This window comes from Xanthobacter sediminis (genome assembly GCF_043195015.1).
Classification (GTDB): Bacteria; Pseudomonadota; Alphaproteobacteria; order Rhizobiales; family Xanthobacteraceae; genus Xanthobacter.
This window is the reverse complement of the sequence record NZ_JBAFWH010000011.1, coordinates 56,223-113,893: the sequence shown is the minus strand read 5'-3', so window position 1 is coordinate 113,893 and position 57,671 is coordinate 56,223. Positions and strand designations below refer to the sequence as shown.

At 70.2% G+C, this 57,671-nt stretch carries 43 protein-coding genes and 1 riboswitch (1 of these 44 only partly in view); of the genes, 26 read left to right on the top strand and 17 right to left on the bottom strand.

Annotation, left to right across the window (positions count from 1 at the left end):
* From V5F61_RS15420 to arsH, 11 genes are all read left to right on the top strand, one after another.
* Positions 1 to 568: the 3' portion of an ABC transporter ATP-binding protein gene (locus tag V5F61_RS15420; RefSeq protein ID WP_393989654.1), read on the top strand. It extends 260 nt beyond the left edge of the window; 568 of the gene's 828 nt are visible here — the last part of the coding sequence; the start codon falls outside the window, past its left edge; it ends in the stop codon at positions 566 to 568.
* Positions 569 to 735: 167 nt separating this feature from the next.
* Positions 736 to 1,539, top strand: coding sequence for an ABC transporter permease (locus V5F61_RS15415; RefSeq protein WP_393989691.1), 804 nt, complete (start codon positions 736 to 738; stop codon positions 1,537 to 1,539).
* 34 nt (positions 1,540 to 1,573) lie between these two features.
* Positions 1,574 to 2,701: an ABC transporter substrate-binding protein gene (locus tag V5F61_RS15410; RefSeq protein ID WP_394104052.1), complete on the top strand. Its 1,128-nt coding sequence runs from the start codon at positions 1,574 to 1,576 to the stop codon at positions 2,699 to 2,701.
* Positions 2,702 to 2,903: 202 nt separating this feature from the next.
* A complete protein-coding gene (locus V5F61_RS15405; protein WP_393989656.1) occupies positions 2,904 to 3,959 on the top strand; it encodes an NAD(P)-dependent oxidoreductase in 1,056 nt (351 codons plus the stop codon).
* Between the two features lie 54 nt (positions 3,960 to 4,013).
* Positions 4,014 to 5,228, top strand: a complete 1,215-nt coding sequence (locus tag V5F61_RS15400; RefSeq protein WP_393989657.1) for an alpha-hydroxy acid oxidase — start codon at positions 4,014 to 4,016, stop codon at positions 5,226 to 5,228.
* A gap of 308 nt (positions 5,229 to 5,536) precedes the next feature.
* Complete coding sequence (locus V5F61_RS15395) at positions 5,537 to 8,464, top strand: autotransporter family protein (protein WP_393989658.1); 2,928 nt, start codon at positions 5,537 to 5,539, stop codon at positions 8,462 to 8,464.
* Positions 8,465 to 9,366: 902 nt separating this feature from the next.
* On the top strand, positions 9,367 to 9,729 hold the full coding sequence (locus V5F61_RS15390; protein WP_393989659.1) for an ArsR/SmtB family transcription factor: 363 nt from the start codon (positions 9,367 to 9,369) through the stop codon (positions 9,727 to 9,729).
* Entirely contained in the window at positions 9,722 to 10,261 is a 540-nt protein-coding gene (locus V5F61_RS15385; RefSeq protein ID WP_393989660.1) for an arsenate reductase ArsC, read from the top strand. Before V5F61_RS15390 ends, V5F61_RS15385 begins: the two co-directional genes overlap by 8 nt.
* A gap of 9 nt (positions 10,262 to 10,270) precedes the next feature.
* Positions 10,271 to 10,693 (top strand): arsenate reductase (glutaredoxin), encoded by a 423-nt coding sequence (gene arsC, locus V5F61_RS15380; RefSeq protein WP_393989661.1) that lies wholly within the window; start codon positions 10,271 to 10,273, stop codon positions 10,691 to 10,693.
* A 17-nt stretch (positions 10,694 to 10,710) separates the two neighbouring features.
* On the top strand, positions 10,711 to 11,766 hold the full coding sequence (gene arsB, locus V5F61_RS15375; RefSeq protein ID WP_393989662.1) for an ACR3 family arsenite efflux transporter: 1,056 nt from the start codon (positions 10,711 to 10,713) through the stop codon (positions 11,764 to 11,766).
* A complete protein-coding gene (gene arsH, locus V5F61_RS15370; RefSeq protein ID WP_393989663.1) occupies positions 11,763 to 12,485 on the top strand; it encodes an arsenical resistance protein ArsH in 723 nt (240 codons plus the stop codon). Before arsB ends, arsH begins: the two co-directional genes overlap by 4 nt.
* A gap of 339 nt (positions 12,486 to 12,824) precedes the next feature.
* Here arsH and V5F61_RS15365 read toward each other — a convergent pair whose 3' ends face one another.
* The 5 genes from V5F61_RS15365 to V5F61_RS15345 all read right to left on the bottom strand — a co-directional run bounded on the left by V5F61_RS15365 (position 12,825) and on the right by V5F61_RS15345 (position 20,871).
* A complete protein-coding gene (locus V5F61_RS15365) occupies positions 12,825 to 16,559 on the bottom strand; it encodes a vitamin B12-dependent ribonucleotide reductase (protein ID WP_393989664.1) in 3,735 nt (1,244 codons plus the stop codon).
* 571 nt (positions 16,560 to 17,130) lie between these two features.
* Positions 17,131 to 17,934, bottom strand: a complete 804-nt coding sequence (locus V5F61_RS15360) for a GntR family transcriptional regulator (protein ID WP_393989665.1) — start codon at positions 17,932 to 17,934, stop codon at positions 17,131 to 17,133.
* Between the two features lie 79 nt (positions 17,935 to 18,013).
* Positions 18,014 to 18,868, bottom strand: coding sequence for a CDP-diacylglycerol--serine O-phosphatidyltransferase (gene pssA / locus V5F61_RS15355; RefSeq protein WP_393989666.1), 855 nt, complete (start codon positions 18,866 to 18,868; stop codon positions 18,014 to 18,016).
* On the bottom strand, positions 18,868 to 19,584 hold the full coding sequence (locus V5F61_RS15350) for a phosphatidylserine decarboxylase (RefSeq protein WP_393989667.1): 717 nt from the start codon (positions 19,582 to 19,584) through the stop codon (positions 18,868 to 18,870). Before V5F61_RS15350 ends, pssA begins: the two co-directional genes overlap by 1 nt.
* Before the next feature lie 177 nt (positions 19,585 to 19,761).
* Complete coding sequence (locus V5F61_RS15345) at positions 19,762 to 20,871, bottom strand: anhydro-N-acetylmuramic acid kinase (protein ID WP_393989668.1); 1,110 nt, start codon at positions 20,869 to 20,871, stop codon at positions 19,762 to 19,764.
* A gap of 132 nt (positions 20,872 to 21,003) precedes the next feature.
* Between V5F61_RS15345 and tyrS the strand changes: the two genes are divergently transcribed.
* The 5 genes from tyrS (at position 21,004) to V5F61_RS15320 (ending at position 27,503) form a co-directional block, all read left to right on the top strand.
* A complete protein-coding gene (gene tyrS / locus V5F61_RS15340; protein ID WP_393989669.1) occupies positions 21,004 to 22,248 on the top strand; it encodes a tyrosine--tRNA ligase in 1,245 nt (414 codons plus the stop codon).
* A gap of 123 nt (positions 22,249 to 22,371) precedes the next feature.
* A riboswitch (cobalamin riboswitch) is annotated at positions 22,372 to 22,575 on the top strand.
* A 124-nt stretch (positions 22,576 to 22,699) separates the two neighbouring features.
* Positions 22,700 to 24,721 carry a TonB-dependent receptor plug domain-containing protein gene (locus V5F61_RS15335; RefSeq protein WP_393989670.1) on the top strand — a complete coding sequence of 674 codons (2,022 nt, stop codon included), beginning with the start codon at positions 22,700 to 22,702 and terminating at the stop codon, positions 24,719 to 24,721.
* 13 nt (positions 24,722 to 24,734) lie between these two features.
* Positions 24,735 to 25,691 (top strand): ABC transporter substrate-binding protein, encoded by a 957-nt coding sequence (locus V5F61_RS15330; RefSeq protein WP_393989671.1) that lies wholly within the window; start codon positions 24,735 to 24,737, stop codon positions 25,689 to 25,691.
* On the top strand, positions 25,691 to 26,710 hold the full coding sequence (locus V5F61_RS15325; RefSeq protein ID WP_393989672.1) for a FecCD family ABC transporter permease: 1,020 nt from the start codon (positions 25,691 to 25,693) through the stop codon (positions 26,708 to 26,710). Before V5F61_RS15330 ends, V5F61_RS15325 begins: the two co-directional genes overlap by 1 nt.
* A gap of 7 nt (positions 26,711 to 26,717) precedes the next feature.
* A complete protein-coding gene (locus V5F61_RS15320) occupies positions 26,718 to 27,503 on the top strand; it encodes an ABC transporter ATP-binding protein (RefSeq protein ID WP_393989673.1) in 786 nt (261 codons plus the stop codon).
* Between the two features lie 16 nt (positions 27,504 to 27,519).
* On the opposite strand, the gene V5F61_RS15315 is transcribed toward V5F61_RS15320, so the two are convergent.
* Positions 27,520 to 28,353 carry a universal stress protein gene (locus tag V5F61_RS15315; RefSeq protein WP_393989674.1) on the bottom strand — a complete coding sequence of 278 codons (834 nt, stop codon included), beginning with the start codon at positions 28,351 to 28,353 and terminating at the stop codon, positions 27,520 to 27,522.
* A 390-nt stretch (positions 28,354 to 28,743) separates the two neighbouring features.
* Between V5F61_RS15315 and V5F61_RS15310 the strand changes: the two genes are divergently transcribed.
* Complete coding sequence (locus tag V5F61_RS15310; protein ID WP_393989675.1) at positions 28,744 to 29,748, top strand: glycosyltransferase family 2 protein; 1,005 nt, start codon at positions 28,744 to 28,746, stop codon at positions 29,746 to 29,748.
* Positions 29,745 to 30,554 carry a ChbG/HpnK family deacetylase gene (locus tag V5F61_RS15305; protein ID WP_393989676.1) on the top strand — a complete coding sequence of 270 codons (810 nt, stop codon included), beginning with the start codon at positions 29,745 to 29,747 and terminating at the stop codon, positions 30,552 to 30,554. Before V5F61_RS15310 ends, V5F61_RS15305 begins: the two co-directional genes overlap by 4 nt.
* A gap of 223 nt (positions 30,555 to 30,777) precedes the next feature.
* Here the strand turns inward: V5F61_RS15305 and clcA are convergent, their stop codons facing one another.
* Entirely contained in the window at positions 30,778 to 32,154 is a 1,377-nt protein-coding gene (clcA, locus tag V5F61_RS15300; protein WP_393989677.1) for a H(+)/Cl(-) exchange transporter ClcA, read from the bottom strand.
* A 160-nt stretch (positions 32,155 to 32,314) separates the two neighbouring features.
* On the opposite strand from clcA, the gene V5F61_RS15295 reads away from it, so the two are divergent.
* Positions 32,315 to 33,571 (top strand): glycerate kinase type-2 family protein, encoded by a 1,257-nt coding sequence (locus V5F61_RS15295; RefSeq protein WP_393989678.1) that lies wholly within the window; start codon positions 32,315 to 32,317, stop codon positions 33,569 to 33,571.
* A 250-nt stretch (positions 33,572 to 33,821) separates the two neighbouring features.
* Positions 33,822 to 34,448, top strand: coding sequence for a GNAT family N-acetyltransferase (locus V5F61_RS15290; protein WP_393989679.1), 627 nt, complete (start codon positions 33,822 to 33,824; stop codon positions 34,446 to 34,448).
* A gap of 88 nt (positions 34,449 to 34,536) precedes the next feature.
* On the opposite strand, the gene V5F61_RS15285 is transcribed toward V5F61_RS15290, so the two are convergent.
* The 5 genes from V5F61_RS15285 to V5F61_RS15265 all read right to left on the bottom strand — a co-directional run bounded on the left by V5F61_RS15285 (position 34,537) and on the right by V5F61_RS15265 (position 44,109).
* Positions 34,537 to 34,866 carry an SMR family transporter gene (locus V5F61_RS15285; protein WP_393989680.1) on the bottom strand — a complete coding sequence of 110 codons (330 nt, stop codon included), beginning with the start codon at positions 34,864 to 34,866 and terminating at the stop codon, positions 34,537 to 34,539.
* Positions 34,867 to 35,425: 559 nt separating this feature from the next.
* Positions 35,426 to 38,740, bottom strand: a complete 3,315-nt coding sequence (locus V5F61_RS15280; protein WP_393989681.1) for an error-prone DNA polymerase — start codon at positions 38,738 to 38,740, stop codon at positions 35,426 to 35,428.
* 5 nt (positions 38,741 to 38,745) lie between these two features.
* Positions 38,746 to 41,241, bottom strand: a complete 2,496-nt coding sequence (locus V5F61_RS15275) for a Y-family DNA polymerase (protein WP_393989682.1) — start codon at positions 41,239 to 41,241, stop codon at positions 38,746 to 38,748.
* Positions 41,150 to 41,866 (bottom strand): ImuA family protein, encoded by a 717-nt coding sequence (locus tag V5F61_RS15270; RefSeq protein ID WP_393989683.1) that lies wholly within the window; start codon positions 41,864 to 41,866, stop codon positions 41,150 to 41,152. Before V5F61_RS15270 ends, V5F61_RS15275 begins: the two co-directional genes overlap by 92 nt.
* 392 nt (positions 41,867 to 42,258) lie before the next feature.
* Positions 42,259 to 44,109, bottom strand: coding sequence for a mechanosensitive ion channel family protein (locus V5F61_RS15265; protein ID WP_393989684.1), 1,851 nt, complete (start codon positions 44,107 to 44,109; stop codon positions 42,259 to 42,261).
* 269 nt (positions 44,110 to 44,378) lie between these two features.
* Between V5F61_RS15265 and V5F61_RS15260 the strand changes: the two genes are divergently transcribed.
* Entirely contained in the window at positions 44,379 to 45,365 is a 987-nt protein-coding gene (locus V5F61_RS15260) for an NAD(P)H-dependent flavin oxidoreductase (protein ID WP_393989685.1), read from the top strand.
* Between the two features lie 439 nt (positions 45,366 to 45,804).
* On the opposite strand, the gene V5F61_RS15255 is transcribed toward V5F61_RS15260, so the two are convergent.
* A complete protein-coding gene (locus V5F61_RS15255) occupies positions 45,805 to 46,248 on the bottom strand; it encodes a nucleoside deaminase (RefSeq protein ID WP_393989686.1) in 444 nt (147 codons plus the stop codon).
* A 301-nt stretch (positions 46,249 to 46,549) separates the two neighbouring features.
* On the opposite strand from V5F61_RS15255, the gene V5F61_RS15250 reads away from it, so the two are divergent.
* Both V5F61_RS15250 and rsmD read left to right on the top strand, forming a co-directional pair.
* Positions 46,550 to 48,601, top strand: coding sequence for a pseudouridine synthase (locus V5F61_RS15250; protein ID WP_394104051.1), 2,052 nt, complete (start codon positions 46,550 to 46,552; stop codon positions 48,599 to 48,601).
* A 15-nt stretch (positions 48,602 to 48,616) separates the two neighbouring features.
* The gene (gene rsmD, locus V5F61_RS15245; protein ID WP_393990046.1) at positions 48,617 to 49,168 is read left to right on the top strand and encodes a 16S rRNA (guanine(966)-N(2))-methyltransferase RsmD; all 552 of its coding nucleotides are present in this window, start codon (positions 48,617 to 48,619) and stop codon (positions 49,166 to 49,168) included.
* 205 nt (positions 49,169 to 49,373) lie between these two features.
* On the opposite strand, the gene V5F61_RS15240 is transcribed toward rsmD, so the two are convergent.
* Entirely contained in the window at positions 49,374 to 49,649 is a 276-nt protein-coding gene (locus V5F61_RS15240) for a metal-sensitive transcriptional regulator (protein ID WP_393990045.1), read from the bottom strand.
* A gap of 160 nt (positions 49,650 to 49,809) precedes the next feature.
* On the opposite strand from V5F61_RS15240, the gene V5F61_RS15235 reads away from it, so the two are divergent.
* Positions 49,810 to 52,608 (top strand): heavy metal translocating P-type ATPase, encoded by a 2,799-nt coding sequence (locus tag V5F61_RS15235; RefSeq protein ID WP_393990044.1) that lies wholly within the window; start codon positions 49,810 to 49,812, stop codon positions 52,606 to 52,608.
* Positions 52,609 to 52,725: 117 nt separating this feature from the next.
* Here the strand turns inward: V5F61_RS15235 and hemW are convergent, their stop codons facing one another.
* The 3 genes from hemW to rph are packed head-to-tail and all read right to left on the bottom strand — an operon-like array spanning position 52,726 to position 55,306.
* Positions 52,726 to 53,898, bottom strand: a complete 1,173-nt coding sequence (gene hemW / locus V5F61_RS15230; protein ID WP_393990047.1) for a radical SAM family heme chaperone HemW — start codon at positions 53,896 to 53,898, stop codon at positions 52,726 to 52,728.
* A gap of 59 nt (positions 53,899 to 53,957) precedes the next feature.
* Positions 53,958 to 54,593, bottom strand: coding sequence for an RdgB/HAM1 family non-canonical purine NTP pyrophosphatase (gene rdgB, locus V5F61_RS15225; protein ID WP_393990043.1), 636 nt, complete (start codon positions 54,591 to 54,593; stop codon positions 53,958 to 53,960).
* Positions 54,593 to 55,306 (bottom strand): ribonuclease PH, encoded by a 714-nt coding sequence (gene rph, locus V5F61_RS15220; RefSeq protein ID WP_393990042.1) that lies wholly within the window; start codon positions 55,304 to 55,306, stop codon positions 54,593 to 54,595. The genes rdgB and rph overlap by 1 nt, the downstream gene beginning before the upstream one ends.
* Before the next feature lie 149 nt (positions 55,307 to 55,455).
* On the opposite strand from rph, the gene hrcA reads away from it, so the two are divergent.
* Together hrcA and grpE are read left to right on the top strand one after the other, a co-directional pair.
* Positions 55,456 to 56,586, top strand: a complete 1,131-nt coding sequence (gene hrcA / locus V5F61_RS15215; RefSeq protein WP_393990041.1) for a heat-inducible transcriptional repressor HrcA — start codon at positions 55,456 to 55,458, stop codon at positions 56,584 to 56,586.
* Positions 56,587 to 56,700: 114 nt separating this feature from the next.
* A complete protein-coding gene (grpE, locus tag V5F61_RS15210) occupies positions 56,701 to 57,327 on the top strand; it encodes a nucleotide exchange factor GrpE (protein WP_393990040.1) in 627 nt (208 codons plus the stop codon).
* The last annotated feature ends 344 nt before the right edge of the window (positions 57,328 to 57,671 follow it).

The following is a 57,671-nucleotide window of genomic DNA, read 5'->3' as shown; positions in this document are numbered from 1 at the left end:
CCCGGCTGACGGCCTCGGCGTGGTGTTCCAGGATGCGACCCTGCTACCCTGGCTGTCGGCCCTCGACAACATCCTTTATCCCGCGCGCATCCGGAAGCTGCCGCTCGACGCGGTCCGCCCGAAGGCCGAGCGGATGCTGGCGCGGGTGGGGCTGGAGCAGTTCGCCGGCCACAAGCCCGGCGCCCTTTCCGGCGGCATGCGCCAACGGGTGGCGCTCGCCCGCGCCCTCGTCTACGAGCCGCTGCTGCTGCTGCTCGACGAGCCGTTCTCGGCGCTCGACGCCTTGACGCGCGACGAGATGAACCTGCTGCTGCTGCAATTGTGGGAGCAAGCACAGACGACGACGATCCTCGTCACCCATTCTATTACCGAGGCGATCCTGTTGTCCGACAGGATCCTGGTGATGAGCGCGCGCCCCTCCAGCATCATCGCCGACATCGCGGTGCCGTTCGCCCGTCCGCGTCCGGAGGAGGTGTTGGACCATCCGGACTTCATCGCCCTCACCGCCCGGCTGCGTGCGCTCATCGGCCATGCCCGCGCCGCCATGCGCCCTGCCGCAGGTCCGTGAGCGCGCATTGCGCAGACATGTCAAAGTCGACACAGCCCATATGGTCACTATTATATATATAATATATTGATTTAGTTATTTATCGAAAATACCGTATCCGAGTTGCCGATGCGCCCGGCCCGGCTCTTAGCCGTTCCTCGTCCGCCCTGGAGCTCGCGTTGACCTTCGTGACCACCCCCATCGTCGTCGCCCCCCGTGCGCCGGCCTTCGCGCGCCGCGCGGCGCGGGCGGCCGGCGGCCCGCTCGCCGCGATGGCGACGGGCGTCGCGCTGCTCATCGGCTGGGAGCTGGCCTGCGATCTGTTCGCGGTTCCGCAGGTGGTTCTGCCGTCGCCCTCGGTCATCGCGACGACGCTGCGCAACGGCTTCCCGCTGATCCTCCAGCACACCTGGCCCACCGCTTCCGAGGCGTTTGCCGCCTTTCTCATTTCCACCGTGGTGGGGGTGGCGCTGGCAACCGCCATTTCCTTTTCGGGCCTGGTTTACGCGGCCTTCTTCCCGAACCTGCTGCTGCTCCAGTTCGTTCCCAAGATCGCGCTGGCGCCGCTGTTCGTGGTCTGGTTCGGCATCGGCACGGAATCCCGGCTGGTGTTCACGTCTTTCGTGACGGTATTCCCGATCCTCATCGCCACCATCGCCGGCCTGAGGGTGACACCGCCGGAGCTGGTCCGCCTCGCCCGCGTGCTGCGTGCCTCGCGCTGGCAGATCTTCACCACCATCCAGTTTCCCACCGCCGTGCCGCACATCATCAGCGGCATGAAGATCGGCGTGACCATGACCATCATCGGCATCGTGGTGGCCGAGTTCATCGCCGCCCAGCAGGGGCTTGGCTATTTGATCCTGTTCGCGGGGTCGAAGTCGGAGACGCCGCTAATCATGGCCTCCATCGTCATGCTGTGCGCGGTCGGCGCCGCGATCTTCCTGTTCGTCGTGAGCGTGGAGAGCCTGCTTCGCCGCCGCTACGGCCCCTGACGCCGCGGTGGCATGCCCCCAAAGGAGTTCTTTCATGTCGAAGTTGACCTCGGCTCCCGCCGCGGGAGGGTCAAACCTGAGCCGCCGGACCCTGCTCGGCGTGGGAACGGCGGCTCTTGCCGGCGTCGCCATGCCGGGGGTGCTGCGCGCCCAGGGCCTGCGCAAGGTGACGTTCACGCTGGCCTTCATTCCCCAGGGCAGCAGCCTCTATACCAATGTGGCGCAGGCCAAGGGCTTCTGGCGTAAGCGCGGGCTTGATGTGGAGATCGCCTCCAACCAGGGCTCCCTCGCATCCGCCCAGGCGGTGGGCACCGGGCGCTTCCAGTTCGGCCTGGTGCAGATCCCCACCGTGATCCTCAACGTCGCCAAGGGCCTGCCCATCGTCGCCGTGGGCCTGCCGAGCTATCGCGTCGGCACCGGCCTGCTGGTGCTGCGGTCCTCTGACATCAGGAAGCCCAGCCAGCTGGAGGGCCGCAAGCTCGGCTTCGCCGGCGGCCATGGCGCTACCATCCTCTTTCCGCTCTACTGCAAGCGCATGGGGATTGATGAGAAATCGATCCAGGGCACGCAGATCGACCAGAAGGTGCTGGATGCCGCGCTCGAGCAGCAGCGGGTCGACGCCATCACCATCGTCGCCACCTCCAACATGCCGGTGTTCCTCTCCAAGAACGTTCCGGTGCGCTATTTCGGCTTCGACGAGGTCGGCCTCGATCTCTACGGCCTCTCCCTGGTGACGCAGAAGGAGATCGCGGAGAAGGATCCCGAGCTGGTGCAGGCGTTCGTCGACGGCCTGTTCGAAGGCGTGGCCTACAGCCTCACCAACCCGGACGAGGCGCTCGATATCTTCATCAAGGCGGTGCCGGAGCTGGCGCTGACCGCCAACGGCAAGGACTATTCCCGCTACGGCTTCGGCATGTACGCGGTGACCGCCCTCGCCGAGGAGGCGCGCCAGCTCGGCCTCGGCGCCATAGACGCCAAGAAGCTCGACGGGCAGATCGACCTCGTCACCGAATACATGGCCCCTGCCGGCACCCGCCGTCCTGAGGCGTCGGCCGTGTTCAATCCCGCGTTCGCCGGCCGGATCAAGCTCTCGGATGCGCAATGGACGGCCGCCAATGCCTTCGCCTCGCCCTTCGCGCGCTTCCTCACCAATGAGGGGTGACGGACCTTGGCCTACGGGCTAGGCGCCCCCTTCGTCCCCCGCCTCACGGCCGGTGTTCTAGAGTACTGATTTAACGCGCTTTTCGCGCGAACCACCAGCACCTCCCCCGAAGCACGCGAGCCCGCCAGTGCCCATCGTCGGGCGTCCGGAAACGCACGGTTTCCGCGGTGCCGATGGCTCGCCTTCCAGAACTGGAACTCCCATGAGCAAACCCAAGATTCTCGTATTCTCGCCCTGCGATGAGCCGCAGGAGATCATCAGCGGCATCGAGAAGGCCGGCTACGCGGTGACCTTCGGCGCGCCGGAGTGGATCCGTCCCGGCGGCGACCACGCCGAGGCGTTTCGCGCCGCCGCAGCCGATGCCGTGGCGCTGATGGGCACCTCGATCCGCAACACGCCGATCAGCCGCCGCATCCTGGAGAGCGCGCCGAACCTCAAGATCGTCGCCAAGTACACGGTGGGCGTGGACGACATCGACGTGGAGGCGGCCAGCGCGCTCGGCATCCTGGTCACCCATGCGCCCACGGAGGCCAATTGCTTCGCCGTGGCGGAGACCACCTTGGGTCTCATCCTCACCATCGTGAAGAAGATCCGCGAGCGCGATGCGGGCGTGAAGGCCGGCGAGTGGCGCGAGCAGAAGTTTGCCGGCCGCTTCGTGGGCCGCCGTCTCTCCGACGGTTATCCGGGCCTCACCATCGGCCTGGTGGGCCTCGGCCGCATCGGGCGCCGGGTGGCGGACCTGTTCGCGCCGTGGCGGGTGCGCATCCTCGCCTGCGACCCTTATGTCGAGCCGGGCGTCTTCCTGCTGCACGGGGTGGAGCGGGTGGACTACGAGACGCTGCTCGCCCAGTCCGACGTGGTCTCCTTCCACTGCAACCTCACGCCCGAGACGCGCCATATCCTCTCGGACAACGCGCTTTCGATCATCAAGGACGGCGCCGTGGTGGTGAACACCGCGCGCGGCAAGATCATCGACGAACCGGCCCTGGCACGTGCCATCGCCGCCGGTCGCGTGCGTGCCGCCGCCATCGATGCGTTCGAGGTGGAGCCGCTGCCGGCGGATTCGCCGCTGCGGCCACTCGGCGACAAGGTGCTGTTCGCCCCCCACGCCGCCTCCTTCAGCGAGGGCGGGGAGCTCGGGCCGGGCATCGAATGGGCCGCGCGCTCGGTGCTTCTCGCCCTCAAGGGCGGGGTGCCGGACAATGTCTTCAACCGCGATGTGCTGCCGCGCTGGTCGCAGCGTTTCGCCGCGGCTTGAGCCCACGCGGCCGGCGCGTTCACGGCACGCGCCGCCATTCCGGAGCGGCCCGCCATGAATGATTACGCATTGTCATCCGGCGCGGTCGCGGCCAGCACCCCCGACCGCGCCGCGCGCCGGCGGCACCGGGCTTACCCGACCCTGCCGGACCTTCGCGCGGGCGCCCGGCGGCGCCTGCCGTTCTTCGCCTTTGCGTATGCGGATGGCGGCGCCGGCGGCGATGCCGGCATCCGGCGCAATTGGGCCGCTTTCGATGCGGTCACGCTTACGCCGCAATGCGGAACCGGGCTCGGTCTGCCCTCCCTCGACACCACGCTGTTCGGCACCCGCTACGCGGCGCCGTTCGGCATCGCGCCCATTGGCGGCGCCTCCCTGGCGTGGCCGGGGGCGGAAATCCATTTCGCGCAGGCCGCTCAGGCCGCGCGCATTCCCTATGTGCTGGGTGTCGCCGGGAGTCTTTCCATCGAGGCGGCCGCCCGGATTGCGCCGGATGTCCTGTGGTTTCAGCTCTACCGCTTCGCCCGGGACGACCACCGGGTTGGCCTCGACCTGTTGCATCGGGCTGCCGCCGCCGGAGCGAAGGCGTTGGTCCTTACCCTCGATGTTCCCGTCCGCACGGTCCGCCCGCGCGAGGCGAAGGCCGGCATCGATGCCCCATTTCGGCTCGATGCCCGTAAGCTCGGCGCCATGCTGGCATCGCCCGGCTGGCTTGCAGCCTTGGCGCGGAACGGCATCCCACGGTTCGGCGCTCTGGTGCCCTATGCGGGGGCCGGCCGCCATGCCTCGACGCTGTTCGCCAAGCGGGAGATGGGCGGCAGCTTCACCTGGGATGAGGTCGCGCGTTACCGCGACCAGTGGCGCGGTCCCCTGGTGGTGAAGGGGGTGCTCGCCGCCGAGGATGCGCGCAGGGCCGTCGCGATCGGCGTGGACGGCATCGTGGTCTCCAACCATGGCGGCCGGCAGAGCGAAATCCTGCCAACCAGCATCGAGGCATTGCCCGACATCGCAGCGGCGGTGGGCGGACGCGCGACGCTGCTCATCGACAGCGGCCTGCGCAGCGGCACCGATGTGGTCCGCGCCACCAGCGCCGGCGCGGACGGCTGCCTTCTGGGCAAGACCTTCCTGTGGAGCCTTGGCGCTCTCGGTGCGGCGGGCCCCGCCCATGCGATCGAGATCCTGCGTGACGAGGCGCGCGCCACCCTCGCCCAGCTCGGCGTCGAAGAGCCAGCCTCATTGCGCGTTCGCAGCAGAGCGGTGAGATCGAGCTGAAGGCCCAGCCGTCGCGATGGCCGCAGGTCACCTCGTTCGCGACGGGGCGGGCGGCGAGGCTCAAGGCAAAAGCAGGCATCAGCCGAACAGCCCCCCCCCCGGCGCATTCGCGGGAGCTGCAGGGAAACCGGACTCTGCCCCCTGCGCGCGCCATGGGGCGGCGGTCTCTGGCCCGCAAGACGAGCGGGATTTCAAGAACTGCACCCGTGGCCGTCACCTTTGGAAATACGACCAAAAAGCGCCATCTCGGTTTCCCGTCGGCAAAGACGATTTTAATCTCGCTCCGACTCGGGGCTGCGGGGAATGGCATGAAAATCCGGCCGGTATTTCTTGGTGTATCGCGGACGCGCAAGCTTCTTGCGGTCGGTCTCGGTGTCGGCGGCTTTGCCCAGGGCGCCCAGGCGGAACCTCCGGCGCCCGTGGTGCCCACCATCTACCAGACCCTGGACTTTGGAACGAACAACACGTTCCTCACCGGCATTCGCGGCGACAATATCGTCGGCAATTATACCATTCCCGGCACGGGCGAGACCGGCGGCCTCTATTACAACATGACGACGCGCACGTGGTCGCCGATGCCGGTGGCCACCGCGAATGGCGCGAACTTCCCCGGCGCCATCGGCTCCTCCCCCTACGGGCCGAGCTTCGGCAATCCCGGCGGCGTGCTTCGCGTGGTCGGCAGCTACCAGACCGCGGCCTCGGCACCGTACGACCGCAGCTATCTCTATGATGGCGCGCAGGCGCCGGGACAGCAGATCACGCCCCTCGCCTATCCGGGCTCAGGAACGCTCTACACCATCGCGCACAGCACGTTCGGCGATCAGGTCGTCGGCAATTACGACACCCGGCTCGCGACCGGCAACGCCTTCATCTACAACATCAGCAGCGGCACCTACACCACCAACAACATCCCCGGCGCAATCAGCACCACGGCCTATGGCATCTATGGCGACAAGATCGCGGGCGGCTATGGCGAGGTGATGGTGGGTGGCGGGCTCCACGCGGAGCACGGCTACATCTACGACCAGACCACCGGTACCTATGCCACCTATGACCACCCCGGGGCGGTCGCCACGCATTTCGAAGGCATCACCAGCGCCGGCCGGAGCGGAGAATACAATCTCGTCGCCAATTGGGTGACCGCAGACGGCGTCGTGCACCCTGCCGTGATGCATGTCGATGCCGATGGCCGGGTGACCTGGTACGACATCAACATCCCCGGCGCGGTCGTGTCGTCCAATTCCGCCTATGGCGACCATGTCGTCGGCATCTATGTCGACGACAGCGGCATCCACGGCTATCTCGCCACCATTCCGGGCATGTACAACCCCATCCGCAACGTCGGCACCCTGACATCCGGCGCCGACAATGCCGCGGTCCTCTCCGGCCGGAAGGGCGACGACGTCGTCAACAGCGGCACCATCCAGGTGAGCGGCAGGGGCGGTATCGGCATCCGCGGCGAGACCTATGGCGTCCTGACCAATTCCGGCACCATCGTCGCGACCGGCGTCCTCGGCGCGGCGGTGGAGATGCACGGCCTCTACGGCACCCTGCTGAACTCCGGAACCCTGCAGGCCACCGTGGTCGCCGATGCCCTGCGCACCGGTCCCGATACCTTCGGCACCGTGATCGTCAACACCGGCATCATCGACGGCCGGATCGCCGCGACCAACGGGCCGCAGAAGCGTTTCGAGAACAGCGGGTGGATCGGCATCACCGGCACCTCCATCCCGGTCGTCCATCATATCACCGGCACCTTCGTGCAGACCCAGGCCGGCACCCTCGCCCTGCGGATGAACGACGACGGCAACGACGGGCTCGGCGTGACGGGCACCGCGCGGCTCGCCGGCACGCTGGCGACCTCGTTCCAGACCTTGAACCTCGCGCAGACCTATACGCTCATCGGCGCCACGCAGGGGATCGGCGGGACGTTCGACACCTTCATCACCGCCGGCCTGCCGGCGCTGTTCGATGCCACCCTCGACTATGCCCCGACCAGGGTGACGATGCGCCTCGCCGCCGATCTCGCCGGCCTGCCGAGCATCACGCAGAACCAGCGCTCGGTCGGCGCCGCCCTCGACCGCGTCATCAATACGACGACGAACGGCATGCTGACGCGCCTCCCCGACGCCCTGGATCCGCTCTACAGCCTGACATCCGACCAGTTGCCCGGCGCGCTCAATGCCCTGTCCGGCGAGGCCTACGCCAGCGAGCGGTCCGTTCTGGTGGGCGACAGCCTCTACAGCCGGCAGGCCCTGCTGGCGCGCCTGCGCCAAAGCTCCTATGCGGGCGAGGCCGGCGCGACGGCTGCGCTGGGCTATGGCGGGCCGGCTCTTGCCTATGTGGCACCGGCCACGCCCGCCGCGCCGTTCCCGACCACGGCGCCGGCCGGCCCTGAGCCGGCCTTCAATGGCACCATCTGGGCCCAGGGGTTCGGCGGCTGGAGCAATTACGACGGCGGCACCGGCATCGCGAGCGTCGATGCGTCCATCGGCGGCATCATCGCCGGCGCAGACGTGAAGGTGAGCAACTGGCTGGTCGGCGCGGCCCTGGGCTATTCGCACTCCAGCGCCACCGTCGATACGCTGTCGAGCGCGTCCGATGTGGATAGCCTGATCCTGGCGCTCTATGCCGGCACCAGCTCCGGCCCATGGAGCCTGCGGCTCGGGGCCACCTACGCCTTCAACCAGATCGATGCCGAGCGCACCATCGCATCCACAGGCTTTTTCCAGCAGGCGAATGCTGATTATGCCGGCGGCACCGGGCAGATATTTGCGGAGGTCGGCTATGGCTTCGCCCTGCAGAAGCTGGCGATCGAGCCCTTCGCCGGCCTGGCCTATGTCCAGGCCCGCACCGACGGCTTCACCGAGACCGGCGCCTCCGCGGGCCTGAGCGGCGCCTCCGGCTCAATGGGCGTCGGCTATTCGTCGCTCGGCCTGCGCCTGGCCACGACGGTGGAGCTTTCCGGCGGCATGGCGCTCGAGCCCCACGCCTCGGTGAGCTGGCAATATGCCTTCGGTGACACCACGCCGGAAGCGCGGATGTCCTTCCTCAGCATGCCCTGGGCCAATTTCACCGTGGCGGGCGTGCCGCTCGCCGAGAACACCGCGCTGGTGGAGATCGGCTCCGGCCTGCGCATCAGCGAACAGGCGCGGATCGGCCTGTCCTATGTCGGCCAGTTCGCGGACAGCGCGACCGTGAACGCCGTGCAGGCAAATCTGAGCTGGCGCTTCTAGGCTCGCGCTTCAACAGCGCCAGCATGCCGCGAGAGCCGCAGGGCACGAGGAGACGAGGACTTCCTCGCCTCCTCGTCCTACCGGGCCGCGATGCGCCTGAAGGCCTTGATTAGGCAGGACATGTGCTTGATGGCATGGCGCTTTCTGTACCGCCGCCGGTCGAATAGATGCAGATTTTACGGTCGTCCCTTTTGGGAATGAATGCCCGCCGGCCTCTCTTGGCCGGACCATCGCCCATGGCATCTCTGCCAAAAGCCTTGTCGGCTTAAGGCTTTTGGAGCCACGAGCGGGGCCGGATGCGCCGTGGGCGAACCGCGTCGACGGCATCGATCACGGCAGCCGGCACCGCGGAGTCCCCATTGCCTCCGCTTGAGACGACAGCGGGAGGCAGACCCATGCCTTCGACCGCAGGGGGCCGCCGGGTGCCCGGCTTGCCATGATCAATCGGCTTCGGGCCGATCGTACCGCCCCCTTTCGCCGACACCGAAGGGGCGTCCACACCCGTGGCGGACCGATCGATCTCTCCGGCGAGGTCAAGGCGCTCCAGCATGTGGCGATGGATCTCGCCCCACGAGCCGGTATCCCGCCCCCTTCGAAGGGCCGGCGTTTCCAGGGGATCTCCATATACGGCACGAACAGGAATGGCATTCAGCGCCTCCCGGCTCTCCACCCGGAGCCGACCGCCCCTCGCGCGGAACTGCGGGCGGAAACAGCAGGCCATCTCGGCCAGTGGGGCATCGGGCGAAAGCCGCTTCGCCATGCGCGGGCCTCAGTCCAATATGGTTAACAAGGCGTTTTGTTGGGCGCCTTTAGAAACCGAGCCCAGGGCCAATCGAAAGGTTGACGTACCCCTCTTGCGGGCGCATAGATCAACGTCTCAATATCAATTGATATGTTGATCTATGGACGAACCTCAAGCCCTCTCCGCCTTCGCCGCACTCTCCCAGGAGACACGGCTGCGCATCGTGCGCCTTCTGGTCCAGGCGGGCCCGGAGGGCATGCCGGCCGGCGCTATCGGCGAGGCCATGGAGAGTTCCTCCTCGTCCCGCATGTCCTTCCATCTGAGCCATCTGGAGCACGCCGGGCTGGTTCAGTCGCGCCGCGAGGGCCGCTCCATCATCTACAGCGCTGCGCTGCCCGCCCTTTCCGCCCTCATCGCCTTCCTCATGCGCGATTGCTGCAGCGGCCATCCCGAGGTGTGCGCCCCGGTCGTCGCGGCCCTGTCCTGCACGTGTGAACCGAACAAGGAGGACACCCATGCCTGACGCCTCCACCGGGCACGTCTACAACGTGCTCTTCCTGTGCACGGGCAATTCCGCCCGCTCCATCCTCGCCGAGAGCATCCTGGCCAGGGACGGCGCCGGCCACTTCCGCGCCTTCTCGGCGGGCAGCGCGCCGAAGGGCGGGGTGAACCCCTTCGCCCTCAAGGTGCTCGCTGCCTACGGCTATCCCTCGGAGGGCTTCCGCTCCAAGAGCTGGCTGGAGTTCGCCGTGCCCGGCGCGCCGGTCATGGATTTCGTCGTCACCGTCTGCGACAACGCCGCGGGCGAAGCCTGCCCGATCTGGCCGCGCCAACCCATGACCGCCCATTGGGGCATTGAGGACCCCGCCGCGGTGGAGGGGGCCGACATCGGGAAGGAAGCGGCTTTCAATGCGGCCTTCCGATACCTGAAGAACCGCATCTCCGTGTTCACCGCCCTGCCCATCGCCAAGCTGGACCGGCTGGCGCTCGGCGCCAAGCTGCGCGAAATCGGCCAGATGGCGGGCACCACCTCCCCCCGGCCAGATGTGGCGTGAGGCCCGACCATGGATGTCATCATCTACCACAACCCGGACTGCGGCACCTCGCGCAACACGCTGGCGATGATCCGCAATGCCGGCATCGAGCCCCACGTGATCGAGTATCTCAAGACGCCGCCGTCCCGCGCGCTGCTCCAGCAGCTCATCGCCCGCGCCGGCGTCCGCGTGCGGGATGTGCTGCGCGAGAAGGGCACGCCCTATGCGGAACTCGGCCTCGACGATCCCGCGCTCTCCGACGACGTGCTGCTGGACGCCATGATGGCCCACCCCCTCCTCATCAACCGCCCCATCGTGGTCTCGCCCAAGGGCGTGCGCCTGTGCCGTCCGTCCGAGCTGGTGCTGGACCTGCTGCCACCGCAGCAGGGCGCCTTCACCAAGGAGGATGGCGAGCGCGTGGTGGACGAAACCGGCCACCGCATCGCCGGCTGAGCCCGAGGAGATTCGAGATGTCCGTGTTCGAACGGTACCTCACCATATGGGTCGGCCTCTGCATCATCGCAGGCGTGCTGCTCGGCCATCTGGTGCCGGCGGTTTTCCACGCCATCGGCGCGGTCGAGGTGGCGCAGGTGAACCTGCCGGTGGCCGTGCTGATCTGGCTGATGATCGTGCCCATGCTGCTGAAGATCGACTTCGCCGCGCTGGGCGAGGTGGGAAGGCACTGGCGCGGCATCGGCGTGACGCTGCTGGTGAACTGGGCTGTGAAGCCCTTTTCCATGGCGCTGCTGGGCTGGCTGTTCATCGGCTGGCTGTTCCGCCCGCTTCTGCCAGCCGATCAGATCGACAGCTACATCGCCGGCCTCATCATCCTTGCCGCAGCGCCGTGCACCGCCATGGTGTTCGTCTGGTCAAACCTCACCAGGGGCGAGCCGCACTTCACCCTGTCCCAGGTGGCGCTCAATGATGCAATCATGGTGGTGGCCTTCGCACCCATCGTGGCGCTGCTTCTGGGCTTGTCGGCCATCACCGTGCCATGGGGCACGCTGGTGCTTTCGGTGGTGCTTTACATCGTCATTCCCGTCATTGCGGCCCAGCTGCTGCGTCGGCGGCTGCTTGCCCATGGCGGCCAGGCGGCGCTGGATCGCCTGCTCGCCGGTCTCGGCCCGCTCTCTCTGGTGGCCCTGCTGGCGACGCTGGTGCTGCTGTTCGGCTTCCAGGGCGAGGCCATCATCGCCCAGCCCCTGGTGATCGCGCTGCTGGCGGTGCCGATCCTCATCCAGGTCTATTTCAACGCGGGCCTCGCCTATGTGCTGAACCGGATCGCAGGGGAGGCGCACTGCGTGGCCGGCCCGTCGGCCCTCATCGGCGCCTCCAACTTCTTCGAGCTGGCGGTAGCGGCAGCCATCTCCCTGTTCGGCTTCACCTCCGGCGCGGCGCTCGCCACCGTCGTCGGCGTGCTGATCGAGGTGCCGGTGATGCTCTCGGTGGTGTGGATCGTGAACCGCTCCAAGGGCTGGTACGAAAACGGCGCCACGGCCCGCGACACGGCGAGGAGTGTTTCGTGACCGACGACACCTTGCCAAACGTGGATGCGGGCCTTCTCGATATCCCCTCGCCGGAGAGGCTCACCCCCACGTCGCCGTCCCGTCATCCGCCGCGCATCCTCCTGCTCTACGGCTCGCTCCGGGAACGCTCCTATTCGCGGCTGCTGACGCTGGAAGCGGAGCGGCTGCTCCGCCGCTTCGGGGCCGAGACGCGCATCTTCCATGCAGACGGCCTGCCGCTGCCCGATGGTGCGCCGGTGGAGCATCCCAAGGTGCAGGAGCTGCGTCAGCTGACCTTGTGGTCCGAGGGACAGGTGTGGTGCAGCCCGGAGCGTCATGGCGCCATGAGCGCGGTGATGAAGGCGCAGATCGACTGGATTCCGCTCTCGCTCGGAGCCATCCGCCCGACCCAGGGGCGCACGCTGGCGCTGATGCAGGTGTGCGGAGGCTCCCAATCGTTCAATGCGGTAAACCAGATGCGCATCCTCGGGCGCTGGATGCGCATGCTCACCATCCCCAACCAGTCCTCCGTGGCACAGGCCTATCAGGAATTCGACGAAGAGGGCCGAATGAAGCCATCCCCCTATTACGACCGGGTGGTGGACGTAATGGAGGAGCTGGTGAAGTTCACCCTGCTGGCCCGCGACATTTCCCCCTACCTCACCGACCGCTACAGCGAGCGCAAGGAAGCCGCGGCGAAGCTGGAGGAGCGGCTCTCCCTCGGCGAGGCCGTGCGGTAAGCGAGCCCGCGCCTTCGGGTCCCGCGGGTGCGGCATCACCGGCCTCGGCATCGTGCCGATCCTGACCCGCGGAAACGCTTCATACTTTCCGGCCGTTGGCCTGAGCCCCTGAACCTCCTCCAGATTTGAATGGAGTCCGTCGCTCACGAACACCAACGATGAGAGCCTCATGCGAAGGCCTCCCACTAATGGAAAGGGCCCGCCGCATCTTGCGGCGGGCCCTTTGGTTCCCTGAGCACCCCTTTTGCCCCAGCGCCAACCTTTGGCCGCCCATGAGCCGAACTATGGCGTCAAATACTCATCCTTTGGGTGCTACGACATCAGGGACTACAACGCCCCTCAGCTGCACCCTGTCGTCGCGCCGCAGGTGTCGCACTTCAGGCAGGTGCCGTTGCGGACCAGCGTGAAGTTCATGCACTCGGGGCAGGCCTCGCCCTCATAGCCCTTGGCGCGGGCCTCGGCGCGGGCCTCCGCCTTGCGGGCGGAGGGGCTCCAGGAGAGGGTCGTCTCCAGCCCACCCTCGGCCACGGGCGGCTCCTCGTGGATCTCGACCTCCGGCGCCTTCAGCTCAGAAGCCTCGGACTTCAGGGCGGTTGCCCCCTCGGTGCGGGCGCGCAGGACGGTCACGTTGTCGCCGGCGGCCCGCGGCTCGGAGCCGGGCGCGGGCTGGGCGGTGGCGAGCAGGTTCACCGTCTTGCCACGCACCAAGCCCTTGGAGACGATGCGCGCCGCCGGATTGGTGGGCGCCTTGCCCTCGTCCGCCCCCTTGCCCAGGGCATCGAAGCCAGTGTCGTGGGGGTCCACATGGCCGAGATCGTTGCGGGCGAGGTAGGACACCGCCAGCTCGCGGAACACATAGTCCAGGATCGAGGTAGCGTACTTGATGGTGTCGTTGCCCTGCACCGGGCCCGCCGGCTCGAAGCGGGTGAAGGTGAAGGCGTCCACGTATTCGTCGAGCGGCACGCCGTATTGCAGGCCGAGCGAGATGGCGATAGCGAAGTTGTTCAGCAGCGAGCGAAGGGCCGCGCCCTCCTTGTGCATGTCGATGAAGATCTCGCCGAGGCGGCCGTCGTCATATTCGCCGGTGCGCAGGTAGACCTTGTGCCCGCCCACCAATGCCTTCTGGGTGTAGCCCTTGCGGCGGTCGGGCATCTTCTCGCGCTCGCGCACGCGATGCTCGACAATGCGCTCCACCACCCGTTCCACGATCTTCTCGGTGACGGTGGCCGCCCGCGCTGCGGCCGGCTGTGCCAGCACGGCCTCCACCGCGTCGTCCTCGTCCTCGTCGTCCGCCACCAGCTGGGCGTTGAGGGGCTGGGAGAGCTTGGAGCCGTCGCGGTAGAGCGCGTTGGCCTTCAGCGCGAGGCGCCAGGAGAGCAGGTAGGCGGCCTTGCAATCCTCCACGCTCGCATCATTGGGCATGTTGATGGTCTTGGAGATGGCGCCGGAGATGAAGGGCTGGGCCGCCGCCATCATGCGGATATGGCTCTCCACCGAGAGGTAGCGCTTGCCGAGCCGGCCGCACGGGGAGGCGCAGTCGAACACCGGCAGGTGCTGGGCCTTCAGGTGCGGCGCGCCCTCGAGGGTCATGGCGCCGCACACATGGATGTTCGCCGCCTCGATGTCAGGCTTCGAGAAGCCGAGGAAGGCGAGCAGGTCGAACTTGGGATCGGCGAGCTGGGCCGCCGGCACCTTCAGGGTGTCCTTCAGGAACTCCTCCCCGAAGGTCCAGCGATTGAAGGCGAACTTGATGTCGAAGGCGGTCTTCACCGCCGCTTCCGCCTTGGCGATGGCGGCATCGGTGAAGCCCTTGGCGCGCAGGGTCGAGTGGTTGATGGCCGGCGCCTGGGCGAGCGAGCCGTGGCCCACCGCATAGGCCTCGATCTCCGCGATCTCCGCCTCGCCGTAGCCGAGCGCGCGCAGGGCATCGGGCACCGCGCGGTTGATGATCTTGAAGTAGCCGCCGCCGGCCAGCTTCTTGAACTTCACGAGCGCGAAGTCGGGCTCGATGCCGGTGGTGTCGCAGTCCATCACCAGGCCGATGGTGCCGGTGGGGGCAATGACGGACACCTGCGCGTTGCGATAGCCGTGGCGCTCGCCCAGCTCCAGCGCCCTGTCCCAGGCCGCGGCGGCGTGCACCACCAGCCTCGCATCCGGGCAGGAGGCGCGATCGAGCGGCACCGGGGCGACGGAAAGCCCCTCATAGCCCTCGGCCTCGCCATAGGCGGCGCGGCGGTGGTTGCGGATCACCCGCAGCATGGCGCCCTCATTGGCGCCATAGGCCGGGAACGGGCCCAGCTCGCGCGCCATCTCGGCGGAGGTGGCATAGCAGATGCCGGTCATGATGGCGGTCAGCGCGCCGCAAATGGCCCGGCCCTCGGCCGAGTCATAGGGGATGCCGCCCGACATGAGCAGGCCGCCGATATTGGCGTAGCCCAGGCCCAGAGTGCGGTATTCATAGGACAATTCGGCGATGCGGCGGGACGGGAACTGGGCCATCAGCACGGAGATTTCGAGCACGATGGTCCACAGCCGCACCGCATGCTCATAGCTCGCCACGTCGAACTGCTTCTGCGCGTCACGGAACTGCAGCAGGTTCAGCGAGGCAAGGTTGCAGGCCGTGTCGTCCAGGAACATGTATTCCGAGCACGGATTGGAGGCGCGGATATCGCCGCCCGCCGGGCAGGTGTGCCAGTCGTTGATGGTGGTGTGGAACTGGATGCCGGGGTCGGCGCAGTGCCACGCGGCGCTACCGATCTTCTCCCACAGCTCGCGCGCCTTGATGGTCTTGGCCACCTTGCCGTCGGTGCGGCGAATGAGGTTCCAGTCGGCATCGTCCTCCACCGCGCGGAGGAAGGCGTCGGTGACACGAACCGAATTGTTGGAATTCTGGCCGGCGACCGTCAGATAGGCCTCGCCGTCCCAGTCGGTGTCGTAGATGGCGACGTCGATGTCCTTGTAGCCCTGGCGGGCAAACTGGATCACCCGGCGGATGGCGGCATCGGCGACCGCCGCCTTGCGCGCGGTCTTGATCTCACGCTTGAGCGCCGGGTTCTGCTCCGGGTCGAAGCAGCTGTCGCCCTGGCCGTCGCAATTCACGCAGGCCTTCAGGATGGCCTTGAGGTGCTTGGCGTTGAGCTTGGAGCCGGTGACGAGCGCCGCCACCTTCTGCTCCTCGATCACCTTCCAATCCACGTAATTCTCGATGTCCGGATGGTCGGCGTCCACCACCACCATCTTGGCGGCACGGCGCGTGGTACCGCCGGACTTGATGGCGCCCGCCGCGCGGTCGCCGATCTTCAGGAAGCTCATGAGGCCGGAGGAACGGCCGCCACCGGACAGGCGCTCGCCTTCCCCGCGCAGGGAGGAGAAATTGGTGCCGGTGCCGGAGCCGTACTTGAACAGGCGCGCCTCGCGCACCCACAGGTCCATGATGCCGCCCTCGTTCACGAGGTCGTCGCCCACGGACTGGATGAAGCAGGCGTGGGGCTGCGGGTGCTCGTAGGCGGAGGTGGAGGCCTTCGCCTCGCCGGTCTCGTGATCCACGAAGAAGTGGCCCTGGCCCGGACCGTCGATGCCGTAGGCCCAGTTGAGGCCGGTGTTGAACCACTGGGGCGAGTTGGGCGCAGCCATCTGCATGGCGAGCATGTAGCGCAGCTCGTCGAAGAAGGCCTGGGCATCGGCCTCGGTATCGAAGTAGCGGCCCTTCCAGCCCCAATAGGTCCAGGTGCCGGCCAGGCGGTCGAACACCTGCTTGGCCGAGGTCTCGCCCACCAGCCGCTCCTTCTCGGGCAGTGCGCCCAGGGCGGCCTCGTCGGGGGCGGAACGCCACAGGAAGGCGGGAACGGTGTTCTCCTCCACCTTCCGCAGGCGCGCGGGGACGCCGGCCTTGCGGAAATACTTCTGGGCGAGGATGTCGCTCGCCACCTGGGAGAATTGCGCGGGAACCTCGATCCCCTCCTGGCGGAACACCACGGAGCCGTCGGGATTCTTGATCTCGCTCACGGTCTCACGGAACGGGATGTCCGCGTAAGGGGAACGACCCTCCTGCGTGTAGCGACGTTCAACGCGCATGACCGGTGCTCCTTCCGATCGGCCCCGCCTGGGCCGGATATCATAGCAGCTAAATGTAGCGGGCGAGACTCACCCGCGAGCCCGGCGCGCGCACGCCGGGACGAACATTGACCTGCATGTATGAGAAACGCGCCAAGCCCACCCGCCGGTCCCATGACCGAAAGGAACGCCCACCGCTGAGGAGACGGACGCTAGGCCGAGTCTGGCATCCGCGTCAAACATCCACGAACCGCCATTTGGGTGTTTCGCCGCCTTACCTCTACTAAATATAGTAGCTGGCCATTCGTTAACAAAGGCCTAAGACGCCAGCGCTGGAGCGGGTTTCACCCCCGCTGGGGAGCGTCGAGGCACGCCCCACCGACCTGCGGACGTCGTCACCGTCATCCACAGGACACACCGGGCATGCGCCGCGGGTGGGCACGGTGCCGTTGCGGCGAGGCCCACAAGATATGGTAGGCGGGAGCACCACGCGCGGCGCCCGCGCGAGAACAGGCAGGCGGCAGAAGCGGGCATGAGCCCGCTGCCGCGCGCCTGCCCGGCCACTGAAAAGACAGTCAGGAAGCGTGCTGGATCAGGCCCGCGCAGTGCCCAACGGCGCCTCGTGGGCGGCATGCTCCATCGCCGCCGCCCCCAGGCCGGGCTCCGGGAAGACCGCTCCGCCGAGCACCGCGTCGAGGCCTTGCGCGGCGAGCACAGGCGTCGTGAGGACATGGGCGCGCATGGCCTCGCCGGCCTCGGCGCGCTCCCCGCGCAGGATGGCGGTGAGCACCCGGCCATGCTCCCCGTAGGACTGGGCGAGACGCTCCAGCCCCCGGTACTTGTCCTTCAGGAAGGGGCGGAGCTTGGCGCGGGTACTCGCCGCCAGCTCGGCCAGATAGTCGTTGTGGCTGCCCTTGTTGACGGCGGCATGGAAGCGCTCGTCCAGGCAGTCGTACAGCGCCGCGTCGCCGGCGTGGATGGCGGCGGCGAGTTCCGCGTGCAGACGCTCCAGGGCGGCGCGCTCCGGCGCCGTCATGTGCACCGCGGCCAGGGACGCGCACATGCACTCCAGCTCGCCCATCACCTCGAACATGCCTCTCAGCCGGTCCATGGAAGGGCGGGCCACCAGGGCGCTGCGATGGGGGCGCGCCTCCACGAGGCCGGAGGCCGCAAGGTCACGGATGGCCTCGCGCACGGGCGTGCGGGAGACCCCGTAGCGCTTGGCGATCTCCACTTCCTCCAAGGCCGTGCCCGGCGCGAGGCGGCCGCTGGTGATCTCCTCGGCGATCTGCAGACGCAGCTCCTCGGTGCGCGTCACGGCGCGCACGGGGGATGAGCGGCGGCGGGCGCGGGGCCGGCCGGGGGCATCGTCATTCTCGGAATCGGCGTTCCACATGGCGCGCAGAAGCTAATGCAACTGCAGGCCGCCCCGGAATCCGGGATAGTGCGTACCCCGTGCAGCGTATTACCCAGCGTCAGGACTGCCCGGAAAGTGGCTTCCCCGCGCTCTCCTGGCTACCGGCGGCCTCCCCGGCCTCGTGCGCGGCCATCAGCCGGCGGTAGCGCAGGGTGGAAACAGGCAGCAGCGCCAGATACAGCACGGAGCAGGCCGCGAGCACGATCCACGGATAGCTCGCGAGCAGCGCAAAGTAGAGCGCCACCAGCACGAACAGCGGCAGCACCATGTCGCGCCGGATGCGCCGGCCGATGGTCTTGCCCGACCACGCCGGCACCTTGGAAATCATGAGGAAGCCGATGGCGAGGCAGTAGATGAGCGCGATCGGCGCGGAAACCCCGCCGTGGGGCACGCCGATGAGCTCCAGATAGACCGGCAGCAGCACCGTGATGGCGCCCGCCGGCGCGGGGATGCCGGTGAAGAAGTCCGCAGCAAAGGCGGGCTTGTCGGGGTCGTCCAGCATCACGTTGAAGCGGGCGAGGCGCAGCGCCGCGCAGATGGCGTAGATGAGCGCGGCGATCCAGCCGAAGGAGCCGGCCTCGTTGAGGCCCCAGAAATAGAGGATCAGCGCCGGCACGCAGCCGAAGTTCACGAAATCGGCCAGGCTGTCGAGCTCGGCCCCGAAGCGCGAGGTGCCCTTGAGGGCGCGGGCGAGGCGGCCGTCGATGCCGTCCAGCAGCGCCGCGAACACGATGGCGGCGAGCGCCAGCTCGATGCGCGATTCGATGGCGAGCCGCACCGCCGTGAGGCCCGAGCACAAGGCAAGCAGCGTCACCAGATTGGGAATGAGCACCCGCACCGGAATCTTGCCGATGCGCCCGAAGCGCGGGCGCAGGCGGCCTTCCGGATCAAACGGGGGAAAGGGCGCGTCCATCAGCTCACCCGATAGGCGGTCTCGCGCGGCATGGGCGCCGCGAGATCGCAGATGACGGTTTCGCCGGCGGTGGCGAGCTGGCCCTCCGCCACCTGCACCCTGGTGCCGCGCGGCAGGTAGATGTCCACCCGCGAGCCGAAGCGGATGAGGCCGAAGCGCTCGCCGGCGCCGATCTCCTCCCCCTCGCGCACGAAGCACACGATGCGCCGCGCCACGAGGCCGGCGATCTGCACCACGCCCACCTGGATGGTGTCGCCGAGCCCGGTAGCGGCGTCGATGACGAGGCCGTTGCGCTCGTTGTCCTCGCTCGCCTTGTCGAGGTCGGCATTGAGGAAGATGCCGGGCTTGTAGGCCACACGGGCGACCCGACCCGAGATCGGCGCCCGGTTCACGTGCACGTTGAACACGTTCATGAAGATGGAGACGCGCAGCAGCGGCTCGTCGGAAAGGTCCAGCTCGCGCGGGGGCCTGGCGAGGCCGACGAAGGACACCTGGCCATCCGCCGGCGCGACGATGAGCCCCTCGCGCACCGGCGTAACGCGCGGCGGATCACGGAAGAACAAGGCGGTCCAGATGGCCAGCCCGACGCCGATCATGCCGATGAAGGTGTTCAGCGACAGCAGCAGCAGCGCGATCACCACCGCGATGGCGATGAAGGGGTAGCCTTCGCGGTGAATGGGCACCAGCGACTTGCGAATGGTGGCGACGAGGGACAAGGGGGCCTCCGAAGGACACCGCGCCGGGTGCTGGCACGCGAGCGCAGAGGTAGAGAGCGCGAGGCTCCGCGTCAAATGATGATGGCGCGTCCCTCCTCCGCCCGGAAGAGGGCCGCAGCATGGCGGCACCGGCATTTCCCGAAGCGTTGCCGGATCACGATCCGCGGCGGTCCCCGTTCAAGGGCGGAACAGCACCCCGCCCGTCATGGGGCGCGGCGCGCCGGTGGTGGTGGGAAAGGTGAGCGCCAGCCCCCGCGCCGCCCGCGCCGCCAGGAAGCCGAAGGCGTGGGCCTCCAGCGCATCCGCCGACCAGCCGACCGCCTCGGCGGCGACGACCTCCGCCCCGAGCCGCGCCGCCAGCATGGCCAAAAGTGTGGGATTGCGCGCGCCGCCGCCGGCCACGATCCAGCGCCGGGGCGGCGCCGGCAACAGTGGCACCACCGCAGCGATGCTGGCCGCCGTCAGCGCGGTGAGGGTCGCCGCGCCGTCCTCCACGCTCAGGGCAGCGAGCCCCATGCGGGCTGCCGCATGTTCCCGGAAAGCATTGCGATCCAGCGATTTGGGCGGGGCCTCCCGGAAGAAGGGATGGTCCAGTACGGCGGCCACCGCCGCCGCGTCCACCCGCCCGCGCGCGGCGGCGGCGCCGTCAGCGTCGAAGGGTCGACCGGTGCGGGACATCATGAAATCATCCAGAAGGGCGTTGCCCGGCCCGGTGTCGCAGGCGACGGGCGGTGCCGCGCCGTCGATCACCGTGACGTTCGCCACCCCACCCACGTTCAGCACCGCCAGCGGGCGCGGCCCGCCGATGCCGGCGGCGAGGGCCGCATGGAACACGGGCACCAGCGGCGCGCCCTGCCCCCCCGCCGCCACGTCGGCGGCGCGGAAGTCGGCGACCACGGGCACGCCGAGCGACGCCGCGAGCCGTGCCCCCTCCCCGATCTGCACGGTGAGCCGCGCATCCGGCCGGTGCAGCACCGTCTGGCCGTGGAAGCCCACGAGGTCAATATCGCCGGCCGAAAGGCGCAGCGGCACCAGCAGCGCGCGCACCGCCTCGGCATGGAGATCGGTGATGCGCCGTTCCGCCGGCGCCAGCGCCCCCGGCCGGTCGGTGCGGGCGTTCACACCCCGCGCATCGGCCATGGCCTGTTCCAGCAGGGCGCGGGTTTCGAGATCGTAGGGCACGGTCAGCGACGGCCCGAGCCAGGAGATGGCCTCCCCATCGGTGTCGATGAGGGCGGCGTCGATGCCGTCCATGGAGGTGCCGCTCATCAGCCCGACGACGCGCATGCCGTGCTTCCTCTCCCGCTTCGGTACCGGGCATGCCACGGGGGCGCCCTCCCCCCATGCAATCCGGCGCCGGACCTGATACACCACGCTTCCTTTCCGCGCGCGTAACGCGCCTCCAACCGACTGATCGCGATGACCACCTTCCGTTCCGATTTCCTGCGCACGCTCGACGCGCGCGGCTACATCCACCAGTGCTCGGACCTCGAGCGCCTCGATGCCAAGGCCGCGGAAGGGCCCATCACCGCCTATATCGGCTTCGATGCCACCGCCTCCAGCCTGCACGCGGGGCACCTGCTCTCCATCATGATGCTGCGCACCCTGCAGCGCACGGGGCACAACCCCATCGCCCTCATGGGCGGCGGCACCACCAAGATCGGCGACCCGTCCGGCAAGGACACCCAGCGCAAGATGCTCACCGACGAGCAGATTAACGCGAACATCGCGTCCATCCGCAAGGTGTTCGCCCGCTTCCTCGATTTCGAGGCGGGCGCCGTGATGGCCAACAACGCGGACTGGCTGGACGAGCTGAAGTACATTCCCCTGCTGCGGGAGGTGGGGCCGCACTTCACCATCAACCGCATGCTCACGTTCGATTCGGTGAAGCTGCGCCTGGACCGCGAGCAGCCGCTCACTTTCCTCGAATTCAACTACATGATCCTGCAGGCCTATGACTTCGTGGAGCTTTCCAAGCGCCACGGCTGCATCCTGCAGATGGGCGGCTCCGACCAGTGGGGCAACATCGTCAACGGCATGGAGCTGGGCCGGCGCATGCATGGGGCCGACCTTTTCGCCCTCACCACGCCGCTGCTCACCACCTCTTCCGGCGCCAAGATGGGCAAGACCGCCGGCGGCGCGGTGTGGCTCGATGCCGAGCTGCTCGCGCCTTACGAATACTGGCAGTACTGGCGCAATGCCGGCGACGCCGACGTGGAGCGCTTCCTGAAGCTGTTCACCGAGCTGCCGCTGGACGAGATCGCCCGCCTCGCCGCCCTGAAGGACCAGGAAATCAACATCGCCAAGGAGGTGCTCGCCACCGAGGCGACCACCCTGCTGCATGGCCGCGCCGCCGCCGAGCAGGCGCGGGAGACCGCGCGCGCCACCTTCGAGGAGGGTGCGCTGGCGGTGAACCTGCCCACGGTGGACGTGCCCGCCGCGCAGCTCGAGGCCGGCCTGGGGGTCGCCAACGCCTTCGTGCTGGCGGGGCTCGTCGCCTCCACCAGCGAGGCGCGCCGCCAGATCAAGGGCGGTGGGCTGAAGGTGAACGACGCCGCCGTGACCGACGAAAAGGCCGCGCTTACCCCCGCCGCGCTCACCGCCGAGGGCGTCATCAAGCTCTCCCTCGGCAAGAAGAAGCACGTGCTGCTGAAGCCGGTGTGAACGCGCCTGCCGCCGGCCCCGGCCGGGGCCGGCGGTGATGCCGCGGCGCAACAGTCGCCACGTATAAGGAATTGTGGCGGAAGGGGCGCGGAAGCGGGGCATTGACGTGCCGACAACCCCTCGCCTAGGTTGCGGCTTGACGGTATTCCTCCCAGAGGAATCAAAAGGGAATGCGGTGCGGGCGCGAAGCGCCCCATTCCGCAGCTGCCCCCGCAACTGTAAGCGGCGAGCCCTTCGCCGAAACGCCACTGGGCACTCGGGGCCTGGGAAGGCGGCGAAGGGCGATGACCCGCGAGCCAGGAGACCTGCCGTCGATCCGTGGTCACACGCGGGCTCATCGGGCGGGGTGTTCCGGTGGCGGGCTGGTTCGCGGCGCGCGGCCTTTAGGGCGGCGCGGTGCTCGGGCCCTCGTTCGCGGTGACGTGCCACTGGCGTCCCGCCCGAGGTCCGCATGTCCGCCGTCCCGCCTTCAGCCATCGCCTTTTCCGGCCACCTGCGCCGTATCGCCCCGCTCTCCTTCTCCGCGAGCCTCGTCGCCCTCCTGGCGGCGACTCCGGCGCTCGCCCAATCGGCGGGCGGCGCCCAGGCCGACGGCAGCCAGATCGAGCTTCCAGACGTGGTGGTGAGCGCCACCACCATTCCCACGCCCGCGAACGAGGTGGCGAGCTCCGTCACCGTCATCACCCGCCAGGAGCTGGACGAGACCCAGCGCCGCGACGTGCCGGACGCGCTGCAGTCGGTGCCCGGCCTCAATGTGGTGCAGACGGGCGGGCCCGGCGGCTCCACCTCCGTCTTCATGCGCGGCACCAATTCCAACCAGACCAAGATCCTGCTCGACGGCATCGACCTCGGCGACCCCTCCAGCGCCAACGGGGCCTTCGACCTCAGCACCCTCTACACCAACGATTTCGCCCGCATGGAGGTGCTGCGCGGCCCGCAGAGCGGCCTCTACGGCTCGGATGCCATCGGCGGCGTCATCTCCATGACCACCGAGCGCGGCTCGGGCCCGGCCAAGGCCGCCGGATACCTGGAGGCGGGCGCGCTCGGCACCTTCAACCAGGTCGGAAGCCTCACCGGCGGCTACAACGACAATATCGGCTATGCCTTCAATGTCGGCCACTTCGCCTCCACCGCGATCCCGGTGACGCCGCAGAACATCCTGCTTCCCGGCGAGGTGGCGAACAACAACAACTCCGACAACTGGACCTATTCCGGCCGCCTCGACGCCGACATCAACGACGCCTTCTCGGTGAACCTCGTCGCCCGCTACATCCAGACCCAGCTCGCCTACACCTCCGACCTCTACAATTACGCGACCTATACCGGCTATCCCGCGCCCATGCAGGACACCGGCTACGGCAAGTATTTCATCGGCAAGGCGGAAGGGCTGTGGAAGGCGCTCGACGACAAGCTGGTGAGCACTTTTGGCGTCTCCGCCACCGACTACCAGCGCGACAATGCCAGCCCCTATCCGGACAATGTGAGCGCCTATGACGGCGACCGGCAGACCTATTACTGGCGCTCCAACTACACCTTCATGCCCGGCCAGAGCATCCTCCTGGGCGTGGAGCGCTACAACGAGAGCATGACCAGCGAGAGCGCGTGGTCGAGCATGGACGCCAGCACCGGCGACACCGCCGGCTATGCCCAGCTCCAGTCCACCTTGTTCGAGCGCCTCTTCCTCGCCGCCAACGTGCGCTACGACAGCAATGACGACTTCGGCGACCACACCACCTGGCGCCTCGCCCCGGCGCTCCTGTTCCCGGAGACCGGCACCAAGCTGAAGGTCACCTATGGCACCGGCTTCAAGGCGCCCACCCTCTACCAGCTCTATGCCCCCTCGGGCGGCAACCCCGACCTTCAGCCGGAGGAAAGCACCGGCTGGGACGCCGGCTTCGAGCAGGCCCTGTGGCAGGACCGCGTGAGCTTCGGCGCCACCTATTTCAGCAACGACATCACGAACCTGATCAATTCGGTCCAGGTTTCCACCTATGTCTGGAGCAACTCCAACATCGCCAGCGTCACCACGGACGGCTGGGAAGCCTTCGTGGCCGTGAAGGTCACCGACAATCTCTCCGTGCGCGCGGACTACACCTATACCGACACCGTCGGCCACCCCGAGGACGGGGTTTCGCCCGGCTCCTGCGCGCCCACGGGCATCGACACCTGCACGCCCCTGCGCCGCCCGAAGAACAAGGTGTCGCTGGCGGTCAACTGGCAGCCGGTGGAGCCGCTCACCCTCACCGCCACCCTGGTGTATCTCTCCGACTGGTGGGACATCGACCGCACCACCTATGCCTTCGTGGAGCAGCCCGGCTACACCATCTTCAACGTGGCGGCGAACTACACCGTCAACCAGAACGTCAAGATCTTCGGGCGCATCGACAATCTGTTCGATGAAACCTACGAGAACCCCAACGGCTATCTGGCCCCCGGCATGTCCGCCTACGCCGGCCTGAAGCTCACCTACTGAGGACCGACGACCCGTGAAGCGCGCCTCCCCCCCTCCCCTTTCCGCCGCCGGCTTGGCCGGCCGGGGGGGAGCGCGCCGCATCCTGGCGGCGGCGGTGATCGCTGCCGCTGCGCTCGCCCCGGCGCTTTGCGCGCCGGCGCGGGCGGCCGGGCCGGAAGCCGCAGCCCCGCCCCGCCGCATCGTCTCGCTGAACCTCTGCGCCGACGAGCTGGCGCTGCGCCTCGCGCCCAAAGGCAGCGTCATTTCCGTCACCAGCCTCGCGGCCGATCCGGTGAGTTCCACGGTGACGGACCTCGCCGCCGGCATCCCGGTCAACCGGGGCCTCGCGGAAGAAGTGGTGCCGCTGGCGCCCGACCTCGTGCTCGCCGGCGCCTTCACCACACGCAGCACGGTGGCGCTGCTGCAGCGCTTCGGCATTCCGGTGATGGAGCTCACCATTCCCGCGAACCTGGAGGAGGGCTATGCGCAGATCCGCGCCGTGGCGGCCCGCCTCGGCGTGCCCGAGAAGGGCGAGGAGATGGTGCGGGAGATCCAGGACACCCTCGCCGCCGCCCCGCCGCCGCCCCACCCGGCCCCGCGCACTGTGGTGCTGCGCCCCAACGGCTTCACGGTCGGCCGCGACAGCCTGCCCGATGACCTCATGCGCCGGGCGGGGCTCGACAACGTGGCCGCCCGCCTCTCCCCCGACAAGCTCGGCCAGCTCTCCCTGGAGGAGATCCTTGCTGCCCGGCCAGACGTGCTGGTGGTGGATGACGAGCCCGGCGCGCCGCCCTCCCTCGCGCGGGAGATGATGCGCCACCCCGCCATCACCGAGGCGCTGGCGCACTGGCGCATCGCGCCCATGCCGCTGCGGCTGTGGGCCTGCGTGGGGCCGCAGCTCGGCGAAGCCTTCACGCGCCTGTCGAAGGCGGCCCATGCCGCGGCGCCGTCCGGCATCGCCGCCATGCCCGCCCCCACGCGGACACCCTGATGGACGACACCTTCGCGGAACCCGCTGCTTTGCCCCAGCCGCTGCTGCTGGCGCTGCTCTCGGTGCTGGCGCTGGCGCTGTTCGCGGTCTCGCTCGCCATCGGCTATGCCCCCATCGACTGGGGCGCCGCGGTTTCCGACATTCTCGCCGGCCGCCACGGGCTCGATGCCCTTGTGCTGGTGCAGCTGCGCCTGCCGCGGGCGCTGCTCGGCCTGCTGGTGGGCTTCAGCCTGGGCCTCACGGGGGCGGCGCTGCAGGGGCTGATGCGCAACCCGCTGGCCGATCCGGGAGTGGTCGGCGTCTCCGGCGCGGCGGCGCTGGGGGCGGTAACGGCCTTCTATTTCGGCGCGGCGGCCCTGTTTTCGCTGGCGCTGCCGCTCGGCGGCCTCGCCGGGGCGGCGCTCGCCACCGCCGTGCTGCTCGCCCTCGCCCGGCGCGGGGCCTCCACCACCGCGCTCATCCTGGCCGGCGTCGCGCTCAACAGCCTCGCGGGCGCCCTCACCACCCTCGCGCTCAATCTCTCTCCCAGCCCCTATGCGACCCTGGAGATCGTGTTCTGGCTGATGGGCTCGCTAGCGGACCGCAGCCTGCAGCACGTGCTGCTCGCCTTGCCTTTCATCCTGGTGGGGGCGGCGCTGGTGCTCTCCACCGCCCGCGGGCTCGATGCCCTCACCCTGGGCGAGGAGACCGCCGAGAGCCTCGGCTTCTCCCTGCCCCGCCTGCGCCTGCTCGCCATCGCGGGAACGGCTGGCATGGTGGGCGCCTCGGTGGCGGTTTCCGGCGCCATCGGCTTCGTGGGACTGGTGGTGCCGCACCTGCTGCGGCCGCTAGTGGGCCATCGCCCCGGCCGCCTGCTGCTGGCGAGCGCCCTCGCCGGCGCCGCCCTCACCCTGGGCGCCGACATCCTGGTGCGGCTCATCCCCACCCGGCCGGAGCTGAAGCTGGGGGTGGTGACGGCGCTCATCGGCGCGCCCTTCTTCCTGCTGCTGCTGCGCCGGCTCGGCACGGAAACGGAATGAGGCGGCCATGCTGATCTCCGCCAGCGGCATCGTGGTTCGGCGCGGCGCGCGCACCGTGCTCGAAGGGGTGGATCTTTCCGCCCGGCCCGGCGAGCTGCTGGGCCTGCTCGGCCCCAACGGCGCCGGCAAGACCACTCTGCTGCGCGTGCTCGCCCACCTCCAGGAAACGGCGGCCGGCACGGTGCTCTACGACGGCGCCGATGCGGCGGCCACGGGGCGGCGGACGCTAGGCCGCAGCCTCGCCTACCTCGCCCAGGGCGGGCGCATCCATTGGCCCATGCGGGTCGAGCACGTGGTGGCCCTCGGCCGCCTGCCCCACGGCACCAGCCCGGCGGTGGACGCCGCCGCCGTCGCCCGCGCCATGGCGGCGGCGGACGTGGAGGCCTTCGCCGGCCGGCCGGCGGGCAGCCTCTCCGGCGGGGAGAAGATGCGCGTTCTGCTGGCGCGGGCGCTGGCGGTGGAGGGCCGCGCCCTGCTGGCCGACGAGCCGGTGGCGGCGCTCGACCCCTACCACCAGCTCCATGTGATGGAGGTGCTGCGCCGGCAGGCGCGCGCGGGCCTCACCGTGGTGGTGGTGCTGCACGACCTGACGCTGGCGGCCCGCTTCTGCGACAGGGTGGCCCTGCTCCACGGCGGGCGGCTCATGGCCTGCGGCACGCCGGAAGAGGTGATGACGGCCGCGCGGCTCGAAGCGGCCTACGGCGTGCATGTAGAAAGCGGTGAGCGCCACGGCGAGCGCTTCATCCTGCCGTGGTCCCGCAGCCCGAGGGCGGAAGACGCCCCCGCCCGGTGAGCGGGGGCGCGGGGCCTCAGTGGGCCATCAGCACCGGCACGGTCATGCTGGCGAGGATGTCGCGGGTGACACCGCCCAGCACCATCTCCTTCAGGCGGGAATGGCCATAGCCGCCCATCACCACCAGATCGGAGCCGCGGTCGGAAACCTCGTTGAGGATGGCCGCGGAGATGGAATCCCCGCCCTTCACCGGCAGGCGGCGGATCTGGGCGTCGAGGCTGTGGCGGGCGAGGTGGCGCGCCACCTCCTGGCCTTCCTCGTCCTCGCCGTCGGCACCGTCGGTCACCACGCGGAAGATCTCCACCACCTTGGTGCGGTGCAGCAGGGGCAGCGCCTCGGCGAGGGCGCGGGCGGAGGCGCGACCGCCGTCCCAGGCCACCACGGCGTGCTCGGCGGAGAAGGGCTTCTGCTGGATGTAGGGCACCACCAGCACGGCGCGGCCCGATTCGAGCAGCACGGTCTCGGCGAGCACCTCCTCGGGGCCCGGCTGGTCCGGGTTGGGCTGGGCCACCACGGTCACGTCGAACAGGCGCGCCATGCGGGCGAAGCTGTTGGCGGCAACCCCGAGCGAAGCCGAGAGGGTGCGCACCTGGTGAGGCACGCCCGCCGCCTTGGCGATTTCCTCCAGCCGGGCGGAAGCCTTCTCGGCGGAGGCCTGGTTCTCCAGAACCTGGGCATCGATGAAATCGGTGGGCAGGGCGCCCATGTAGAAGGGCGGCACGTCGATCTCATAGGCCACCGACAGGCCTGTCAGGTGCGCGCCGAATTCCACGGCGAGGCTCGCCGCGTATTCGGCCGCGGCGTCCCGCTCCGCGCCTTGCGCCAGATTGACCAGAATGTCGCGAATCATGACCGAAGGCCCTCGTTCAGCCGTTTAAGCGTCGCGACATTACCCTAAACTCGCCCAAAGTCTCGGGTCTTGATGTCACGCAAGCACGGAGCCTTTCCGAACGTATCGCGGGGCTTGGCCGTCGCTTCATTCGAGGGGTGGCGGCGTAGCCGTTGGAGGCACTCCGTTCCGGGTCGGTCGGCCCCGAGGAGGCCCGAAACGGCGGCGCGGCCGTCTCTGGGGGGCAAGACGGCCGCGCCATGCACGGTCTGTTGGGGGCGCGACCGCGCTGCATTGGAAACGCCCGGTGGCGAGACAGGTTCCACCGTCATGCGAAAAAATCCGTATCCATCTCCCCTCGCGGGAATTAGACCACTTCTTCCCATCGCGACCGCCGACCCTGGCCGAGCCATGACACCAGATCTCAGCATCGTCGTTCCCGTGTACAACGAGGCCGCCGGCCTCGCCTTCTTCCATGAGCGGCTGTGCCGCAGCGCCCGCGCGGAGGCCGAGGCCCGCGGGCTGAAGGTGGAAATCGTCTATGTGGACGACGGCAGCCGCGACGGCAGCGCCTCCATCGCCGCCGCCCTGCCCCCGCTCGGGCTCGACGTGCAGGTGGTGGCGCTCTCGCGCAATTTCGGCAAGGAGGCCGCCCTCATGGCCGGCCTCGACCACGCCCGCGGCGACGCGCTCCTGTTCATGGACGGCGACGGCCAGCACCCGCCTGAGATGATCAGCACCTTCGTGCGCCTGTGGAAGGACGAGGGCTACGACGTCGCCTACGCGGTGAAGTCCAACCGGCTCGACGAGCCGGTGGCGCGGCGCAATTTCGTGCGCGGCTTCTACTGGCTGCTCAATTTCGGCTCGGCCAGTGCCATCCCGGAGGACGCGGCGGACTTCCGCATTCTCTCCCCGCGCGCCACCTCCGCCCTGCGGCGCATGCCGGAGCGCAACCGCTTCTTCAAGGGCCTGTCGAGCTGGATCGGCTTCCGCCAGGTGGCGGTGCCCTACCAGCCGGAGGCGCGGGCCCACGGCACCACCTCCTTCAATTTCCTGCGCCTGCTCGGGCTCTCCATGGAGGCACTCACCTCCTTCTCGCCGGCGCCGCTGCGGCTCGCCGCCCTGTGCGGCGCGTCGCTGGCCGGGCTCGCCTTGCTCTACGGCCTGTGGATCGTGCTGGAGCGCCTCGTCTGGGGCATCCCGCTGCCGGGCTACCCCTCGGTGGTGGTGGGCGTCATGGTGATCGGCGGCGCCCAGCTCCTGGTGATGGGGCTGATGGGCGAGTACATCGCCCGCATCCTCTCGGAGATCAAGGCCCGGCCGGTGTACTTCGTGGCCGACCATGTCCTCAACCCGGCCGGAGCCGCAGCCGCTCCGGTGGAAACGCCGCTGAAGGTCGCGGGGGCCCAGCAGTGAAGCACATCACGCTCTGCGCCGACGACTACGCCATCTCCCCCGGCGTCTCGGCCGCCATCCGCCGGCTCATCGAGGCCCGGCGCATCAACGCCACCTCCGTGATGACGGTGTTCCCCGGCCTCGCCGAGGAGGCGCGCAGGCTCGACGAGGTGGCGGCGGGCCGGGAGGTCAGCGTGGGCCTCCACATCACCCTCACCGGCGGCACAGCCCCCCTCACCCCCTGGACCGACGGCGCCGACCTGCCCTCGCTCCGCGAGCTGGTGGCGCGGGCGTTCACCGGGCGCATCGACCGGGCCGCCGTGGCGACGGAGATCGAGGCCCAGTTCCTCGCCTTCGAGCGCGCCTTCGGCCGCCCGCCCGACCATGTGGACGGGCACCAGCATGTCCACGTGCTGCCGGGCATCCGCGGCGCGGTGCTGAAGGCCACCCGGCGCCACGCGCCCCATGCCTGGCTGCGGGACGTCAGGCCTGCGCCCGATGCCCTCATCGGGCTCGACCTGAAGGGCCGCATCATCGGCGCCTTCGGCCACGGCTTCTCGCGTGATGCCGCCCGCATCGGCCTTTCCACCAACACCGGCTTCGCCGGCGCCTACGATTTCGGCGCCGACCACGACTTCGCGCCTCTGCTCGCCCATTTCCTGAAGGGCGCGCCGGAGGGCGCGGTCATCATGGTCCACCCCGGCCACGTGGACGACCCCCTGACCGCGCGCGACCCGGTGACCCACCAGCGGGAGGTGGAATTCGAAGTGCTCGCCGGGCCGCGGATGCCGGAAATCCTCGCCGAGACCGACGCGCGGCTCTATTGAGGCGCATCCCATGCTACTGCGGCGTGCGGCGGCCAGGGCCACTGCCGGGCCCCGCTTTCGCAGCTCCACCGGCCGCGAGCCAGCCCGAGGCTCAATCCAGGACCCCCAGAGCTTTTCTCATAGGCCCGTTCTCATGGGCCCGTTCTCATGGGCCTTTGGTCACGCCGGTCCGGCGTTCAGGCGAAACTGGGGCGGTACCGGTCGAAGGCCGGGGCCGGCGGCCTCAGGCATTCGGGGCCTGGCGCTCGCGCTCGTCCCAGCCGCCGATCTGCTCGTCCTTCGGCGCGGGCGGCGGGGTCTGGCCGGCGAGGCGCAGGGTGCGCTCCAGCAGCACCTCGTAGATGGGCTTGCCGCCCAGCCCCTCGGCCACCACGTTGGCGACGACGCAGGTGATGATGACGGGAACCATGAGATCGTAGGCGCCGGTGAGCTCGGCCACCAGCACCATGCCCACCAGCGGCGCGCGGATGGTGGAGGAGAACAGCCCGCCCATGGCCGCCACGCCGAACGCCGCCACCGCCCCCGGTGGCAGCGGAATGGCGAGATCCAGCAGCATGGCGAACAGCACGCCCACCGAGGTGGCGAGCGCGAGGATGGGCGCGAAGATGCCGCCCGGCACACCCGTGGAATAGCTCGCCATGGTCATCACGAAGCGGATCACCACGATCACCGCCATGGTGACCAGCGGCAGGTGGTGGGTGGCGAGGGAGACCGCCAGCGCCTCGCCGCCCGTGGTCGCCTCCGGCCGCAGGATCAGCAGCGGGCCGATGGCCGCCCCCACCACCAGCGGCACCAGATAGGGCGAGAACCTGAGGCCGACCCGGCGCGAGAAATCCAGCCCCGCCACCACGGCCCAGTTGAACACCACGCCCAGCCCGCCCAGGAGCAGCCCCAGCACGGCGAAGGCGGGCAGCAGCCAGAACGGCATCTCCTGGGTCTGCAGCGCCATCATGGGCGAGGTGCCGCCGATCATCTCGGTGACGATGGCGCTCATGACCGAGGCGATGATGACGGCGCTGTAGGTACGCAGGCCGTAGGGAAACTGGCGCCGTGTTTCCTCGATCACGAACAGGATGGCGGCGAGCGGCGCGTTGAAGGCGGCGGCGAGGCCCGCCGCGCCACCGGCCGCGAGCAGCCCGCGCCCGTCGCGGATGGTGAGGGCGAAGCCGTCGCCCACCGCCTTGGCCACCGAGGCGCCCATATGGATGGTGGGGCCCTCGCGGCCCAGCACCAGGCCGGAGCCCAGGGAGAGCACGCCCGCCACGAACTTCACCGGCAGGATGCGCTTCCAGCGCACCTCGCGCTGGCCATCGAGCGCGCCCTCGATCTCCTGCACGCCAGAGCCCGCCGCTTCCGGCGCGAAGGCGCGCACCAGCGCCACCGAGACCAGAACCATGACGGCCGACACTGCAGCCAGAGCGCCAAGCGCCTCCGGCCCCTCGAAATAGGGCAGGATCAGCGCTGGCCAGCCCAGCACGGTACTGGAGAGCATGTGGAACGCGGCGCCCAGGGCCCCCGCCAGCGTGCCGACCAGCACGGCTAGGAGGTAGTATGCGGCATCGCTGAGGGTACGCGGCGCTTCAACGGCAGGTTCACCCATGACGGCTCATCTGTGATGCTGACACGCCGCCGAAAGAGGGACGCCCCTCCCCCATAGAGCATTTCCACCGGTCGTTGAAATGCGAATATGCCCCCCGGCTGCCGCCCGCCACCGCGATTCGCGTCCCGGCGGACTGCGGCGCGACAGGCGAGCCCCAGCGATGCCGACGGAAAAGGACATTCTCCTCGCCGTGTTCGAAGCCGCGCTCGCCGCCGCGCTGCCGGAGGGCAAGTTCGCCGGCCGGCTGCCCGCCCCGCCCAGGGGGCGCACCCTGGTGCTCGGCGCCGGCAAGGCCGCGGCACGCATGGCGCGGGCCTTCGAGGCGGAATGGGGGCGCCCCTGCGAGGGGCTGGTCGTCACCCGCTACGGCCATTGCAGCCCCACCCGTTTCGTGGAGGTGGTGGAGGCCGGGCATCCGGTGCCGGACGCCGCCGGGCTCGAGGCCACCCGCCGCATCCTGAAGCTGGCGCGCGGGGCGGGACCGGACGACCTCGTGGTCTGCCTCATCTCCGGCGGGGCTTCCGCGCTGCTCACGGCGCCCGCCGCCGGCCTCACCCTCGCCGATAAGCAGGCGCTCAACGCGGCGCTGCTGGCCTCCGGCGCGCCCATCTCGGTGATGAACCGCGTGCGCAAGGCGGTCTCCGCGGTGAAGGGCGGGCGGCTCGCGGCCGCCATTTATCCTGCGCGGACCGTGACTTACGTGATCTCCGACGTGCCCGGCGATGATCCCGCCATCATCGGCTCGGGGCCCACCATTCCCGAGCCTTCGGCCCCGGAGGCGGTGCTGGAGCTGCTGGCGCGTGCCGGCATCGCCGCCAACCCCGCCCTCGCCGCGGCCATCCGCGCCAACCGGATGGAGGGGGCGCCGCCGCCGGCGCCCGTGCATCTCATCGCCACGCCGCTGATGGCTCTGGAGGCCGCCGCTGCGCGGGCGCGGGCCATGGGCATCACGCCGCTAATCCTGGGCGACGCCATCGAGGGCGAGGCGCGGGAGGTGGGCACCGCCTTCGCCGGCATCGCCCGCTCGGCCGCGGTCCACGGCCTGCCGGCGCGGGCCCCGTGCGTGCTGCTCTCGGGCGGGGAAACCACGGTGACGCTGCGCGGCGCACCGGGCGGGCGCGGCGGGCGCAACGCGGAATTCCTGCTGGCGCTCACGATCGCTCTCGGCGGACAGCCGGGCATCGCCGCCCTCGCCTGCGACACCGATGGGATCGACGGCACCGAGGACAATGCCGGCGCCTGGAGTGATTCGGGCACCATGGAGCGGGCGCGGGCAGCCGCGCTCGACCTCCCCGCCGCCCTGGCCCGCCATGACGCTTACGGCGTCTTCGCAAAGCTGGGCCAATTGGTGACGACCGGTCCCACATTGACCAATGTCAATGATTTCAGGGCGATATTGGTGCAGCAAGGGAGGTAATGCCCCCATCAGCGATATGATCTCGGCTGAATGAGGGCGTATGCCCGCCGCCAGATCGTGACGGTTCTGCAAAAGGCGCATAGCGCCGGCAGAATGAGCAATTCCAACACTTTGGCACGCCGGGACAAGGCCGGGAAGCCCTTTCTTACCGAAAGGTTAACGTCAGCACCCTTGACCTTTGCTGCGCTGCACATAATTTTCGGCGGTGGAGGAACCGGAGGGCTTCAAGACGCCAAGTCTGGAGACCAACATGACCGAACAGGTCACACCGGGCATCATCCGCAAGCTTTGGGCCGGGGAAGCGGAGATCTTCAAGGATCATCTCCTCCGGCTCGATGTGGAGAGCCGGCGATACAGATTCGGCTCAGCGGTGTCTGCCGAGTTCATCGAGCGATATGCGGCACGGGCCTTCCGCACCGGCGCTATCGTTCATGGCTATTTCGTCGACGGCACGCTCAGGGCCGCGGCGGAGCTTTATCCGATGGGCGACGTTCTGCCCGGGGAGGCCGAGGCGGCCTTCAGCGTGGAGCGTGAATTCCAAAACCACGGGCTCGGCACCCTGCTGCTGGAGCGCGTGATTCTCGCCGCGCGCAATCGCGGCATCCGCAGCCTGTGCCTGAACTGCCTGGCGCAGAACCGGCGGATGCAGCAGATCGCCCGCAAGTTCAACGCCGAGCTGAGCTTCGACACCGACGAAGTGGTGGCGGCGCTGAAGGCACCCTTCCCCACGGCCCTGTCGCTGGCCCGCGAGGCCGCGGCCGATGCCCAGGGCATGGCCGGCGCGGTGCTGCAGGCCCAGCGCCTCGCTACCGTGCGGCTGTTCGACATGTTCATGCCCGCGAACGACGAGAATGAGCTGGCGGCCACCGGCTCCTGAAGCCGGAATGCCCCTGAAGTTCGGAATGGGCGGCGCCTTCGGGCGCCGCCTTTTTCATTTTTGCTTGGGCGTGAGCAGCACTTGGGCGTCAGTGGGCAACCGTCTTCGAGAACAGGTTGACCACCGCGACGCCCGCAATGATGAGGCCGAGGCCGATGACCGCCGGCAGGTCCAGCGCCTGCCCGTAGTAGAGCCACGCGAAGGCCGCCACCAGCACGATCCCCACTGCCGACCAGATGGCGTAGACGACGCCCACCGGCAGCTCCCGCACCGTGATCGACAGGCAGTAGAAGGCCACCACGTATCCGACGACGACAACGACGGACGGCAGCAGGCGGGTGAAGCCCTCGGTGGACTTGAGGGTGGAAGTGGCGATCACCTCGGCCACGATGGCGACTGCGAGATAGAGGTAGCTCATGGTCGGGACGGCTCGTGGTTCTGCGGGCTGGAACGCCTTGCGCGCATCGCCTCGCGGCGCCTCCGAGAGGTGCGATCGGGGCATTCTCCGCGCGCGGTCAGCGATCCGCCTCGTGTGAAAATGCTCCGGGCACGGCCGGCGGGGGCTGGAGGAAGGCGAATGGTCGGCAAGTCGTCCGGACGGAGGGATGAGACGGCCGAGCACCTCGCTCCGGCCCCACGGCGCAAAGACGAAACACCAGAGCGCCGCACCCCATTGCATCAGCCTATTTTTCTTTTCAGGAAAAAGATATCCTCGTTTTGAAAACTTTCCCTCCAGAATGCCCGCTTCGGGGCCTCATGCCATTACCCCGATCCTTGAGGCATTGCCCCATGTCACAGCATCGAAGAAATGCCATAGATCATTGATTTAATATACTTTTCTTCACACAGTCGGTGGCTGCCCCGCTCAAAAACGCTTTAGGCCGGCGCCGTATGGATTTCTCCTGAACGCTGCGCGGGCTTGGCGATGGCCCCCGCCCCCGAAAAGGGCCCATAGAGACGCCCAAGGGCCCTCGGCCTCAATGAAAATTGTGGCCCCGCGGCATGGCGGTGCCCGGATCGTCCCCGGCCGCGGTACGCGCGGCGCCGGGCGCACGCCCTTCGCCCAAGGGCTCCAGCAGGTGGCCCCAGTCCTCCACCCGCTCCGCCACCAGGTGGATCACGCCCTGCTCGTTCTGCAGCCGGCCGCGCACCATCACCAACCGGGCGCCCATCACCTGCGGGCGGAACGCCTCGAACACCCGCGGCCAGACGACGACATTGGCCCAGGCCCCCTCGTCCTCCAGGGTCATGAAGATGACGCCGCTCGCGGTACCCGGCCGCTGGCGCACCAGCACCAGGCCGGCGAGGGAGAGCCTGCGGCCGCTCGCCATGCCCGGCAGGTCGGCGGCGGGCGTCACTCCGCGCCGCTGAAGCTCGCCGCGCAGGAAGGCGAGCGGATGGGCCTTCAGGGAGAGCTTCATGTGGCGATAATCCGCCACCACCTGGGCCCCCGGCGGCAGCGCCGGCAGCTCCACCTCCGCCTCCCGCGCGGGGCCGGGCGGGCCGGCGCGGAACAAGGGCAGGTCGTCCTTATCGCCGGCGCGGCGCAGGCCGCGCACCGCCCACAGCGCCGCCCGCCGGTCGAGGCCGAGGGCGCGAAAGGCATCCGCGTCAGCAAGCTTCTCCAGGGTGGCGGGGGGAAGGGCGGTGCGCAGCCACAGGTCGCGCACGGAATCGTAGCCCGCACCGCGTTGCGCGACGAGGCGCTCCATCTCCTCCCGCCGGAGCCCCTCCACCTGGCGGAAGCCGAGGCGCAAAGCGTGGGTGGCGCGGATATCCCCGGCCATGTCGCGGTGGCGCGGATCGAGGCGGCGGGCGGCGGGCACCTCGCCCTTCTCCAGAGTGTGGTCCCAACAGGAGGCATTCACGTCTACCGGGCGCGCCTCCACCCCGTGCTCGCACACATCGCGCACCAGCTGGGCCGGGGCGTAGAAGCCCATGGGCCAGGCATTCATGAGCCCGGCCGCGAACACATCAGGATAGTGGCATTTCAGCCACGCGGAGCAGGCGACGATGAGGGCGAAGCTCTGCGCATGGGAGCGCGGAAAGCCGTAGGAGCCGAAGCCCTCGATCTGCTTCCACAGGCTCTCGGCGAAGTCGCGCGTGTAGCCGTTCCTCAGCATGCCGCCGATGAGCTTCTCGTGGAAGGTGCCGATGGTGCCCACCCGCTTGAAGGTGGCCATGGCGCGCCGGAGCGCATCCGCCTCTCCCGCCGAGAAGCCGGCGCCGACCATGGCAATCCGCATGGCCTGCTCCTGGAACAGGGGCACGCCGAGAGTGGATTCCAGCACCTCCCTCAGTTCCTCGGAGGGATAATCCACCGGATCGAGCCCCTGCCGGCGCCGAAGGTAGGGATGCACCATGCCGCCCTGGATGGGGCCGGGTCGCACGATGGCCACCTCCACCACCAGGTCCTCGAAGCACTCGGGCCTGAGGCGCGGCAGCATGGTCTGCTGGGCCCGGCTCTCCACCTGGAACACGCCGATGGAGTCCGCTCGCTGGAGCATGGCATAGAGGCGCCCGTCGTCGGAGGGCGCATCGCCGATGCGCGTCATCGCGATCCCGTAATGCGCCTGGAGCAGGCCGAAGCACTTCTTCAGCGCCGTCAGCATGCCCAGGGCCAGGATGTCCACCTTGAGCAGGCCGACGGTTTCCAGGTCGTCCTTGTTCCATTCGATGATGGGCCGCTCCTCCATGGCGGAGCGCGTCAGCGGCACGGTCTCGTCGAGCCGCTCGTGGGTCACCACCATGCCGCCCACATGCTGGGAGAGATGGCGCGGAAAGCCGATGAGCGCCTTCGTCAGCTCCAGCACGCGGGCGAGCCGCGGCTCGTCGGGGTCGAGGCCGAGCCGGCGCGCCTCATCCGCATTCACCCCGCCCGAGGACCAGCCCCAGATGGTGCCCGCGAGCGCCCCCAGCAGATCCTCGGAGAGGCCGAACACCTTGCCCACCTCCCGCACCGCCGAGCGCGAGCGATAGGTGGTGGTGGTGGCAGCGAGCCCCGCATGGGCGGCCCCGTAGCGGCGGTAGATGAAGGCGAGCACCTCGCCGCGCCGCTCGTGCTCGAAATCGATGTCGATGTCCGGCGGCTCGCCGCGCTCCTCCGAGATGAAGCGCTCGAACAGGAGCTCGCTCTTCATGGGGTCCACATCGGTGATGCCGAGGCAGAAGCACACCGCCGAATTGGCCGCCGAGCCGCGCCCCTGGCACAAGATGCCCTCGCCCCGCGCGAAGCCGACGATCTCGTGCACGGTGAGGAAATAGGGCGCGTAGGCGAGCCGGCCGATGAGGTCCAGCTCGTGGTCGAGGGACCGGATCACCTTATCCGGCACCCCTTCCGGGTAATGGGCGTGCGCGCCCGCCCAGGCGAGGGCCTCCAGCGCCGCCTGGGGGCTCTTGAAGCCGTCCCGCGTCTCGCGCGGGTAGCTGGGCTGCAGCTGGTCCAGCGAGAAGCCCAGGCCGGAAAAGAAAGCGCAGGTCTCCTCCACTGCCTCCGGCAGGGCGCGATAGAGGCGGGCCATCTCCGCCGCCGGCTTCAGGTGCCGCTCCGCATTGGCGGCGAGGCGCGTGCCGGCCGTGTCGAGGGTCACATGCGCGCGGATGGCGGTCAGCACGTCCTGCAGGGGGCGCCGGTCGGCATCATGGTAGAGCGCGTCCAGGGTGGCGAGGAGTGGAACGCGCGCCGCCGCCCCCACCGCCTTCAGCCGGGCGAGGCGGCGGGCGTCGTCGCCCCGGAAGGCGACGGGCGCGGCGAGCCAGAGGCGGCCCGGCGCCGCCTCTCCGAGGCGGGAGAGGAAGGCCGCGAACCCCTCCGACAGGCGACGGGGCGGCATCACCGCCAGATTCAGCCCCTCGGCCCACGCGAGCAGGTCGTCGAGGACGAGGATGCAGTCGCCCTTCTCCGCCCGCATGTTGCCGGTGGTGAGCAGGCGGCACAGACGGCCGTAGGCGGCCCGGTCCCGCGGATAGGCGAGGATGTCGGGCGTGCCGTCGGCGAACGCCAGCCGCGCGCCCACCGCCAGCGGGAAGCCCTGCGCCTCGGCCTTGGCATGGGCGCGCACCACCCCCGCGAGGGTGTTGCGGTCGGCGATGCCGATGCCCTGATGGCCCAGCGCTTCCGCCGCCGCCACGTATTCCTCCGGATGCGAGCCGCCGCGCAGGAAGGAGAAATTGGTGGTGACGGCCAGTTCCACGAACCGCGGCGGCGCGGCCGGCGCGCGCGGCGCCGGGCGGTGTTCCGGCAGGCGCGCAAACGCCGCGGGTCCGGGCTGCGGGGCGTGGGGCGGGGTCATGGACATCACCCGAACAGGCCGTGGAGGAACCAGGACGGCCCGTCCGCCTGCGCCCCATAGAGGCCGGCGCGGAACAGCCAGAAGCGCCGGCCGGAGAGGGTCTCCACCCGGAAATAGTCGCGGGCCGGCAGGTCGGCGCCGGAGCGCCACCATTCGGCGGCGATGCGCTCCGGCCCCTCCGCCCGCGCCACGATGTGGCTCACGCGACGCCAGCGGAAGCGGATGGGCGGCCCGTCGGGCACCTCCGCCACCGCCTCCACCGGCTCCGGCCTCTCCAGCAGGCGCAGCGGCCGGGCCGGGCCGGCGAGATCGGGCGCGTCGTCCGGGACAGAGCGGGCCTCGGCGCCCCCGGCTTTGCCTCGCCACCCTCGCGCAGCCTTTTCCCCGGCGCTCTGCGCGCCGGCGCGCGCCGGCTCCGGTCCGCCTCCAGGCACAGCGCCCCGGTCGTCCATCGGCTCGGGCGCCCCACCCTCGCCCGGCATGAGCCCGCGCACATGCCCCGGCGCGGCGCCTGTGCCACTCTCCGGGGCCGGCCGGCATCCGTCGTTCTCCCGCAAGAAGGGGAAAAGATCCCGTGACACCGGACGCTCCAATGCCCACGGCCCGAATGTGACACAGCCTGCCGTCGCGGCGCCGCTCCCGCGCGCGGCCGGGGGGCGGGAAGCCGGAAGGGCACCATCGACCGGCGGAAAAGGCACCTTCTCATCCGGACCGCCAGCCTCGCCATCGAGAATGACCCGCCCCGCCACGGCGCCTCCGGCCAGGCCCCCAGGCTCCCGCTCGACCACGAGGGCGCGCTCGGCCACCGGCGGGAACGGCGGCTCCGCGGCCCGGCGCACGTCCGATGCCGCCGTGCGCCCGGATGTCCCCTCCCCCGCGCGGAAGCTTGCGCGCACGAGGAAGAGAGCCTCATCCCACGCGGGAAGCCGGCCCGGCGCGTTCGCGCTCACCCGCCTGCCCCCGAACGCGGTCTGGAAAGGCAGGACGGGCGGATCCGCCGGCAGCAGTGCTCCGGTGCGCCCTTCCCGGAGTTCCGGCTCCCGCCTGACACCGTCCGCTACCTCCACAGCAAGGGGCTGCCGCGCCATCTCCCCCGGCATGGGCTCCGCGCGCGCGGCCGGCGGCGGCCTCATCCCATCGGGCCCAGGCGCAGCGGAAAGGACCTGCTGGGGAAGCGACCGGGCCGCCTCCGGCAAGGGCGGCGCCCGCACTTCTTCCGGCACCGCCATCCCCGGCGCGCACGCCGCCAGGGCCGGAACGGCGCCGGCCCAGCCGCGCGCGCCCTGAGCCGGCACCTCCCGGCAGGCATGCTCGGGCACGTAGCGATCCTGAAGCTCCAGGCGCAGCACCCGTTCGCTCCCGAAGCGGGTGGCGAGCCGGTCCACCAGGGCGTCCAGGGCGCGGGCCCAGTCCTCGTCCGCGCCGAACCCCTCCTGGCGGATGTCGAGCGGTGCCGCCTCGCGCACGGCGAGGCGCACCAGCTCGAAGCCGAAGCCGGGATCGAGGCTGGAAAGGGCCGCCACCTTTTCCGCGAACAGGCGGCGCACCACCTCCGGGTCGCGCAGCGGGCGGCTGGTGCCGATGGACAGGCGCGTGACCTTCCCGTCCATCCGGAACAGGGCGAGGTCGAGCCGCCGCGCCCCCACCCCGTGCCGTTCCATGGCCCCGGCGAGGGTGGCGGCGAGGTGGGCGGCGAGGCCCAGCACGTCCTCCACCCGCTCCACCGGCTCGGCCAGGACGCGCTCAGCGCAGAAGACGGGCGGGGGAAAGCGGTAGTCCACCGCCGTGGGCACATGGCCCAGGGCCTCGTCGAGACGCCGCAGCAGGTCCATCCCGAAGCGGGCAGCGAGCGGGGCGCGCGGCTTGCCGAAGAGGTCGCCCACCCGCCGGAAGCCGAGCCGCGCCAGCGCCTCCACCGCCGGACCGGCGAGGCGGAGGGCATCAGGCGGCAGGGGCGCGAGCAGAGCGGAAAGGTCTTCCTCCGCCGGCACCACCACCCCGCCCCTGCCGGGGGCGAAGCGGGCGAGGGCGAAGGCCGCCCCGCCGGTGGCCGCGAGCGCCGCCCGCCCCATGAAGCCCGCCGCCGCCACCCGCCGCAGGAGATCGCGCACCAGCCCCTCCTCCCCGCCGAACAGGTGGGCGCAGCCGGTGACGTCGAGCATGAGCCCGTCCGCGCCGTCGAGGGAGACGAGGGGCGTGTAGCGCTCGCAGGCATCGGCGAGGCGGGCCAGCATCCGCGCCGCCTCGTCCGGCTCCGCCGCGCTCACCTCCAGGGCGGGGTGGCGGGCGCGCGCATCGGCCAGGGGCAGGCCGGGGGCGAGCCCCAATGCCGCGGCGGGCGCATTGACGGCGGCGAGCCGCAACGCCCCCTTCTCCATGGCCACCACCACGCGCGGGCAGGCCCGCGCCTCAGGCGACATCCGCCGCACGACGAGATCCGTGGCGAAGCGCGGCAGGGCGAGGCTGAGGTAGCGCCGTTCCGGCGCGGTCGTGCTGCTCATGGTCGTCCTCCCCGTCCTCTTTCCCATCCGGTGCCGGCCGGAACAGTCCGGCGCGAAAGGTGAGCGGCCACGCCCCCACGGGGCCGAAGCGGTTGCGCGCGAGGCGGGCGGAAAAGCGCGGCGCGCCGAGGCCGCCGAGCCCGTCCGCCGCCGGGCTCGGCAGCGCGGAGATGCGCCAGCGGGTGAGGGCGGCGCAGGGGGCTGGGTCCGCCTTGTGGCGCCAGACGAGCCCCAGCCGCTCGGAGTCGCGCACCGCGAGGGAGAGGCGCCGCGTGGCGGTGAGCGCCTCGGGCACCGGCGACAGGAACTCCCCCAGGACCGCGGACAGGCCTGCGCATCTCAACCCCTCCTCCATCACGAACAGCACGTCCTGCGGCTTGCGCACGCGCACCAGCAGCAGCGCCTCCGGCGGCAGGCCGAAGGCCGCGAGCCCCGGCCCGTGGAGCCGGCCCGCCTCCCATTCCGCCATCTCCTGCACCACCAGCAGCACCGGCCGCCGCAGCCGCGCCACGGCCCGCGCGGCGAGGCCGAGGACAAAGGCACCGAGCGCGCCCTCCTCCCCCGGCGTTCCAGCCGCTTCGTGCAGCGCCCCGCACAGGAGGCCGCCGCCGAGGGCCTCATCCACCTGCGGCGCGCCCAGGCAGAGGCGCGGCGGGACGGGCTCCGCCAGGCCGCGAAGCCGAGCGCCCGGCGATGCCGACGGCAGCCCGGCGGGCCCGGCCTCCGGAGCAATCCTGCCCCCAGGCGGCAATGCTCCGGCGGGCGGTATCCCAGCCCCCCGCCCCTCCGGGCCGCCGCCGTGCTCAATGGTGGCGATGAGGCCGCGCAGGCGTGCGAGATCGGCCGCGGTCCGGGGTGCGCGCGGAGAAGTCATGACGGTTCTGCCGCCTCTTGTTCCCTGTTTGTTCTAGATAGATTCCGGAACCTGCGGAGGGAGTCAAGACCCTCGCATCCTCCCGCGCCTAGCGGGCTTGGGCAAACCCGCCGGGCGCCTGTGGAAGACCGAAGCCGGCGGGATCAGGCCTGCCCGGCCAGCCCGACCCCGGGCACCTCCACCCCCATCTCCCGCAGGATGCGCGCCCGCGCCTCCGCGTCGAGGCCGGCATCGCGGGCAAGGTAGGCGGTCCGGCTGGGAAAGGCGAGGCCGCTGCCCGCCGCCTCCACCAGGCGCACGATCTCGAACAGCAGATGCTCCTGCACCTCCAGGAACTGTGCGAAATCACCGGTGCGCACATGGGCTTTCACCTCGATGGTGAAGGCGCTGTCGCCGAGCCCGGTCAGCGCCGCCCAGGAGCGGCCGGGGGTCTGCTCCACCATGGGATGGGTGGCGAGCAGCCCGCGCAGCTCCCGCAGCAGCCAGCGCAGCTGCTCGGACGAGGTCTCGTAGCGCAGGCCCACCTCGTGCTTGAACAGGCACTCGCGGCGCAGGGAGACATTGATGATGTGGCGCTTGGCGAAGTCCCCGTTGGGCACCGTGAACAAGGTGCCGTCGAGAGCGCGGATGCGGGTGGAGCGCGGGCCGACCGCCTCCACCCGCGCGAACTGGTCCTCGAAGCGGATGGTGTCACCGATCCGGAACGGCCGGTCCGCAAAGATGGACAGCCCGCCGATGAGATTCTCCAGCGTGGACTGGGAGGCGAGCGCCACCGCGATGCCGCCCACCCCGAGGCCGGCCACCAGCCCCAGCGCGGGAATGCCGATGTTGTTGGCGCCATAAAGCAGCACGGCGCCCACCGCCACCATCCCGCCGAGCCGCGCGGCGAGGCGCAGCAGGTGGGCGTCGTAGCTGTTCTCGGGGATGCGGGGGGAAGCGATGATCGCCTCCGCCGCCAGGAAGCAGGCGTTCCATGCCAGCCACGCCCCGGCCGTGTAGACCACCAGCGTGGAGAAGATGCTTTCCGCCGCGGAGAACCGCCCCGAGGGGTGGATCTGCAGGCGGATGAACACCACAGCCACCAGATAGAGCAGGATGAGCACCAGCGGGGTGGAGAGCCGCCACCCCAGCTGCCGCACCCGCCCGCCCCTGCGCCCGGCCCTCTGCGCCAGCCGCGCCCACAGGGTGGCGGCGAGGAACACCGCGCCGACCAGCGCCACCGAAAGGGCCGCCTTCCAGGCCGGCGTGTCGAGCACCGGGTAGAAAGCCGCGGGCGGCAGCTCCTGTTCCAGCCCCCCAGGGAACAACGGACCCGTGAAGTTCACCTGCACATGGTGCCAGCTCTCGAATGCCGAGGGGCGCAGCGGCGGCCGGCCGATGATGAGGGCGTGATATTGCGGCAGGTCCTCCAGGCTGGCGGCGGTGAACAGGTATTCGCCCACGCGCGGCCCGCCCGCCACGCGGGCGATCTGGATATCGGTGCCGGGGATGTCCCATTTCTCCGGCAGCTTGCCCCAGTCCCGCCCGGGGGCGCCGGGAATCTCATCCGCGGGCAGCTCGGGCAGGCGGGCGAGGATGTCGACGAGATAGGTGATGGCCGCGCTCGCCACCTTGTCGCGGATCGCCGGCGGCAGGGGCGCGAGATCGAACAGCCGGCGCGCGCGCAGCTCGGTGGCCGCCAGGGCCAGCTCCTTCTCGCGCGTCTTGTGGGCCGCGTAGTCCAGATACTGCGCCTCGAGCCGGCGGCTCTCCTGCAGGAAGGACTGGAAGGTCGCGCTGGGGCTCGACGTGTCGAGGGGGTCGAGGGGATTGGAGAGGCCCGAGCCCCCCTGCGCGCCCGCCGGCCCCGCCACGGAAAGGGCGAGAAGGAGCGCCAGCGGCAGGGCGAGCACGAGGCGCCAGAGGGCCCCGGCCGCGCGCGATGCCCGCGCGCCCCGCCCGGGCGCCCCGAAGACCTGCCCCGCCACCGCTTCACGCCCGCCCGCTCGAATCACGCGCCTGCTCCAGTCCACCTGTTCCAGGCCCGCACGATAGCAAGGGCGCGGCGTCCACATTCTTACTAAAATACCTCCTACGCGCCATCTCTTGGCCGTTTCGGCGCCCTCCGGCCTGGGCGAACCGAATTGACAGGCGGTTCACCTATAGGTCAACTCCGCCATCCGGCGCGCGCCGGCGGGACGATCCCGCCGCAGCGCGGAAGCGGCGCGCAGAAGGCCGCGGCCGGTCCACAGGCCCCGCCAGAACGGCGGACGGAGGAAACCCCATGCTCGAAACGCCCGTTTGCGCCCCCGCCCCCGCCACGGTGGCCAATCTTCTCGGCCGGCTCGCGGTGCCGGCCATCGCCGCGCCCATGTTCCTGGTCTCGGGACCGGACCTGGTGGCTCAGACCTGCCGGGGCGGCATTCTCGGCACCTTCCCCACCCTCAACGCCCGCACCACTGACCTCTACCGGGACTGGCTCGACGACATCTCCGCCCGCAACGCCGCCCATGCCGGCGCCGCGCCGTTCGGCGTCAACCTCATCGTCCACAAGTCCAACGCCCGCCTCGAAGCGGACCTCAAGGTGACAGTGGAGAAGAAGGTGCCGCTGGTCATCACCTCCCTGGGCGCGGTGCGCGAGGTGGTGGAGGCGGTGCATTCCTACGGCGGTCTCGTGTTCCACGACGTCATCAGCCGCCGCCACGCGGAAAAGGCCATCTCGGCGGGCGCGGACGGCATCATCGCCGTGTGCGCCGGCGCCGGCGGCCATGCCGGCACGCTGAGCCCGTTCGCCCTGGTCGGGGAGATCCGGCGCTTCTTCTCGGGCACCCTGGTGCTGTCGGGCGCCATCTCCACCGGCGCGCATATCGCGGCCGCGCAGGTGATGGGCGCCGACCTCGCCTATCTCGGCACCCGCTTCATCGCCACGCAGGAGAGCCTCGCGGAACAGGAGTTCAAGGAGATGATGCTCGGTTCCGCCGCCGAGGACATCGTCTACACGGATGCCATATCGGGCGTGAACGCCAATTTCCTCAAGCCCTCCATCCTGCGCGCGGGGCTCGATCCCGCCAATCTGCAGAAGCACGGCGGGCTCGACATGGCGAACGAGGCCAAGGCCTGGCGCGACGTGTGGTCCGCCGGCCACGGGGTGGGCGCCGTCGCCGACATTCCGCCCGCGGTGGAGCTGTGCGCCCGCCTCGCCCGCGAGTATGACGCCGCCCTTTCCGCCGCCTGCGCCCGCGCGGCAGCCCGCCGCGACGCCACCGCCTGAGGGCGGCATCGCGCCCGCCTGGACTGGAGGCGGGCGCGTCGCGACCGGGACCGCGGGGGGCCAGAAGACGACGACAGGGGCAATATGCCTTGAGCCGGGGCTTGGGGGCGCAGGTGCTCCTTTCCGCCTGCGAGGGCGCGCCGCAGACGGCCGGTCTGCGGAAGGCGGGAGAGGCGCGGCGCAGGGCGTGGAGGCAGGGCTTGAAGCCGGCGGACGCCACACCTGCGGCGGTGGCTCCCGGCCGCTCGCCAGCTTTTCACCCCTGGAGCGGACGCGGTGCCTGCACTCGTGACCCCTGCCCCGGCCGCTTGGGATGCGGACAGCGCCTCACCCCCAGGCCGGGCCAGCCGACTTTGCCAAGCCGCGCCGGCATTCGCACCCTCCTCCTGCCGCTCACAGGGAAGAAACCGGAGCCGCGCGGAAAGACCGGCCAGTTCCCTCAGCGCCGGTCCTGGAAGAAGGCGCGCAGCACCTCCGCCGCCTGCCGCTCGGCTATGCCGCCGTATACTTCCGGCGCGTGGTGGCAGGTGGGCTGGGAGAAAAAGCGCGGGCCGTTCTCCACCGCCCCGCCCTTGGGATCGGACGCGCCGAAATAGATGCGACGGAGCCGCGCGAACGAGGCAGCGCCAGCGCACATGGCGCACGGCTCCAGCGTCACGTAGAGGTCGCAGTTCATCAGCCGCTCGGATTTCAGCCGCGCCCCGGCGGCGCGGATCACGAGCATCTCCGCATGGGCGGTGGGGTCGTTCAGCTCGCGGGTGCGGTTGCCGTCTCGGGCGAGCACCTCGGTGCCGCGCACCAGCACCGCGCCCACCGGCACCTCGCCGCGCTCGGCGGCGGCCCGCGCCTCGTTGAGCGCCATCTGCATGAAGGTTCCCGACATGTGCGTCCCGTGGCCGTGGTCTGGCTTTGCAGGGCCGCGCGCATCTTCGGGCGAACGGCCGTGCGCGCGGTGAAAATGCGCCGAAGCGCCTATCTGGCATATTCGCGCCATTCAACGAAACGCGAAAAGCGCACCCGGCGCTCGCCGCGCCACAATTGGTGTGCTAGAGGCGGGAGGAACGGTCCCATGCCGCACGCGGCCGGGGACATGCCGCCATTCGTCTCCAACAATCAGATGCAGGGTGTCCGTTCGGCAGGGCTTCGCGCCGAGCCCTGCCGAACGGACATATTCGATTCAGCACATGCCGCGCACCACACCGCCCCGCAAGGACAAGAACAACGTTCCGCGCCTCAAGCGCGAGCTGCCCGCCGCCCCGAAGAAGGAGGCGGAGCGCGTCGCCAAGGTGGTGGCCCGCGCCGGCCTCGCCTCGCGCCGCGAGATCGAGGAATGGATCGCCGCAGGGCGCGTCGCCGTGAATGGCGAGGTGCTCACCAGCCCCGCCGTGACCGTGACGGCGAAGGACAAGATCACGGTGGACGGCGCGCCGCTGCCCGAGAAGGAGCGCACCCGCCTCTTCCTCTACCACAAGCCGCGCGGCGTGGTGACCACCAATCGCGACCCGGAGGGGCGCGCCACCCTGTTCGAGATCCTGCCCAAGGGCCTGCCGCGCCTCGTCAGCGTCGGGCGGCTCGATCTCAATTCGGAAGGCCTGCTGCTGCTCACCAACGACGGTGGCCTCGCCCGCGTGCTGGAGCTGCCCGAAACCGGCTGGCTGCGCCGCTACCGCGTGCGCGCCAATGGCGAGATCGACCAGGCCAAGCTCGACACGCTCATCAAGGGCATCACCGTGGACGGCGTGGAGTACGGCCCTATCGAGGCCGAGCTGGACCGCGTCCAGGGCGCCAACGCCTGGATCACGGTCTCCCTGCGCGAGGGCAAGAACCGCGAGGTGCGCAACGTGCTCGGCGCCCTCGGGCTCAAGGTGAACCGGCTCATCCGCATATCCTACGGGCCGTTCCAGCTCGGCGAAATCCCCGAGTGCGGCATCGACGAGGTGCGCACCCGCGTGCTCAAGGAGCAGATCGGCGCCGAGCTCTCCGCCGCCGCGGGAGCCGATTTCGAGGGGCCCGTGGTGGAGCGCGAGATCGAGCAGGAGCCTGACACCGCCTACCGCCTCGCCACCCGCATGGCGGAGGACCGGGCCGAGCGCGCCGCGGCCAGGGCCGCCAGCGCAGCCGAGCCCCAGGTGCGCGACGAATTCCGCCCCGCCGGCCCCAGGACGCGCCGCCGCATCGCCGAGGACGGCGAGGTGGAGAGCCGCGGCACGGTCGCCGATCGCAAGGGCCGCGCCGTAAAGGTGGAGCGCCTCGCGACCCGCCCCGACGAGCGGCCCGCGCGCGGCGGTACCCGCGATGGCGGCCGGGGCTTCGGACGCCCCTCCGGCGGCCGGCGCTTCGAGGAGGAGGGCCGCGCCCCCTTCCGCGAAGGTGACGAGCGGCCCCGCCGCCCGCGCGGCGAAGGCGCGCCGCGCCGGTTCGAGGACGATCGCCCGCGCCACGGCAAGGGCGGCTTCGGCGGCGGCTCCCGTGAGCGCACCGAGGGCGAGCGCGGACCGCGCAGCTTCCGCCCGCGCGACGGCGAGCGGCGCGACGATTTCCGCCAACGCGAGGACCGGCCGGGGCGCAGCTTCGGCGAGGGCGGCGACAACCGCCGGCCGGCGCACGGCAAGGGCGGCTTCGGCGGCGGCTTCCGTGAGCGCACCGAGGGCGAGCGCGGACCGCGCAGCTTCCGCCCGCGCGACGGCGAGCGGCGCGACGATTTCCGCCAACGCGAGGACCGGCCGGGGCGCAGCTTCGGCGAGGGCGGCGACAACCGCCGGCCGGCGCACGGCAAGGGCGGCTTCGGCGGCGGCTTCCGTGAGCGCACCGAGGGCGAGCGCGGACCGCGCGGCTTCCGCCCGCGTGACGGCGAGCGGCGCGACGATTTCCGCCAACGCGAGGACCGGCCGGGGCGCAGCTTCGGCGAGGGCGGCGAGAACCGCCGGCCGGCGCACGGCAAGGGCGGCTTCGGTGGCGGCTTCCGTGAGCGCGCCGAGGGCGAGCGCGAGCCGCGCGGCGCCGGCTTCTCCGGGCGTTCCGAGGGCGCACCCCGCGGCAAGAGCTTCGGGGGCAAGAGTTTCGGCGACCGGCAGGAGCGCCGGGGGCCGCCGAAGGAAGGCTTCAAGGGCGGCCCGCGTCCTGGCGGCTCCAAGGGCGCCAAGCCCTTCGGCAAGGGTCCCCGCGCGGGCGGCCCCCGGCCGGGTGGTCCCGGCAAAGGCGGCGGCCGCCCCTCCGCCCCGCGCGGCAAGCGCTGAGGCGCGGGGCCTGCCATGCGCATTGTCGGCGGCACGCTGAAAGGGCGGGTGCTGAAGGGCCCCCCCTCCAGCGCCACCCGCCCCACCTCAGACCGGCTGCGCGAAAGCCTGTTCAACGTGCTCGCCCACGCCTATGACGACCCTTGCGCGGGCGCGCGGGTGCTCGATCTCTTCTCCGGCACGGGGGCGCTCGCCATCGAGGCGCTCTCGCGCGGGGCGCGCTTCGCGCTGATGGTGGAGGAGGCCGCCGGCGCGCGCAGCGTGATCCGCGAGAATGTGGAGGCGCTGGGCCTCACCGGCGTCACCAGGATATTCCGGCGCGATGCCACCAAACTCGGCCCCGGCGAGCCTCATACCCTCGTGTTCTGCGACCCGCCCTACGGCAAGGGGCTGGCCGAGGCCGCCCTCGCCTCGGCGCGCGCCGGCGGATGGCTCGCGCCGGCGGCGTTGCTGGTGGTGGAGGAGCGCACCGGCGCCTTCATCGTTCCGGAAGGCTTCCGGGAGCTGGAGCGCCGGCCCTATGACGAGAGCGAGCTGATCTTCCTGGAGCTGGACGCGGCGGCCTGAGCGGCCCAGGCCGCGATACCCCCGTGCCTCTCCCGCGCAAGCCGCGCACCCGTTCATGGGAAAGCGCGAACGCCCCAAGACATGAGCGCGCCGGAGATGCCCCGCTCCTTGCGTGAGCGCTCATGCCGTGCTCCGGCTCATGAGAGAGCGCCCCCGATCTTCCGCGTTTCCCCCGCGGGCCGACATCGGCCCCGCCCGAGGTGCCCTATCGCTCGGAGCGCATGATGACGGCCATCAGCTCGGCGACCTTGCGACGCTGGTCCTCCGCGTCGCCGGCGCGGATGGCGTGCTCCACGCAATGGCCCACGTGATCGCGCAGCACCTCCTCCTCCACCCGCTTCAGGGCGGCGCGGACAGCCGAGATCTGGGTGATGACGTCAATGCAGTAGCGATCCTCCTCCACCATGCGGGAGAGGCCGCGCACCTGGCCCTCGATGCGGCTCAGGCGCTTCTGGACTTGTTCCTTCGTCGGGCTGCGCATGCCTTGCCATATACCCCCATCGGGTATATTGAACAAGCAGCATACCCCCTGGGGGTTTAGAATTGATTTGAATTCTTCCGGGCGTGAGCCAGCTCAAGGCCGCGAGGAGCGGATGGGCCGAGGCTTCGCCCCGCTTTGCGAGAGCCGAGAGGACACGGCCATGGCCCACACACCCGAACAGACCGGCGCTTCCGATTGCTGCGGCGGCAAGGCCGCGCCGGCGGCGACCGCCATCGATCCGGTCTGCGGCATGCAGGTTCCCGCCACCGCCGGGCAGCCCACAAGCACCTTCGAGGGCAAAGCCTATTTCTTCTGCTGCGAAGGCTGCAAGACAACCTTCGATGCGGACCCGGCACGCGCCATCGCCAACGCGCCGGCGCCGCTGGAGCTGCCTGCGGCCGGGGCGGGAGCCGCGCCCAAGGCCGGCGCCTGCTGCGGCGGTCATGACCACGCGGGACACGACCACGCGGCACATGACCATACGGGGCATGACCACTCCGCCCATGCCGCGCCCGCCGCCGCCAAGGTGAAGGACCCGGTCTGCGGCATGGACGTGGACCCCTCCCCCGAGGCCGGCAAGCCGAGCAGCACCTATGGCGGCAAGAGCTTCCATTTCTGCTGCAACGGCTGCAAGACCAAGTTCGAGGCCAACCCGGAGCAATATCTCGCCCCGGTCGTCGATCCCGTCTGCGGCATGAGCGTGGAGCCGGGAACCGCGAAATACGCCGCCCGCCACGCCGGCAAGACCTATTTCTTCTGCTCGTCCTCCTGCGAGACCAAGTTCAAGGCCGATCCCGCCGTCTACACCGGCGAGAAGGCGCCCCCGCCCCCCGCCGAGGTGCCCGAGGGCACCATCTACACCTGCCCCATGGACCCCGAGATCCGGCAGGTGGGGCCCGGCATCTGCCCCATCTGCGGCATGGCGCTGGAGCCGGAGCTCGTCACCCTCGACGAGGGCCCGAACCACGAGTTGCAGGACATGACGCGCCGGTTCTGGATCGGCGTCGCGCTCACCCTCCCGGTGTTCGTGCTGGAGATGGGGCAGCATCTGCTGGGCCTGCACCTGCTGCCGCAGCAGATCTCGAATTATGTCCAGTTCCTGCTCGCCACCCCGGTGGTGCTGTGGGTGGGCAAGCCCTTCTTCGAGCGCGCATGGCTCTCGCTGAAGACGCGCAACTTCAACATGTTCACCCTCATCGGCATGGGCACGGGCGTCGCTTATGCCTATTCGCTGGTGGCCACCTTCCTGCCCGGCCTGTTCCCGGCCGAGTTCCACACCCATGACGGGGCGGTCGCGGTCTATTTCGAGGCGGCGGCGGTCATCACCGTTCTGGTGGCGCTCGGCCAGGTGCTGGAGCTGCGGGCGCGCGACCGCACATCCGGCGCCATCAGGTCGCTGCTCTCCCTCGCCCCCAAGACCGCCCTCCTCGTGCAGGCCGACGGCACCGACGCGGAGGTGGCGCTGGATCTCGTCGCCCCCGGCAACCTGCTGCGCGTGCGCCCCGGCGAGAAGGTGCCGGTGGACGGCATCGTCACCGAGGGCCGCGCGGTGGTGGACGAAAGCCTCGTCACCGGCGAAGCCATGCCCGTCTCCAAGGAAGCGGGCGAGCGCGTCATCGGCGGCACGGTGAATTCCTCCGGCGCCTTCGTGATGCGGGCCGACAAGGTGGGCCGCGACACCGTCCTCTCGCAGATCGTGCAGATGGTGGCCGCCGCCCAGCGCTCGCGCGCGCCCATTCAGCGCCTCGCCGATCAGGTCTCCGGCTGGTTCGTGCCGGCGGTCGTGGCGGCCGCCGCGGTGGCCTTCGCCGTGTGGCTGGCGGTGGGGCCGGAGCCGAGCCTTACCTTCGCGCTCATGGCCGCCGTCTCGGTGCTCATCATCGCCTGCCCCTGCGCGCTGGGGCTTGCCACGCCCATGTCCATCATGGTGGGCGTGGGGCGCGGCGCCCAGCTCGGCGTGCTCGTGAAGAACGCCGAGGCGCTGGAGCGCATGGAGAAAGTGGACGTGGTGGTGGTGGACAAGACCGGCACCCTCACCGAGGGCAAGCCCAAGGTGGTGGCGGTCCAGCCCCTGCGCGGCTTCGAGCCGAACGACGTGCTGCGGCTCGCCGCCAGCCTGGAGCGGTCCAGCGAGCATCCCCTCGCCGCCGCCATCGTCGCCGAGGCAAAGGCGCGCGACCTCGCCCTGGCCGAGCCCTCGGACGTGGAGAGCCCGGCCGGCAAGGGCATCTCCGGCGCCATCGAAGGGCGGGTCGTGGTCATCGGCCACGCCGCCTTCCTGGGCGAGCACAACGTGCATACCGACCACCTCACCGCCGCCGCCGAGCGCTACCAGAAGGAGGGCGCCACCGCCGTGCTGGTGGCGGTGGACGGCCACGCCGCCGGCGTCATCGCCGTCGCCGACCCGGTGAAGAGCACCACCGACGCCGCCCTGAAGCGCCTTGGCCGCGACGGCGTGCGCGTGGTGATGCTGACCGGAGACAACCGGACCACGGCGCTGGCCGTCGCCAAGCGGCTCGGCATCGAGGAGGTGGAGGCCGAGGTGCTGCCCGACCACAAGGCCGCGGTGGTGGAGCGCCTGCGCAAGGAGGGCCACGTGGTGGCCATGGCCGGCGACGGCGTGAACGACGCCCCCGCTTTGGCGGTGGCCGACGTGGGCATCGCCATGGGCACGGGCACGGACATCGCCATGGAAAGCGCCGGCATCACCCTGCTGAAGGGCGACCTGCTCGGCATCTGCCACGCCCGCTCGCTCTCCAGGGCGACCATGTCAAACATCCGCCGCAACCTGCTGTTCGCATTCATCTACAATGCGGCGGGCGTGCCCATCGCGGCGGGCATCCTCTATCCGGTCATCGGGCTGCTGCTGTCGCCCATGGTGGCGGCGGCGGCCATGGCGCTCTCCTCCGTGAGCGTCATCACCAACGCCCTGCTGCTGCGGGCATGGCGGCCGGAGTGAAAGGAAGGGGCGCCGCCCCGTCCGGTCACGAGCGGCTCACGCCGTCGGCCCCGGTCCGCGAGTGGCGCCGACGGGCTTGAGCAAAGGCCCATGAGCCACGCTTGCGGGCCTTCGGCATCAGCCGCTCGCAAGCGCGGCGATGACCGCGTTGAGCACCGGAAAGCCCTCGGCGGTCGCCATCAGCCGGGAGCCGCGCCGCATCACCAGCCCCTGCTCCTCCAGCGCGGCGATGCCCGCCTCCGCGAGCGGCCGGCCGGCGAGGCGGGCGTGGCGTTCGAGGTCCACGCCTTCCTTCAGGCGCAGGCCCATGAGCAGCATCTCATCCGCCTGTTCCGCGCGTGAGAGGAGCTCGTCGCTGACGATGCCGTGGCCGGCGCGTTCCACGTGGCCGAGCCAGGCGTCCGGCATCTTCTCCACATAGGTGGCGCGGCGCTCGCCCTCCACCGCGATGCGCCCGTGGGCGCCGGGGCCGATGCCGGCATAGGTGCCATAGCGCCAGTAGACGAGATTGTGCCGCGCTTCGGCGCCGGGCCGGGCGTGGTTGGAAATCTCGTAGGCGGGCAGGCCGGCGGCGGCGGTCACCTCCTGCGTCACGTCCCACAGGGCGCGGGAGAGGTCGTCGTCGGGCAATATGAGCTTGCCGGCGCCGTAGAGCCGCTCGAAGGGCGTGCCGGGCTCGATGGTGAGCTGGTAGAGCGAGAGGTGCTCGCACCCCTCGGCCAGCGCCCGCTCCAGCTCCCGCGCCCAGGCTTCCGGAGTCTGGCGCGGGCGGGCGTAGATGAGGTCGAACGACACCCGCTCGAACGCCGCGCGGGCGATGCCCACCGCCTTCAGCGCCTCCTCCACCGTGTGCATGCGGCCGAGGTTCCTCAGGTCGTCGTCCTCAAGCGCCTGCACGCCGAGGGAGACCCGGTTGACCCCCGCCGCCCCGTAGCCGTGGAAGCGCGCGGACTCCACCGAGGTGGGGTTGGCCTCCAGCGTGATCTCGGCGCCGGCGGCGAGCGGCCATGCCGCATCAATGGCCTCGAGGATGCCGCCCACCGTCTCCGGCGTCATCAGCGAGGGCGTGCCGCCGCCGAAGAACACGGTCTCCGCCCGCCGGGGGCCGGTGAGGGCGCGCATGTGGGCGATCTCCCGCCGGTAGGCGGAAAGAAAGCGCTCCTGGTCCGGCGCCTCGCGCCGCACATGGGAGTTGAAGTCGCAATAGGGGCACTTGGCGAGGCAGAACGGCCAATGCACGTAGACGCCGAAGCCGCCCTCGGCGGACGTGTCCGCCCCCTCCCCCGCCAGCGGAGGAAGGTGCGTCGCGCGCGGTGAATGGGGGGCGCCCAAGTCCGCAGTCTCCACCGTCACGCCTTGAGACACGCCTGGGAGAGCTGCAGGAAGGCACGGGCGCGGTGCGACAGGCCGAAGCCCCTGGGCGGCATGGAGTGCTTCTCCTCCGCCGTCATCTCCGCGAAAGTGCGGGTGTGGCCCTCGGGCACGAACATGGGATCGTAGCCGAAGCCCTTGGCGCCGCGCGGCGGCCACACCAGCGAGCCTTCCACCACGCCCCGGAACTCCTCCAGGTGCCCGTCCGGCCAGGCGATGCACAGGGCCGAGACGAAGCGCGCCCGGCGCTGTTCGGGCGCGGTGGCGCCGGCCTTCTCCAGCTCGGCCTGGACCTTCTCCATGGCCATCTCGAAGTCGCGGTCCGGCCCCGCCCAGCGGGCGGTGTGGATGCCCGGCGCGCCACCGAGCGCATCCACCACGAGGCCGGAATCGTCCGCGAAGGCGGGGAGCTGCGCCGCGCCCGCCGCCGCCTCGGCCTTCAGCCGGGCATTGCCCTCGAAGGTGTCGGCGGTTTCCTCGGGCTCGGGCAGGCCGAGCTCGCCGGCGGAGACCGCATCCACCCCGAACGGCTCCAGCAGCATGCGCATCTCGATGAGCTTGCCGGGATTGTGGGTGGCGACCACGAGCCGCCCGGTGAGGATGCGGTGGGCCATCAGGCGATCGCCTTCTTCTGCAGTTCCACCAGTTGCTCCACCCCGCTGCGGGCGAGGCCGAGCAGGGAGAGAAGCTCGTCCTGCGAGAACGGGGTCTTCTCGGCCGTGCCCTGGATCTCGACGATGCCGCCGGAGCCGGTCATCACGAAGTTGGCGTCGGTCTCGGCCACCGAATCCTCGGCATAGTCGAGGTCGAGCACCGGCGTGCCCTCGTAGATGCCGCAGGAGACGGCCGCCACGTGCTCCTTCAGGGGCATCTCGCGGATCATGGAGCGCGCGCGCATCCAGGAGAGGCAGTCGTGGAGCGCGATCCAGGCGCCGGTGATGGAGGCGGTGCGGGTGCCGCCGTCGGCCTGGAGCACGTCGCAGTCGATGGTGATCTGCTTCTCGCCCATGGCGACGAGATCCGTCACCGAGCGCAGGGAGCGGCCGATCAGGCGCTGAATCTCCTGGGTGCGGCCGGAGGGGCGCCCGGTGGTGGATTCGCGCCGGGTGCGGTCATGGGTGGCACGCGGCAGCATGGAATATTCGGCGGTGACCCAGCCCCGGCCCTGGCCCTTCAGCCACGGCGGCAGGCGCTCTTCCAGGGTGGCGGAAACCAGCACGTGGGTGTCGCCGAACTTCACGAGGCAGGAGCCTTCCGCGTGGCGCATCACGCCCCGTTCGAATGAAACGGCGCGCATCTCGTTGCTGGCGCGCTTGCTGGGGCGCATGGCGTATTCCTTCATGTCTCTCGCTTCGGGCGCTCCTTTTGGAGCGGCGGGGGCGAAACCGCAAGGGCGGGACGGCTGCAACACGCTTGAAGCGGAGGGCGGGAGGCGACACATATAGGGCAGCCGCCCCCGCGGCCGCCGCGTGCGGGATGGCCCCAGACAAGGCGTGCGCATCCGTGGCGATCGATCCTCTCTTCTCCCTGTCCTCCGGCGCCCTCGCGCAGATCGACGCCCGCGCGCGCGAGATCTTCCGCCAGATCGTGGAGAGCTATCTCGCCACCGGCGAGCCCGTGGGCTCGCGCAACATCTCCCGCCTCATCCCCATGACGCTTTCGCCCGCCTCGGTGCGCAACGTGATGGCGGACCTGGAGGCGGCGGGCCTCATCTATGCGCCCCACACCAGCGCCGGGCGCCTGCCCACGGAACGGGGCCTGCGCTTCTTCGTGGACGCCCTGATGGAGGTGGGCGACGTCAACGAGCGCGACCGCACCAGCATCGAGACCCAGGTGATGGCCGCCGCCCGCAACACCACCGTGGAAGGGGTGCTGCAGGAGGCGTCCACCCTGCTCTCCGGCCTCGCGCGGGGGGCGGGCGTGGTCACCGCCACCAAGACCGACCCGCGCCTGAAGCATGTGGAGTTCGTGCCCCTCGACCCCGGCCGGGCGCTGGTGATCCTCGTCTCCGAGGACGGGCAGGTGGAGAACCGGGCGGTGGGGCTGCCGCCGGGCCTGCCGGTGTCCGCCCTCACGGAAGCCACCAACTTCCTCAATGCCCACATCCGCGGCCGCACCCTGGCGGAGGCGCGGGCGGAAATGGAGAGCCTGCTCGCCGAGCTGCGGCGCGACCTCGACGCCATCACCGCGCGGGTGGTGGAGGAAGGGCTCGCCTCCTGGTCCGGCGACGACCCGGCTGAGCGCAAGCTGATCGTGCGCGGGCAGGCAAAGCTGCTGGAGGACCTCCACGCGTTGGAGGACCTGGAGCGCATCCGCCTGCTGTTCGACGACCTCGAGTCGAAGCGCGAGGTGGTGGACCTCCTGGGCCGCGCCGAGGAAGCGCAGGCGCTGCGCATCTTCATCGGCTCGGAGAACCGGTTGTTCTCCCTGTCCGGCTCCTCCACCATCGTGGCCCCCTACCGCGACGGCCAGGGGCGGGTTTTGGGCGTGCTCGGCGTCATCGGGCCCACACGGCTCAATTATGGGCGCATCGTGCCCATGGTGGACTTCACCGCCCGCCTCGTGAGCCGGGTGCTCGGCGCGCCGGGAGCGGGCGACGCGGCCTGATGGCGCGTCCCCATCTGATCGCGCAGGCTTGATTTTTGCCCTCCGCGCTCCGATATGCCGTGGGATCAACGGCAGGTCCGCACGGACCTTCTCCAGCCAAAAAGGAAAGACCGGATGAGCGAGCAGACGCGCGCGCCGGAGACCGGCGACGGCATCGAGGACACGGGGCTCAATCAGGCGGGCGCTCCCGAGGCGGGCGCTCCGGCAGAGCCCTCGCTACAGGCAGAGAAAGAGCGCCTGGAGGCGGAGATCGCCGCGCTGAAGGACAAGTATCTGCGCGCCTTCGCCGAGGCCGAGAACGTGCGCCGCCGCGCCGACAAGGAAATCGCCGACGTCAAGGTCTACGGCATCGCCTCCTTCGCCCGCGACATGCTGACGGTCGCCGACGACCTCAGCCGCGCCCTCTCCGCCGTGGACGATGAGACCAAGGACCAGGCCGAGGGCGCCGTGAAGGCGCTGCTCGAAGGCATCGAGATCACCGAGCGCGGCCTTGCCCAGGCGCTGGAAAAGCACAAGATCCGCCGCATCGAGCCGCGCGGCGAGAAGTTCGACCCCAACCTGCACCAAGCCATGTTCGAGGTGCCGGACCCGTCCGTGCCCAACGGCACGGTGGTGCAGGTGGTGCAGGCCGGCTACGTCATCGGTGAGCGCGTGCTGCGCCCGGCCATGGTGGGCGTCGCCCGCGGCGGCCCCAAGGCCGAGGCCCCCGCGCCCGAGGCCAAGCCGGAAGGCCAGGCCTGACGGCAAGGCAGCGACGGGCGGGCTTGCGGTCCGCCCGGAGCCAGTCTCTGGCGGGGAGCGAGGGGGATCATCCAGGCGCGAAAGTTCCGCCCCCCGTGGAAGTCCCCATTCCCCAACATCCTTAAGAGCACCGCAAGTGGCGTGTTGTGGCTTGGGCCTGCGGCGCCGCGCGGTCGCTAGCGGGCGCCAGCCCCCCTTCCGCCCGCTCCAGCTCGCGGACATCGCTCTATATCTTTGGGTTGACGCGCCTTCCCCACGCGAGCCGACATCCACTTCGCGCGAACGCGCTCCATCTGCCGACGCACGATCCTCTGCGCGCAAGCCGGCCGGACGCGCCGCCCGAA

What these genes read in the sequence shown, in the direction of transcription:
- V5F61_RS15385 (WP_393989660.1), top strand. Translation starts at nt 9,722, where the DNA reads ATGCCTGACGCCTCCACCGGGCACGTCTACAACGTGCTCTTCCTGTGC.
- rph (WP_393990042.1), bottom strand. Translation starts at nt 55,306, where the DNA reads ATGCGCCCCAGCAAGCGCGCCAGCAACGAGATGCGCGCCGTTTCATTC.
- V5F61_RS15260 (WP_393989685.1), top strand. Translation starts at nt 44,379, where the DNA reads ATGCTCGAAACGCCCGTTTGCGCCCCCGCCCCCGCCACGGTGGCCAAT.
- pssA (WP_393989666.1), bottom strand. Translation starts at nt 18,868, where the DNA reads ATGGACGCGCCCTTTCCCCCGTTTGATCCGGAAGGCCGCCTGCGCCCG.
- rdgB (WP_393990043.1), bottom strand. Translation starts at nt 54,593, where the DNA reads ATGGCCCACCGCATCCTCACCGGGCGGCTCGTGGTCGCCACCCACAAT.
- arsB (WP_393989662.1), top strand. Translation starts at nt 10,711, where the DNA reads ATGTCCGTGTTCGAACGGTACCTCACCATATGGGTCGGCCTCTGCATC.
- V5F61_RS15285 (WP_393989680.1), bottom strand. Translation starts at nt 34,866, where the DNA reads ATGAGCTACCTCTATCTCGCAGTCGCCATCGTGGCCGAGGTGATCGCC.
- V5F61_RS15325 (WP_393989672.1), top strand. Translation starts at nt 25,691, where the DNA reads ATGGACGACACCTTCGCGGAACCCGCTGCTTTGCCCCAGCCGCTGCTG.
- V5F61_RS15280 (WP_393989681.1), bottom strand. Translation starts at nt 38,740, where the DNA reads ATGACCCCGCCCCACGCCCCGCAGCCCGGACCCGCGGCGTTTGCGCGC.
- V5F61_RS15395 (WP_393989658.1), top strand. Translation starts at nt 5,537, where the DNA reads ATGAAAATCCGGCCGGTATTTCTTGGTGTATCGCGGACGCGCAAGCTT.
- V5F61_RS15255 (WP_393989686.1), bottom strand. Translation starts at nt 46,248, where the DNA reads ATGTCGGGAACCTTCATGCAGATGGCGCTCAACGAGGCGCGGGCCGCC.
- V5F61_RS15400 (WP_393989657.1), top strand. Translation starts at nt 4,014, where the DNA reads ATGAATGATTACGCATTGTCATCCGGCGCGGTCGCGGCCAGCACCCCC.
- tyrS (WP_393989669.1), top strand. Translation starts at nt 21,004, where the DNA reads ATGACCACCTTCCGTTCCGATTTCCTGCGCACGCTCGACGCGCGCGGC.
- V5F61_RS15410 (WP_394104052.1), top strand. Translation starts at nt 1,574, where the DNA reads ATGTCGAAGTTGACCTCGGCTCCCGCCGCGGGAGGGTCAAACCTGAGC.
- clcA (WP_393989677.1), bottom strand. Translation starts at nt 32,154, where the DNA reads ATGGGTGAACCTGCCGTTGAAGCGCCGCGTACCCTCAGCGATGCCGCA.
- V5F61_RS15290 (WP_393989679.1), top strand. Translation starts at nt 33,822, where the DNA reads ATGACCGAACAGGTCACACCGGGCATCATCCGCAAGCTTTGGGCCGGG.
- V5F61_RS15335 (WP_393989670.1), top strand. Translation starts at nt 22,700, where the DNA reads ATGTCCGCCGTCCCGCCTTCAGCCATCGCCTTTTCCGGCCACCTGCGC.
- hrcA (WP_393990041.1), top strand. Translation starts at nt 55,456, where the DNA reads ATGGCCCCAGACAAGGCGTGCGCATCCGTGGCGATCGATCCTCTCTTC.
- rsmD (WP_393990046.1), top strand. Translation starts at nt 48,617, where the DNA reads ATGCGCATTGTCGGCGGCACGCTGAAAGGGCGGGTGCTGAAGGGCCCC.
- V5F61_RS15250 (WP_394104051.1), top strand. Translation starts at nt 46,550, where the DNA reads ATGCCGCGCACCACACCGCCCCGCAAGGACAAGAACAACGTTCCGCGC.
- V5F61_RS15315 (WP_393989674.1), bottom strand. Translation starts at nt 28,353, where the DNA reads ATGATTCGCGACATTCTGGTCAATCTGGCGCAAGGCGCGGAGCGGGAC.
- V5F61_RS15310 (WP_393989675.1), top strand. Translation starts at nt 28,744, where the DNA reads ATGACACCAGATCTCAGCATCGTCGTTCCCGTGTACAACGAGGCCGCC.
- V5F61_RS15275 (WP_393989682.1), bottom strand. Translation starts at nt 41,241, where the DNA reads ATGAGCAGCACGACCGCGCCGGAACGGCGCTACCTCAGCCTCGCCCTG.
- V5F61_RS15295 (WP_393989678.1), top strand. Translation starts at nt 32,315, where the DNA reads ATGCCGACGGAAAAGGACATTCTCCTCGCCGTGTTCGAAGCCGCGCTC.
- V5F61_RS15390 (WP_393989659.1), top strand. Translation starts at nt 9,367, where the DNA reads ATGGACGAACCTCAAGCCCTCTCCGCCTTCGCCGCACTCTCCCAGGAG.
- V5F61_RS15405 (WP_393989656.1), top strand. Translation starts at nt 2,904, where the DNA reads ATGAGCAAACCCAAGATTCTCGTATTCTCGCCCTGCGATGAGCCGCAG.
- V5F61_RS15360 (WP_393989665.1), bottom strand. Translation starts at nt 17,934, where the DNA reads ATGTGGAACGCCGATTCCGAGAATGACGATGCCCCCGGCCGGCCCCGC.
- grpE (WP_393990040.1), top strand. Translation starts at nt 56,701, where the DNA reads ATGAGCGAGCAGACGCGCGCGCCGGAGACCGGCGACGGCATCGAGGAC.
- V5F61_RS15240 (WP_393990045.1), bottom strand. Translation starts at nt 49,649, where the DNA reads ATGCGCAGCCCGACGAAGGAACAAGTCCAGAAGCGCCTGAGCCGCATC.
- V5F61_RS15345 (WP_393989668.1), bottom strand. Translation starts at nt 20,871, where the DNA reads ATGCGCGTCGTCGGGCTGATGAGCGGCACCTCCATGGACGGCATCGAC.
- V5F61_RS15320 (WP_393989673.1), top strand. Translation starts at nt 26,718, where the DNA reads ATGCTGATCTCCGCCAGCGGCATCGTGGTTCGGCGCGGCGCGCGCACC.
- V5F61_RS15365 (WP_393989664.1), bottom strand. Translation starts at nt 16,559, where the DNA reads ATGCGCGTTGAACGTCGCTACACGCAGGAGGGTCGTTCCCCTTACGCG.
- arsC (WP_393989661.1), top strand. Translation starts at nt 10,271, where the DNA reads ATGGATGTCATCATCTACCACAACCCGGACTGCGGCACCTCGCGCAAC.
- V5F61_RS15235 (WP_393990044.1), top strand. Translation starts at nt 49,810, where the DNA reads ATGGCCCACACACCCGAACAGACCGGCGCTTCCGATTGCTGCGGCGGC.